Genomic DNA, 40,792 nt, shown 5'->3' with positions numbered 1-40,792 from the left:
CGCGCGTGCGTTTTCGGCCTGGCGCCCCGCGCGCGTGGTCCGCGACCAGCGGGGTCGGCGCCGGAGTGTCAGTGCGCGGCCGGCGCGCTCTCGCGCACGACGATGCGGTGCGGGGCGATCTCGTGGCGCCCGACCCCGTCGTAGCCGCCGATCCGCTCGACCAGGAGCGTCAGGGCACGCGACACGATCGCGTCGAGGTCGGGGCTGACGGTCGTCAGGCTCGGGAACGTGACGGCGCTCACGCGGGTGTCGTCCCACCCGGTGACGGCGACATCCTCCGGAACCCGCAGCCCCCGCTCCTGCAGCGCGCGGAGCGTGCCGAGGGCTGCGAGGTCGTCGCGGCAGACGATCCCGTCGGCGTGCCAGCCGGCATCCAGTGCGGCTCCGACGACGCGCGCGGTGTCGGCGGCGTCGATCGACGGCGTGGCGATCAGCATGGCCGGGTCGGCGGAGATCCCGGCGTCGCCGAGCGCCTCCTGGTAGCCGAGGATGCGGAGCCGCGACGTGTCGCTGAGCGCGCCCGACTCATGGCCGACGAATCCGATGCGCGTGCGGCCGAGGTCGAGGACGTGGCGGGTGATCTCACGCGCGGCCTGCACGTTGTCGATCATGACCCGGTCGATCGTGAGCGGCGCCGGTGTCTCGCCGAGCAGCACGATGGGGATCTCGAAGCGGTGACGTGCGATCTCGGCGGCCGACATCGCGGAGGGCTGGAACAGCATCCCGTCCACGAGCCCCGCCTCCGAGCTCGCGACGAGTGCCCGCTCGGCCTCGAGGGTCGCGTCGGTCTCCTCCAGCAGCACCCGGAGGTCGAAGGACTCGGCCCGGCGCGAGGCGGCCCGGGCGAGCTCGGCGAAGTAGGGGATGCCGACATCGGCGAATGCGAGAGCGATGAACCCGGTGCGACCGGTGGCGAGGCGACGCGCCATCACGTTCGGGCGGTAGCCGAGCTCGTCGATCGCGCGCTGGACGCGCTCTCGCATCTTCGGGGAGACGTGCGGGTAGTCGCGCACGACGTTGGACACCGTCTTCATCGAGACGCCCGCTCGCTCGGCGACGTCCTGAAGTCTCGGACCGCGCATCGCAGCTCCCTTCTCCGCGCTCAGACTACCGCGAGGCGCCCGATACAGCGTGGTACCGCGCAGAGAGGGCGGTTGACAGCAGATTTCTAGCGCTGTACATTCGTGCTCACCTACAGCAGCACGTCCGGAACGGTCCGGGCGGGGTGTCATCTCAAAGGAGAGCAATCACAATGACAAGGGCAATCACGCGCGCACTGGGCGTGGGCATCGCCGCCTCCGTGGCGCTCGTACTCACGGCGTGCGCGGGCGGCGGAGCCCCGCAGGGCTCGTCCGTCTCGGGCGAGGACTACGACGGACCGAACGTCGAGATCACCTTCTGGCACGGCTGGACCGGCGGTGCGGCTCCCGTCATCGTCCCCAAGCTCATCGACCAGTTCAACGCCGAGCACGACAACATCACCGTCAAGAACGTGCCGCAGGAGTGGGCCGACATCTCCGCCAAGATGCCGCTCGCGATCAAGGCCGGCAAGGGCCCCGACGTGGCGGTCCTGCACGGCGACGACCTCGCGACCTACGCAGCGCAGCGCCTCCTCATCCCCGCCGACGACATCATCGACAACCTCGGCTACACGGCCGACGACTTCCCGCCCGGGGTGTACGACAAGGGCAACTACCAGGACGCCCAGTACGCCGTGCCGTGGAGCGTCACCCCGCTGGGCCTGTTCGTCAACAAGGAGGTCCTGGCCAAGGGCGGCATCACCGAGATCCCGACCGATCAGGAGAGCTACCTCGCGGCGCTCGACGCGCTGAAGGCCGTGGACGTCAAGGGCGAGTGGGTGGACGGCTACGTCTTCACCGGCACGTTCGAGTTCCAGAGCCTGCTCTGGCAGTTCGGCGGCGACCTCTACAACGAGGACGTCACCGAGGCGACCTTCAACTCCGAGGCGGGCGTGAAGGCCCTCACCTGGATGACCGGCCTCGTCGACAAGGGCTACAGCCCCGCCAACGTCGCGCAGGACGGCAACATCAAGGCTCTCCTCGCCGGTGACACCGCCTTCAACTGGAACGGTGTGTGGCAGACCACGAACACGGCGTTCGGCGACCTGGACTGGGCCGCGGCGCCCGTGCCGCAGATCGGCGACGAGAAGGCCGTCTGGTCCAGCTCCACCCACTGGGTGTTCCCCTCGAACAAGGGCCAGGACGAGAACAAGACCGCCGCGGCGGCCACGTTCGTCAAGTGGATGAACGACAACTCGCTGGGTTGGGCGGAGACCGGCGAGCTGCCGGCTGCGAACACCGTCCGCGAAGACCCCGAGCTGCTGTCGACCTACCCGAACCTCGAGCCCTTCATGGAAGAACTCGAGTACGCGCACTACGAGACCGCCTCGCCGGGCATCAACGAGGCGAACGCGCTCATCACGACGGCGATCAACGAGGCCCTCACCGGCAAGAAGTCGCCGCAGAAGGCGCTCGACGACGCCAAGGCGAAGGCCGACGCCATCATCGAGCAGAACAAGTCGAAGTATGGCGACTGACATCGCCCGAGTGGCCGTCCCGGCCGAGCGCTCCGGCGCTCGGCCGGGCGGTCGCGCCGCCGGGCGCCGGCCCGCCGCGCGGCGCAAGACGCTCATCGCCTATCTCTTCCTGGCGCCGTTCCTCCTGCTGTTCGGCACGTTCGTCATCGCACCGGCCGTCTTCGGTCTCTGGATCAGCGTGACCGACTGGAGCCCGTTCCGCGACGTGCAGAACTTCGTCGGACTGAAGAACTACCTCGATCTCTTCACGGCGGGGTCCACGACCTCCGCCGACTTCTGGGAGTCGATGCGCGCCACCGGGATCTTCGTGATCGCGAGCGTTCCGCTGCTGGTCGTCATCCCGCTGTTCATCGCCGTGCTGCTGAACGCGAAGCTGCGCGGCTCCACGGTCTTCCGCACCATCTTCTTCGCCCCGTACGTCCTCGGCGTCGCGATCGTCGGGGTCATCTGGCTGTACATCTTCGACACCCAGTCCGGCATCCTGAACCACCTGCTGGGGCTGATCGGTCTCCCGGCCGACACCCCCTGGGTGGTCGACACCCCGTGGGTGTGGGTCTCCCTCGTGGGCGTCACGGTGTGGTGGACGGCGGGCCTGAACACCGTCATCTTCCTGGCCGGGCTCAAAGGGATCAACGGCGACCTCTACGAGGCCGCGGCCCTCGACGGCGCCGGCGCGGTCCGCTCCTTCTTCAGCGTCACGCTTCCGGGTCTCCGTCCCGTCATGCTCTTCATCACGACCACCACCGTGCTGGCATCGGCCAACATGTTCGGCCAGTCGTACCTGCTCACCAACGGCGGCCCCGGCAACGAGACCCGCACGGCGATCATGTACATCGCCGACCAGGGCCTGTCGCAGAACAACATGGCACCGGCCGCCGCGATGAGCTACATCCTCTTCGCCATCCTCGCTGTCATCAGCGCCGTCAACTTCCGCCTGCAGCGGGAGCGCACCGTGAAGGCCATCTCATGACCGCCACCGCCACCGCCACCGCCACCGCCAGACGGCCGCGCGCGGCCCGCACCGCCCGCCGCGGGGTCCTCTACGCCGTGCTGAGCGCGTTCGCGCTCGTCGTCGTGTTCCCGCTGCTGTGGATGCTGCTCACGTCGTTCAAGACCGATGCCGACGCCGTCCGGAACCCCTACGGACTCCCGAACCCGTTCTCGCTCGAGGCGTACCAGACGCTCCTCACCAGCGGCCAGCAGCCCATCTTCCTGTGGCTGTGGAACAGCTTCGCGGCCGCGACGCTGCAGACCGTCCTCATCCTGGTCACCGCATCGCTCGCCGCCTACGCCCTCGCGCGGATGGACTTCGCGGGCAAGAACGTGATCTTCGGCCTCATCATCGCGACGCTGCTCGTGCCGCCGGTCGTCTTCCTCATCCCGAACTATCTGATCGTGGAGAACTTCGGCTGGCTCGACACGATCCTCGCCATCACGGTGCCGGGGGCGGCGAGCGCCTTCGGGGTCTTCTTCCTCCGGCAGTTCTTCCTCGGTGTGCCCGTGGAGATCGAGGAGGCGGCCCGCATCGACGGCGCGGGGGAGCTGCGGATCTTCCTGCAGGTCGCGATGCCGCTCGCCAAGCCGGCGCTCGCGACCCTCGCGGTGCTGTCCTTCCTCGGCAACTGGAACGACTTCCTCTGGCCCGTCTATGTGCTCCTCTCGCCGGAGAACATGACGTTGCAGCCGGGACTCGCCATGCTGCAGGGCGCGTACCGCACGCACTTCGGGATCGTCATGGCGGGGGCCGTGATCGCCTCGATCCCCGTGCTGATCCTGTTCGGCTTCGCACAGCGTCAGATCGTCGACTCCGTCGCCGGCGCGGCCGTCAAGGGATGACGCGGTGACGTCGGGTCTTCGACGCGCACTCGTGCTGGCTCTCGGCGGCGCCCTCGCGCTCGGCGCCGCCGCATGCGCGGCGCCGAGCGCCGAGCCGGCTCCGACGCCCGAGCCCGACGGGCCGGCGGCGTTCGTGCTGGACGAGGACTTCCCCGACCCGGACGTCATCGCGGACGGCGACGGGTTCGCCGCGTTCGGGACGGGGAGCGGCGGCCTGAACATCCGGATCGCGCGCTCCGACGATCTGCGTTCCTGGACGGTGGAGCGCCGCGACGCCCTGCCCGCGCTCCCCGCCTGGGCATCGACCGGCCGGACGTGGGCGCCGGAGGTGACCGCGACCGGGGACGGGTACCTCATGTACTTCACGGCTGAGCACACCGATTCGGGCCGTCAGTGCATCGGCGTCGCGGCGGCCGCTTCGCTCGACGACGACTTCGTGGCGGCATCCGATGAGCCTCTCGTGTGCCCGGTCGACGAGGGCGGCGCCATCGACGCGAGCACGTTCGACGACGTGGACGGCACGCGCTATCTGCTGTGGAAGACCGACGGCAACTGCTGCAGCCTCGACACGTGGCTCATGATCGCGCCGCTGTCGGCCGACGGCCGCGCCCTTGCGGGGGAGCCGCGGCAGCTGGTGAAGCAGACTCTGGCGTGGGAGGGGTCGCTCGTCGAAGCGCCGGTCCTCGTCTTCCGCGACGGTCGGTACCGGCTGCTGTACTCCGCGAACGACTACGGCGGCGACGCCTACGCCATCGGCGTCGCGAGCTCCACCGCCCTCGAAGGACCCTACGAGAAGCGCCCCGACCCGCTGCTGTCGACGGCGGCGTCCGACGGTGCCTTCCTCGGCCCGGGCGGACAGGACGTCGTCTCGACCGAGGACGGCGACGTGCTCGTCTTCCACGGCTGGGACGAGCAGTACATCTACCGCGGACTGCACGCACGCCCGATCACGTGGGGCGATGAGCCCACCGTCGACATCGGCGGCTGAGCACCGGCTGAGCACCCCGTACACGACGGAGCGCCGAGACGCCCGAAGGCATCTCGGCGCTCCGCCGGTGGGACGACTACTCCGTCTCGACGAGGAACCGGCTGTAGGCCCCGAGCGTCAGGAACGTCGGGAACTCCACGCCCAGCGCTACCTCGCGGAACACGTCCGCGGCGTCGTCGAACCGGTCGGCGCCGGGCCCGTCGGGGCGCCGCTCGACCTCCCCGAGCACCTGCGTGATGAGGTCCTCGATATAGGCGCGCGTGATCGGCGTGCCGTCCTGGGTGGCGCGGTCCTGATGGATCCACTGCCACACCTGGGAGCGGCTGATCTCGGCGGTCGCGGCATCCTCCATGAGGTTGTCGATCGCCACGGCCCCGAGCCCGCGCAGCCACGCCTCGATGTAGCGGATCGCGACCGACACGTTGCCGTGCACGCCCGCCGCCGTGATCGGCAGCCCGATGTGGCAGTCCAGCAGCTCCTCCGCCCGCACCGAAACCTCGGGGCGCGTCCGGTCGACCTGGTTCGGACGGTCGCCGAGGATCGCGTCGAACTCCGCCTGCGCGACCGGGATGAGGTCCGGGTGTGCCACCCACGTGCCGTCGAAGCCGTCGCCGGCCTCGCGCTTCTTGTCGGCGGCGACCTTCTCGAACGCCTGCTGCGTGACGTCCGGGTCGCGCCGGTTCGGGATGAACGCGCTCATGCCGCCGATCGCGAAGGCCCCGCGCTTGTGGCATGTCTGCACGAGCAGCTCGGTGTAGGCGCGCATGAACGGCACCGTCATCGTGACCTGGCTGCGGTCGGGGAGGACGAAGCGCGCCCCGCGGCCGCGGTAGTTCTTGATCATCGAGAAGATGTAGTCCCACCGCCCGGCGTTCAGTCCCGCGCAGTGGTCGCGCAGCTCGAAGAGGATCTCCTCCATCTCGAACGCGGCCGGGAGGGTCTCGATCAGCACCGTCGCGCGGATCGTCCCGTGCGGGATGGAGAGGTAGTCCTCGCTGAAGGTGAACACGTCGTCCCACAGCTTCGCCTCTTCGGCGGACTCGATCTTCGGGATGTAGAAGTACGGCCCGCGTCCGTTCGCGATGAGCTGCGTCGCGTTGTGGAAGAAGTACAGCCCGAAGTCCACGAGCGAGCCGGATGCGGACGCCGCACGGCCGGTGCGGTCGGTGAACCGGATGTGGCTCTCCAGCAGATGCCAGCCGCGCGGACGCATGACGATCGTCGGGGTCTCCGACGCCGTGACGGCGTAGACCTTGCCCTCGGGGCTCGTGAAGCTCAGCTGCCCGCGGATCGCGTCGCGGAGCGACAGCTGCCCCTCGATGACGTTCCGCCAGGTGGGGCTCGTGGCGTCCTCCTGGTCGGCGAGCCACACCTTCGCGCCGGAGTTCAGCGCGTTGATGGTCATCTTCGGGTCGGTCGGACCGGTGATCTCGACGCGGCGGTCCTCGAGGCCGGGACCGGCGCCGGCGACGCGCCAGTCGGCATCCTCGCGGATGTGCGCGGTGTCGTCGCGGAAGCGCGGGTCGTGCCCGTTGCCGATCTCGAAGCGGCGACGCATGCGGTCGGCGAGCCGGTCGTGCCGGCGGCCGGCGAACCGGTCGTGCAGCGCCGCGAGGAACGCGAGCGCGTCAGGGGTCAGGATCTCGTCGTAGCGGTCCCGCAGGGGACCGGCGATCGTGATCTCGGGGATGCGGATGGGTGTCGTGGTGGGCGCGATGCCCGTGGCGGTGGGTGTCATGGCCCGCTCTTCCTGTGCGTGGGTGAAATGGTGGGGCAGCTCAGTGGAACTGCTGCGCCTCGGTCGATCCGACCAGGGCGAGGGTGGCGCTGTCGGGGTTGAGCGCCGTCGAGACGAAGTCGAAGTAGCCGGTTCCGGCCTCGCGCTGGTGCTTCGTGGCGGTGTAGCCGCGGGCCTCCGACGCGAACTCGGCCTCCTGGAGCTCGACGTAGGCGCTCATGGCGCGTTCGGCGTAGCCCTTGGCGAGGTCGAACATCGAGTAGTTCAGGGCGTGGAAGCCGGCCAGCGTGATGAACTGGAACTTGTAGCCCAGGTTCGCGAGCTCCTGCTGGAAACTCGCGATCTGCTCGTCGTCGAGGTGGCGCTTCCAGTTGAAGCTCGGCGAGCAGTTGTAGGCCAGGAGCTTACCGGGGAAGCGCTCGTGGATCGCGGCGGCGAAGTCACGGGCCAGCTCGATGTCGGGCTCGCCGGTCTCGACCCAGATGAGGTCGGCGTACGGCGCGAACGCGAGTCCGCGGCTGATGACCGACTCCAGGCCCGGCCGCACGCGGTAGAAGCCCTCGCTCGTGCGCTCGCCCGTCGTGAACTCCTGGTCGCGCGGGTCGACGTCGCTCGTGAGCAGGTCGGCGGCCAGCGCGTCGGTGCGGGCGATGACGACGGTCGGCACGTCGGCGACGTCGGCGGCGAGGCGCGCGGCGTTGAGCGTGCGGATGTGCTGCTGGGTCGGGACGAGCACTTTCCCGCCGAGGTGACCGCACTTCTTCTCGCTCGCGAGCTGGTCCTCCCAGTGGATGCCGGCCGCGCCCGACGCGATGAGCGACTGCGCGAGCTCGTACGCGTTCAGCGGCCCACCGAACCCGGCCTCCGCATCGGCGACGATCGGCGCGAGCCAGTCCTGCGTGAGTGTCCCCTCGGCGTGCTCGATCTGGTCCTGGCGGATCAGCGCGTTGTTGATGCGGCGGACGACGGCCGGCACCGAGTTGGCGGGGTACAGGCTCTGGTCGGGGTAGGTCTGCCCGGCGAGGTTGCCGTCGGCGGCGACCTGCCAGCCGGAGAGGTAGATGGCCTTCAGGCCCGCCCGCACCTGCTGCACGGCCTGGCCGCCGGTGTACGCGCCCAGCGCGCGGATGTAGTCCTCGGTGTGCAGGAGGTTCCACAGGTTCTCCGCACCGCGGCGCGCCAGCGTGTTCTCCTCGCGGACCGAGCCGCGCAGGCGGATGACGTCTTCTGCGGTGTACGTGCGCTCGACGCCGTCCCAGCGGGGGTCGGTGTCCCAGATCTCCTGCAGCTCGGCGGCGGTCTGCGTCTGGTCGCCGGCGCGGAGCGGCGGCTGACCGGGGGTGGCCTGGATCGTCATGTCGGTTCTCCTTCGTCGGATGCCGGTTCCTCCGGCGGGGCTGTGTGGGTCCACTCTGCGTGAAGTTTCGACATGACCTTGACCGATACGGGTGTGAAGATTGCACGATCTTCTGCTCTCGTGACACACTTCCGGACATGACGATCGTGGAAGACGCCGCCGCCGCCGCCGAACCGGACGCGGCCGATGCGCTGACCATCGGCCGCCGCATCCGCCAACTGCGGACCGCCCGCGGCATGACGCTCGACGACCTCGCTGCGGCGGTCGAGCGCGCCCCGAGTCAGCTGTCGATGATCGAGACCGGGAAGCGGGAGCCGCGGCTGACCCTGCTGCGCACGATCGCCCGCGCGCTCGGCACGACGATCGATGCGCTCCTGGAGGCGGAGCCGCTGGATGCGCGCGCGACGCTGGAGATCGCGCTCGAGCGCGCCATGAAGGGGCAGACGTTCCGTGCTCTCGGCATCGAGCCGTTCCGCATCGGGAAGACCGTGCCGGACGAGGCGCTGCAGGCCCTCCTCGCGCTGCAGGGCGAGGTGGAGCGCCTGAACGACGAGCGATCCGCGACGCCCGAGGAGGCGCGGCGCGCGAACGTGGAGCTCCGGCACCTCATGCGGCGGCAGGACAACCATTTCGCCGAACTCGAGACGCAGGCCCGCGGAATCCTGGCGGCCGTCGACCACCCGGGCGGGCCGCTGACGCAGCGGACCGCATCCGACATCGCGGCGCACCTCGGGTTCTCGCTGCACTACGTGCCCGACCTGCCGTCGTCCACCCGCAGCGTCGCGGACCTGCGCAACGGGCGTCTGTACCTCTCCAGCACGGTGCCGGCCAAGGGCGACTCGCGCACCGCCGTGCTGCAGGCGCTCTCCAGCCGCATCCTCGGACACGCCGAGCCGCGCTCGTATGCCGAGTTCCTGCGGCAGCGGGTCGAGACGAACTACCTCACCGGCGCCCTGCTGATCCCGGAGGAGCACGCCGTCGCGTTCCTGCAGGACGCCAAGTCGCGCCGCGCGATCTCCATCGAGGACCTCCGCGACGCCTACTCGGTGTCGTACGAGACGGCCGCCCACCGCTTCACCAACCTCGCGACCGAGCACCTCGACATCCCGGTCCACTTCCTGAAGGTCCACGAGTCCGGCACGATCACGAAGGCGTACGAGAACGACGACGTGAACTTCCCCTCCGACCGGCTCGGGTCCATCGAGGGACAGCTGTGCTGCCGGAAGTGGACGAGTCGCGTCGTCTTCGACATCCCGGACAAGTTCAACCCGTACTACCAGTACACCGACACCGGCAACGGGACCTACTGGTGCACGGCCCGCGTGGAGCCCTCCAGCGAGGGTGCGCATTCGGTGTCCGTCGGCGTCCGCTTCGAGGACACCAAGTGGTTCATCGGACGGGACAGCCCGAACCGGGGGATCTCACGGCACTCCGTGGAGGTGTGCTGCCGGCGCGCCCCCGCCGAGCTGGAGGGCCAGTGGCGCGATCAGGCCTGGCCCAACGTCCGGACGCCCCGGACGCTGCTCGCGACGCTGCCGACCGGCACGTTCCCGGGCGTCGACACCACCGACCTGTACGAGTTCCTGGACGCTCACGCGCCGCGCGGCTGATCGGCGCGCGGCGGCGCGGCGTCGAGTGCGAACGCGGTCCACAGCTCGGCGCGCACGGCGAAGGACGACAGGTCGCGACCGAGCAGCGTCTCGGCCTGCGCGAGACGCGCGCGGACGGTGTGCCGATGGACGCCGAGCTCGCGCGCCGCGCGCTCGTGCGAGCACTCGGCATCCAGCCACCCTCGGACGGTGCCGGTGAGGTCGGAGCCGGTGCGCTCATCGTGCGCGCGCAGCGGCGCGATGAGCGCGGCCGCCGCCGCGCGGGGACCGGCACCGGTCAGGGCCGGCAGGATGCCCCGATCGATGAGCTCGCCGAAGTGGGTGACGGGCGCCGTCCCGCGCTCGCGCGCGACGCGCGCGGTCGCGACGGCCTCCGCGAGACCCGCGTAGCGTGTGTGCGCCGAGACGCCGACGCGGGCATCCACCTGCGCCGCGAACTCGTCGAGCAGTCCGCGCGCGGAGGCCGGGACGATCAGCAGGATGCCGTCCTCCATGCCGCCGGCGAACAGTGCCCCGCGCGCCTCTGCGGCGTGCGCGTCGACCCACTCCCATGCCGCGCGCGGAGGCGTCGGCAGCCCGGCGACGGCCACGAGCACCGGCTCCGCGGGCAGTGACATGCCCGTCTCGCGGAGTGTCCGCCCGGCGAGCGCGCTCTGCCCGGACAGCAGCAGCTGCGCGATGCCGCGGTGCAGGGCCCGCCGCGCCCGCTCGACACTCTCCTGCTGCTCGAGAGCCAGTCCGATCGTCGCGACCGCGGCGGTCACGACACCGCGCGCCTCGTGGTCGAGCCCGCCCACGGCGAGGGCGACCGCGCCCCGGAGGTGTCCGCCGCGGCCGAGCGTCTGGACCGTGAAGTCGGCGCCGCCGATGCGGACGGCGGCGCCGGCGCGCGCCCCGCGGCGCAGCATTCCGGCGACCTCCTCACGGAGCGCCGCCGCCGTCTCGGGCGCCAGCGGTCCGGCGTGCTCGCGCGTCACGGTGCCGGTGGCGTCGAAGAGCCCGGCCCACGTCTCGAGCTGGCGGCCGAGTTCCACGAGGGTCGACTCGACGCCGCCGGCGCGGAGCGCCGCGAGTGAGAGCGCGCGCTGGGCGGAGAGGGCCCAGCCGCGCCGTGCGTACGCCTGCGCGGCGATGGCCTCGGCGTTCGCGCGGGCCACGGCGATGAACGGCGTGCGGTAGGGCACTTCGAACAGCGGCATCCGCACGGCCCGGCAGGCTTCGACGAGGGCGGGCGGGATGCCGGCGCGGACGACCTCGGTGCCGAACCCCAGGCCGCGGACGCCCCGCGCGTCCAGGCGCGCCACGTACTCGTCGTAGGGCGCGGGGTCCTCCGCGGCGCCGGCATCGCCGGAGACGAACTGGGTGCCGGTCGTGAGGAGGATGAGGTCGTCGGCGAGGAACGGCGTCGGGTCGGCGAGGTCGGAGCCGTGGACCCACCGGATCGTGCGGTCCAGCGCCTCCGGCTCCAGCTCGTCCTCGGTCAGTGCGAGCCGCAGGCGCAGATCGCGGCGTCGCAGCAGTTCCCGCAGGGTCGGCTGAGGCTCCGTGGTCGCCATGTGCACCTCCGTGTACGTCGCGTACAGGTCAACGGTAGGAAATGTACATGACGGCCACTGCGGCGGGGGGAGCGGCGGGCATACGCTCCCCGCATGAGCCTCACCGACACCCCTCTCGCCGGCGGCCCTTCTCTTCTGCAGGAGCGCCGCATCCACACCGCCATCCCGGGACCCCGGTCCCAGGAGCTGCTCGACCGCAAGGCGGCCGCCGTCGCGGCGGGGGTCGGTCACACGGTGCCGATCGAGGCGGTGGCCGCCGGCGGCGGCGTCGTCGTCGACGCCGACGGCAACTCGCTCATCGACCTCGGCGCCGGTATCGCCGTCACGACCGTCGGCAACGCGCACCCCGCGGTCGTCGCCGCCGTGCAGGAGCAGGTGGCCCGCTTCACGCACACGTGCTTCATGATCTCGCCGTACGAGTCCTACGTCGCCGTCGCCGAGGCGCTGAACCGCCTGACCCCCGGCGACCACGCCAAGAAGAGCGCGCTGTTCAACTCCGGCGCCGAAGCGGTCGAGAACGCCGTCAAGATCGCCCGCAAGCACACCGGCCGGACCGCCGTCGTCGCCTTCGACCACGCGTACCACGGCCGCACGAACCTCACGATGGCTCTCACCGCGAAGGCCATGCCGTACAAGAGCGGGTTCGGCCCGTTCGCCGGCGAGGTGTACCGCGCCCCGCTGTCCTATCCCTTCCGCGACGGACTGTCCGGCGCCGAAGCCGCGGCGAAGGCGATCTCCCTCATGGAGAAGCAGATCGGCGCCGACAACGTCGCCGCCGTCATCATCGAACCCATCCAGGGCGAGGGCGGGTTCATCGTCCCGGCCGACGGGTTCCTCCCGGCGCTCGTGGACTGGTGCCGCGCGAACGGCGTCGTCTTCATCGCCGACGAGGTGCAGACCGGTTTCGCCCGCACGGGGGCCATGTTCGCCAGCGAGCTGTTCGGCATCGTCCCCGACCTGATCACGACGGCCAAGGGCATCGCGGGGGGCATGCCCTTGGCCGCCGTCACGGGACGCGCCGACATCATGGACGCCTCGCACACCGGCGGCCTCGGCGGCACGTACGGCGGGAACCCCGTCGCGTGCGCCGCCGCGCTGGCATCCATCGATGCGTTCGAGAACGACGGGCTGCTCGAGCGGGCGCGTGAGATCGGGGGGATCCTCCGCGCCCGCCTCGAGTCTCTGCAGGCGAACGACCCGCGCATCGGCGACGTCCGCGGGCATGGCGCCATGATCGCCGCCGAGTTCGTCGACCCGCAGACCAACGCGCCGGACGGCGTGCTCACGGCCGCGGTCGCGAAGGCGTGCATCGCGGAGGGCGTGATCGTCCTCACGTGCGGCACGTACGGCAACGTGATCCGCTTCCTCCCGCCCCTCGCGATCGGCGACGACCTCCTCAACGAGGGGCTGGATGTCGTCGCCGCCGCCCTCGCCGCGCAATGACGTCCCGTGACGTCGGAGAAGGAGCAGTCATGAACGAGATCACCCGGGACGTCGTCATCGTGGGGGCCGGCGCCGCGGGCCTCACCGCCGCGAACCAGCTCCGAACGGCGGGACTCTCCGTCGCGGTCCTCGAAGCCCGCGATCGCGTGGGCGGACGGCTGTGGACGGACGTGATCGACGGCGCCATGCTCGAGATCGGCGGCCAGTGGATCTCGCCCGACCAGGACGCGCTCATCGACACCGTCGCGGATCTGGGCCTGGAGACCTTCAGCCGGTACCGCGAGGGCGACAGCGTCTACATCGGCCCGGACGGCGCCGTCTCGCGCTTCACGGGCGACGTGTTCCCCGTGAGCGCGGAGACCGAGCGGGCGATCGGCGAGATCACCGAACGCCTCGACGCGATGGTCGCCGAGATCGACCCCGACCGCCCGTGGGCGCATCCGCGGGCCGCCGAATGGGACCAGGTCTCGTGGGACGCGTGGCTGCGCGCGCAGACGGATGACGACGAAGCGGTGCGCAACCTCGCGTTCGCCACCGGATCGGCGATGCTCACGAAGCCCACGCACGCCTTCTCGCTGCTGCAGTCGCTCCTGATGGCGGCGAGCGCCGGCAGCTACTCGCACCTCGTGGATGCCGACTTCATCCTCGACAAGCGCGTCGTCGGGGGCCTGCAGCAGGTGCCGCTGCTCCTGGCCGAGCGTCTCGGCGAGGACGTCTTCCTCGGGCAGCCGGTGCGAAGCCTCGAGTGGTCGGATGCCGGTGTCACCGCGGTCGCCGACGGCATCACCGTGCGCGCCCGCCACGCGATCCTGGCGCTCGCGCCCGTGCTCTACAACCGGATCTCGTTCGTCCCCGCCCTGCCCCGCCTCCAGCACCAGATGCACCAGCACATCTCGATGGGCTTCGTCATCAAGGTGCACGCGGTCTACGACCGCCCGTTCTGGCGCGAGCAGGGCCTGTCCGGCACGGCGTTCAGCCCCTACGAGCTGTCGCACGAGGCCTACGACAACACCAACCACGGCGACGAACGAGGGACCCTCGTCGGCTTCGTCTCAGACCGGAACGCCGACGACGTGTTCCGGGTCTCCGCCGAGGAGCGCCGCGAGCGCATCCTCGAATCGCTCTCCCACTATTACGGGCCGGAGGCGAAGAACCCCGTCGTGTACTACGAGAGCGACTGGGGCTCGGAGGAGTGGACCCGCGGCGCGTACGCCGCGAGCTTCGATCTGGGCGGGCTCTCCCGCTACGGCGCAGACCTGCGCACCCCCGTCGGACCCGTCCACTTCGCATGCAGCGATCTGGCCGGCGCGGGATACCAGCACGTCGACGGCGCGATCCGCATGGGACGACTCGTCGCCGACACCATCCTCGAGGAGGTCCGCGCGTGAGCGCACCTGTGATCGTCGGCTATACCGCCACCAAACCGGGGCGCGACGCCCTCGCCTTCGGCGCGCGTCTCGCCGCGGCGACTGCCGCTCCGCTGCACGTCGCCATCATCCTGCCGTCGGAGGGGCGCAGCGTCATCACGCCGCCGGACGCCTCGTACGATCGGCACCTCCGCGGTCAGGCCGAGGAATGGCTGGATGCCGCGGAGGCCCTCCTTCCGGAGGGCACCGCCGTCACGCGCCACATCCGCGCCGCCGAGTCGTTCGCGGAGGGCCTCATCGAGGCCGCCGGCGAGCTCGGCGCCTCGCGCATCGTCGTCGGCGCCGCCGACGGGGGCGCGCGGGGGCGGCACCGACTGGGATCGACCACGACCGAGCTCCTGCACTCGTCCGACGTGCCCGTCGTGCTCGTGCCCCGCGGCACCCGCAAGGTCGCGGCGGACACCCCGCTCGGCCGGCTGACCGTCGCGGTGGGAACGCGGCCCGGCGCCGATGTGCTCATCGAGGAGGCCGCGTCGCTCGCCGACGCGACGGGCGCCTCGGTGCGCCTCCTCTCGCTGCTCCCCGTCGACCTGCCGGCCACGGCCGACACCGCGGCGATCCGCACGGCCGGTTCGACCGCCGCGGCCGACGTCCTCGCCGCCGCGCGCGCCGAGCTCCCGGCCCGGCTGGGCGCCGAGGTCGTCGTCGCCGAGGGCGACAGCATCGAGGACGCCGTGCGCGACCTCGACTGGCAGCCCGGCGAGGTCCTCCTCGTCGGCTCGAGCCGCCTCGCCCGCCCGCGGCGCCTGTTCCTCGGCTCGACGGCGGCCAAGATGCTCCACGAAGTCCCGGTGCCGATGATCGTCGTGCCCCGCACCCGCACCCAGGAAGGACAGCAGCGATGAGCGCACCCGAAGCAGCACCGCTCGCTCCGACCGCCGGCGAGCAGCCCGGCGGATTGTCGAACAAGGGCCTGAGCGCCGGCACCGTCGGCCTCATCGGCGCCGTCGTCATCGGCATCTCGTGCATCGCCCCGGCCTACACCTTCACGGCGGCCGTCGGCCCGACGGCATCCGTCGTCGGCGCCCAGGTGCCCGCCATCATCCTGATCGGCTTCATCCCGATGCTGCTGGTCGCGTTCGGCTACCGCGAGCTCAACAACCGGATGCCGGACGCCGGCACCTCGTTCACCTGGGCGGCCCGCGCGTTCGGGCCGTGGATCGGGTGGATGGCAGGCTGGGGCCTCGTCGTCGCGACGATCCTCGTGCTCTCCAATCTCGCCGGCGTCGCCGTCGACTTCCTCTTCTTGCTGATCTCGCAGATCACCGGGAACCCGGACATCGCCGATCTCGCGACGAACACCGTCATCAACATCGCGGTCTGCCTCCTGTTCATGCTCGGGGCGACATACATCTCGTACCGCGACATGCAGACGACGCAGAAGCTGCAGTACGTCCTCGTCACGTTCCAGATCGCGGTGCTGCTGATCTTCGCCGTCGCCGCGATCGTCCAGGCCGTGAGCGGCAACGGGTTCGACTACACGCCGTTCGACTTCAACTGGTTCAACCCGTTCGCGGTGCCCTCGTTCAGCGCGTTCGCGGCGGGCCTGTCCCTGTCGATCTTCATCTTCTGGGGCTGGGACGTCACGCTGACGATGAACGAGGAGACGAAGGACCCCGAGCGCACGCCGGGACGCGCCGCGACCATCACGGTCCTCACGATCGTCTCGCTGTACCTCCTGCTCGCCGTCGCCATGATCATGTTCGCGGGCGTCGGCACGGGGGACCTGGGCCTCGGCAACGAGGACATCCAGTCCAACGTGTTCTTCTTCCTCTCCGACCCGGTGCTCGGGCCGCTCGCGTTCCTCGTCTCGCTCGCGGTGCTCACGAGCTCGGCGTCGTCGCTGCAGTCGACCTTCGTCGGACCCGCGCGCACCCTTCTCGCGATGGGCCACTACGGCGCGCTGCCGCCGGCCTACGCGAAGGTCAGCCCGCGGTTCTTCACGCCCGGCTACGCGACGATCGTCTCGGCGATCGTGGCCTCCGCGTTCTATGCCGTCATGCGCGTCGTCAGTGAGAACACCCTGTGGGACACGATCCTCACGCTCGGCATGATGATCTGCTTCTACTACGGGATCACGGCGTTCGCGTGCGTCTGGTACTTCCGCAAGCAGTGGTTCGACTCGACGCGGAACGTGTTCTTCACGTTCCTCTTCCCGCTCGTGGGCGGCGTCATCCTGCTCGTCCTGTTCGTCACGACGCTCATCGACTCGATGGATCCGGCGTACGGCTCGGGCGCCAACGTGGGCGGTGTCGGCATCGTCTTCATCCTCGGGATGGCGATCATCGTGATCGGCATCGTCGTCATGATCTGGCAGGCGATCCGTCGCCCGGCGTTCTTCCGCGGGGAGACGCTCGCGATGGATGCCCCGCCGAGCCGCCGTCGGAAGGGCTGAGCCCGGCATGAGCACCGCCCTCCCCGTCGGCGTCCCGACGCAGCTCTTCGTCGACGGCGCATGGACCGACGCCGCGGGGTCGAAGACCTTTCCGGTCTTCGACCCCGCGACCGGCGACGTCCTCGCCGAGATCGCCGACGGGGGTCCCGCGGATGCCGTCCGCGCCCTCGACGCCGCGGTGGCGGCCCAGGAATCGTGGGCGGCCACCGCCCCGCGTGCGCGGGGCGAGATCCTGCGGCGGGCGTTCGATCTGCTGCAGGAGCGTGCGGAGGAGTTCGCGCTCCTCATGACCCTCGAGATGGGCAAGCCCCTCGCGGAGGCGCGCGGCGAGGTGGTCTACGGCGGCGAGTTCCTGCGCTGGTTCAGCGAGGAGGCCGTGCGGATCTCCGGGCGCTACGGCCTGAATCCGGAGGGGACCGGGCGCATGATCGTGTCCCAGCATCCCGTCGGGCCGTGCTTCTTCATCACGCCGTGGAACTTCCCGCTCGCCATGGCGACGCGCAAGATCGCGCCGGCGCTCGCCGCCGGATGCACCGTCGTCGTCAAGCCCGCCGAGCTCACGCCCCTGACGACGCTCCTGTTCGCGCGGCTGCTCGAGGACGCGGGGCTCCCGCCCGGTGTCGTCAACGTCGTCACGACGACGCGGTCCGCCGAGGTGTCGGCCCCCGTCATCGCCGATCCGCGGCTGCGGAAGCTGTCGTTCACGGGTTCGACGCCGGTGGGGAAGAAGCTCATCGCGCAGGCCGCGGAAGGCGTCCTCCGCGTCTCGATGGAGCTCGGCGGCAACGCACCGTTCGTCGTGTTCGACGACGCCGACCTCGACAAGGCGGTGGACGGCGCGATCGCTGCGAAGTTCCGCAACATCGGGCAGGCCTGCACGGCGGCGAACCGTTTCCTCGTGCACGAGTCGGTCGCCGCCGAGTTCGCCCGTCGGGTCACCGAGCGCGTCGCGGCGATGCGGGTCGGCGCGGGCACCGAGGAGGGCGTGCAGATCGGTCCGCTCATCGACGCCAAGGCCGTCGAGAAGACGGGCGAGCTCGTCCAGGATGCCGTCGGCCGTGGAGCGCAGGTGCTCACCGGCGGCGCATCGGTCGAGCGCGCCGGCACGTTCTTCGCGCCGACCGTGCTCGCCGACGTGGCTGCCGGCAGCGCGCTGCTACGCGAGGAGATCTTCGGACCCGTCCTCGCCATCGCGACGTTCCGCGACGAAGATGAGGCCGTGCGCCTCGCGAACGACACCGAGTACGGCCTCGTCTCCTACGTCTACACGCGCGACCTCGCCCGCGGACACCGCATGATCGACCGGCTGGAGACCGGGATGATGGGGCTCAACGCCGGTGTCGTCTCCAACGCCGCCGCCCCGTTCGGCGGGGTCAAGCAGTCCGGTGTCGGCCGCGAGGGCGGACTGGAAGGCATCCAGGAGTACCTGTCCACGAAGTACACCCTGATCCCCGCCGACTGAGCGGGACGAACGGAGCATCATGAGCACCTACGCCGTGGTCAACCCCGCGACGGGGGAGACCCTCGCCACCTACCCGACCGCGACCGCGGAGGAGGTCGAGGCGGCCGTCGCCGCGGCCGCCGACGCGGCGCACACGTGGGGACGCACGTCGACGCCCGCCGAGCGCGCCGCGCTGCTGCGCCGGGTGGCCGAGCTGCACCGCGAGCGCCGCGACGAGCTGGCCGCCGTCATCGTCCGCGAGATGGGCAAGCCGCTCGCGGCCGCGGAGGGCGAGGTCGACTTCGCCGCCGACATCACCGAGTACTACGCCGACCACATCGAGGAGATCACCCGCGACACCCCGATCGACATCCTCGGCGAGGGGACCGCCGTCATCCGCCGGTCGCCGCTCGGGGCGCTCCTGGGCATCATGCCGTGGAACTTCCCGTACTACCAGGTGGCCCGCTTCGCCGCGCCCAACCTGGCGGTGGGCAACACGATCCTCCTCAAGCACGCCCCGCAGTGCCCCGAGTCGGCCGCCGCGATCGCGCAGATGTACGCCGACGCCGGCTTCCCGGCCGGCGCCTACGCCGACGTGCGCCTGACCAACGAGCAGGCCGCCGACGTCATCGCCGACCCGCGCGTGCAGGGCGTCTCGGTCACCGGCTCGGAGCGGGCGGGGGCCGCGGTCGCCGAGGTGGCCGGGCGGAACCTCAAGAAGGTCGCCCTCGAGCTCGGCGGATCCGACCCGTTCATCCTGCTGTCCACCGACGATCTCGACGGCGCTGTCCAGATGGCCGTCGATGCACGCCTGGACAACAACGGGCAGTCCTGCAACGCGGCCAAGCGGTTCATCGTCGTCGACGGCCTGTACGAGCAGTTCCTGGAGAAGTTCGCGGCCGGGATCGGCGGTGCCGCGGTCGGCGACCCGTTCGCCGAGGACACCGTCATCGGCCCGCTGTCCTCCCTCACCGCCGCCGAGCGCCTCGCGGAGCAGGTCGACCGCGCGGTCGCCCAGGGCGCGACGCTCGTGACCGGCGGGGTCCGGGACGGCGCCTACTACCCGGGCACCGTCCTGACCGACGTGACCGAGGGCATGGACGCCTACCGCGAGGAGTTCTTCGGCCCCGTCGGCGTCGTCTACCGCGTCGCCGACGAGGACGAGGCGATCGCCGTCGCCAACGGCACGCCGTTCGGGCTCGGGTCCTACGTCTTCACGACGGATGCCGCGCAGGCCCAGCGCGTCGCGGACCGGATCGAGGCCGGCATGGTCTACATCAACGTCGTGCTCGCCGACTCGCCCGAACTGCCGTTCGGCGGCGTCAAGCGCAGCGGCACCGGCCGCGAGCTGGGGCTTCTCGCCGCGGACGAGTTCGTCAACAAGAAGCTCATCCGCACGGCCTGACCGCGAGCCCGAATTCGCACGGCGCATGGCCTGTCGGGGCGCGTCCGGAAGGGGCAGGATGGAGCCATGGAGGACAATGCCGACGTCGTCACCCATCTGACCGACGAGGACTGCTGGAATCGCCTCGGACTGCAGCAGCTGGGCCGTCTCGTGACGCACGTGGGGGAGGTGTTCGACATCTTCCCCGTCAACTACGTCGTGGACGGGCGGTCGATCGTCTTCCGCACAGCGGAGGGCAGCAAGCTCACCGAGCTGTCCATCAACGACGCGGTGCTGTTCGAAGCCGACCGCTACACGGAGCAGGACGCCTGGAGCGTCGTCGTGCGCGGGCATGCGCGGCGTCTGGACACGGCGTCCGAGGTGGCCGCCGCCGACACGCTGCCCCTCAAGCCGTGGATCCCCACGCTGAAGTACAACTACGTGCGCATCGAGCCGACGTCGCTGTCCGGCCGGGAGTTCCGGCGCGGCGAGGAGCCGGACCGCTACGGCGTCCAGCAGTACTGAGCCGGTTCGCGCCCTCGCGGGTCGATGACGTACACTTGGGGACGCAGTTGTCTGCATTCTTTCGCCGTGCCCGCGGATCGGGAACCCCCTGGAACTGGTTACGGTAGAAGTGCGGACACCCGGGTCGAAAGACCTTAGGGCGGTAGCTCAATTGGCAGAGCAGCGGTCTCCAAAACCGCAGGTTGCAGGTTCGATTCCTGTCCGCCCTGCGCGTCAGCAGCTTGCTGGCACGGATGAAGTCACACAGGTGGGTTGAATGGTCCAGGATGAGCCGAACGGCGAGATCGTCGCCGCGAGTGGCGCCACCCGCGAGAAGAAGCTGAACTTCTTCCAGCGGATCGCCCTGTTCATCCGTCAGGTCTTCGCCGAGCTCCGGAAGGTCGTCACGCCGACGCGCCAGGAGCTCCTGAAGTTCACGGCCGTCGTACTCGGCTTCGTCGTCGTCATGATGGCGGTCGTGTACGGCCTCGACGTCCTGTTCGTCTGGATCACGACCGTCGTCTTCGGCGTACCGAGCTGATCTCCCCCGGAGACCGCTCGGATGTCTGATGGCATCCAGACCCCCAATGGAAGAGAACGCAAGTGTCTGAAAAGTATGTCGACGACGCCGACTGGGCGACGGCCGCAGAGCAGTCCAGCGAGGACGACGAAGCCCAGGAGGGCAACGTCCTCGCCGACCAGGAGCGCTCGGTCGAGGCCGCAGAGCACGCCGCCCTCCACGTCGTGGACGAGGACGGCGACGATGAGGACGACGTCGACACCGACCTGGATGACATCGACATCGACGACCCGGAGGCAGACGCGATCGTGAACGACGCACTCGAGATCGACGAGGCGGCTGAGGCCGAGGCTGTGGCCGAAGTCCTGAACGACTCCATCGCCGAGGAGGAAGCCGACCGCGCCGCGGAGGCCGCCGACGAGGTCACGCCGTACGACGGGCCCGAGCTCGGCGACGAGGACGAGGCCGGCGCGGACGCGGCCGCCGAGGTCGATGAGGACGCCGAGCCGGAGGACCCCTACGAGGCCTTCCGCACCGAGCTCCGCTCGCTTCCCGGCAAGTGGTTCGTCATCCACTCGTACGCGGGCTTCGAGCGCAAGGTCAAGGCCAACATCGAGCAGCGCAAGAACACGCTCGAGGTCGAAGAGGACATCTATCAGGTCGAGGTCCCCATGGAGGACGTCGTCGAGATCAAGAACGGCCAGCGCAAGATGGTCACGCGCGTCCGGATCCCCGGCTACGTGCTCGTTCGCATGGAGCTCAACGAGGACACCTGGTCGGTCGTCCGCCACACCCCCGGCGTCACCGGCTTCGTGGGCAACGCCCACAACCCGACCCCGCTGCGCTTCGAGGAGGCCTTCAACATGCTGAAGTCCCTCGTCGAGGTCAAGGAGGTCGCGACGGCCAAGGGCTCCGCGAAGGGCTCCGCCACGCAGGCGCGCAGCGTCATCACCGAGGTGGACTTCGAGGTCGGCGAGACGATCACGATCAAGGAAGGCTCCTTCGCGGGTCTCCCGGGCTCGATCAGCGAGATCAAGCCGGAGAGCGGCAAGCTCACGGTCCTCGTCTCCCTCTTCGAGCGCGAGACGCCGGTCGAGCTCAGCTTCGACCAGGTCACCAAGCAGTAGCAGCGGAGCGGGCCGCAGGCGCCCCCGCACGCGGACGACGCCCCGCCCGGCCCACGCCGGCGGGGCGTCTTCGCGTCTCCCGCCCGGCATCCCGTCGCAGGCCGAGCCCGCGATGCGCCGCGCGAGGCCGACCCCCGTCCCACGGGCGCCGGGTCGTGGCGTAGGATGGGGAGGTTGCTCGTGTGCGATCCGTCGCGCGCGAGCCGGCACCGCCGGTCGGAACGTCCGATCGCGCGGGAGAGCGGGGCATCCGTCCCGTTCGAGGAAAGGAAGAGGAATGGCACCGAAGAAGAAGGTGACCGGCCTGATCAAGCTTCAGATCAACGCCGGTGCAGCCAACCCGGCGCCGCCGATCGGCCCCGCGCTCGGTCAGCATGGCGTCAACATCATGGAGTTCTGCAAGGCGTACAACGCCGCGACCGAGTCGCAGCGCGGCAACGTCATCCCCGTCGAGATCACCGTCTACGAGGACCGCAGCTTCACGTTCATCCTGAAGACCCCGCCCGCGGCGGAGCTCATCAAGAAGGCTGCCGGCGTCCCCAAGGGGTCCGGCACGCCGCACACGGTCAAGGTCGCCAAGCTCACGAAGGAGCAGGTGCGCCAGATCGCCGAGACGAAGCAGCCCGACCTGAACGCGAACGACATCGAGGCCGCCTCGAAGATCATCGCCGGCACCGCCCGCTCCATGGGCATCACGGTCGAGGACTGAGGGGGAACTGACAATGGCTAAGTCCAAGGTTTATGAAGCAGCCGCGGCGAAGATCGACCGCGACAAGTTCTACACGTCGGCTGAGGCCGTCGCTCTGGCGAAGGAGACGGGCTCGAAGAAGTTCGACTCCACCGTCGAGGTGGCGCTGAAGCTCGCCGTCGACCCGCGCAAGGCGGACCAGATGGTCCGCGGCACGGTCATCCTGCCGCACGGCACGGGCAAGACCGCTCGCGTCATCGTGTTCGCGACCGGTCCGGCGGCGGAAGCCGCCATCGCCGCGGGTGCGGACGAGGTCGGCGGCGCCGAGCTCATCGAGAAGGTCGCCGGAGGCTACACCGCGTTCGACGCGGCGGTCTCGACGCCCGAGCTCATGGGCCAGGTCGGTCGACTGGGTAAGGTGCTCGGCCCCCGCGGCCTCATGCCGAACCCCAAGACCGGCACCGTGACCCCCAACCCGGCCAAGGCCGTCGAGGAGATCAAGGGCGGCAAGATCGAGTTCCGCGTCGACAAGCACGCCAACGTGCACTTCGTCGTCGGCAAGGCCTCCTTCACGGCCGAGCAGCTGAACGAGAACTTCCGCGCCGCGCTCGAGGAGATCGTCCGCCTCAAGCCGTCGAGCTCGAAGGGCCGTTACATCCAGAAGGGCGCCATCTCGACCACGTTCGGTCCCGGCATCCCGCTGGACGTCAACGTCTTCGCCTGACGCTCATCGCACGACGGGCCTCACCTCCGGGTGGGGCCCGTCGTCGTTTCCCGGAGTCCCGGAAACAGTGCGTAACGCGATGACGTCCCTCGCACGACCCCGTGCTGTAGTGGAGGGGTCCGTGCCGCCCACCCGGCGGCGCTCCACAGCAGCCCCACACCAAGGAGACGCATGCACCGTCGACTCGCCGCCACAGCCCTCGCCCTCACCGCCGCACTGACGCTCAGCGCGTGCGCCTCGGGGGCGGCCGACCCCGCGCCGGAAGGCGAGGACTTCGGTCTCGTCAAGGCCGGCACCCTCACCGTCGCGACGGAGGGCACCTACCGCCCCTTCACCTTCCACGACGAGTCCGGTGATCTCGTCGGCTTCGACGTGGAGATCGCCGAAGCCGTCGCCGACAAGCTCGGCCTCGAGATCGTCTTCCAGGAGACGCAGTGGGACGCCATCTTCGCGGGACTGGATGCCGGCCGCTTCGACGTCATCGCGAACCAGGTGTCGATCAACCCCGAGCGCGAGGCGAAGTACCTCTTCAGCGAGCCGTACACCGTCTCCCCGGGCGTCATCGTGGTCAAGGAGGACGACGACTCCATCTCGAGCTTCGCCGATCTCGCGGGCAAGACGACGGCGCAGTCCCTGACGAGCAACTGGTACACGCTCGCCGAGGAGAACGGCGCCGAGGTCCAGGCCGTCGAGGGCTGGGCCGAGGCCGTCACGCTCCTGCGTCAGGACCGCGTCGACGCGACCGTGAACGACAACCTCACGTTCCTCGACTACGAGACCACGAACGGACCCACCGGACTGAAGATCGCCGCCGAGACGGACGACCCGGCGTACAACGCCTTCGCGTTCACGAAGGACAAGGAGGCGCTCGTCGCCGCGATCGACGAGGCACTCTCCGAGCTTCGCGACGAGGGCGTCCTGGCTGAGATCAGCGAGAAGTACTTCGGCGCCGACGTCACGCAGTAACGTGTAGCCACATGGCCGGCCCGCCCGTCGTCACGGGCCGGCCGGCCTCATCGCCATCGGCGAGGGAGGAGCGCCATGGACGGCATACAGGTGCTGGCAGCGGCCGGCGACGGCGCGACGCGCGACACGTGGACCCTGCTGGTCGACTCGTTCTGGCCGCTCCTGGCCGCGGGGTTGACGGCCACGATCCCGCTCGCGCTGGCCTCCTTCGCGCTCGGCCTCGTCCTCGCGCTCCTCGTCGCCCTCATGCGGATCTCCGGCAATCCCGTGCTGTCGGGGATCGCGCGGTTCTACATCTCCGTCATCCGGGGCACCCCGCTGCTGGTCCAGCTGTTCGTCATCTTCTTCGGCCTCCCCTCGATCGGCGTCGTGATCGACCCGTGGCCGGCGGCGGTGATCGCGTTCTCGCTCAATGTGGGCGGCTATGCGGCCGAGGTCATCCGGGCGGCGATCCTCTCCGTGCCGAAGGGGCAGTGGGAGGCCGGATTCACGGTCGGCCTCTCGCACACGACGACGCTGCGGCGCATCATCCTGCCCCAGGCCGCCCGGGTCTCGGTGCCTCCGCTGTCGAACACGTTCATCTCGCTCGTCAAGGACACCTCGCTCGCGTCCCTCATCCTCGTGCCCGAGCTGTTCGCCGAGGCGCGCCAGATCGCGGCGTTCACCTACGAGTTCATGGTGATCTACCTCGAAGCTGCGCTCATCTACTGGCTGCTCTGCCTCGTCCTCTCCAGTGGGCAGAGCGCCATCGAGAAGAGATTGGACCGCTATGTCGCCCACTGAGCCCGCTTCGGACGCGCCTCTGCTGCGCGTGCGCGGATTGCGCAAGAGCTTCGGCAGCAACGTCGTCCTCGACGGCATCGACTTCGACGTGCGCCGCGGCGAGGTCGTGTGCCTCATCGGCCCGAGCGGGTCGGGCAAGACGACGGTGCTGCGCTCGCTCAACGGCCTCGAGACCCCGGAAGCGGGGGAGCTGGCCTTCGACGGCGGACAGCGGTTCGACTTCACCGCGGGCGTCGGCGCGCGCGCCCGATCCGCCCTGCGCGACCGCTCCGCGATGGTGTTCCAGCACCACAACCTGTTCCCGCATCGCACGGTGCTGCAGAACGTCATCGAGGGGCCGGTGCATGCCCGACGCGTGCCGGTCGCCGAGGCGACGCGACGCGCGACGGAGCTGCTCGAGCGGGTGGGCCTCACGGACAAGCGCGATGCGTACCCGCACGAGCTGTCCGGCGGTCAGCAGCAGCGCGTCGGGATCGTGCGCGCCCTCGCCCTCCAGCCCGACCTGCTGCTGTTCGACGAGCCCACCAGCGCCCTCGACCCGGAGCTGGTCGGCGAGGTGCTGCTCGTGCTGAAGGAGCTCGCCGACGAGGGCTGGACGATGATCATCGTCACGCACGAGCTGGACTTCGCCCGCCGCGTGGCGGATCAGGTGCTCTTCTTCGACGGCGGCGTGATCGTCGAGCGCGGCACCCCCGCGCATCTGCTCTCTACGCCTGCGCACGAGCGCACCCGGCGTTTCATCGCCCGGCTGCTGCATCCGCTCGACGAGTGACCGCACGCGCCGCGATCCTCTTCGGCAGCGGGCGGGATGCGGCGCGCGTCACGCGTCGCGGCGGACCTCGAAGCCGGGGATCCCGGTCGGATCGATGTCGGTGACCTCGGCGCCCTCGACGCGGGAGCCCGGAGGGCCCTCGGCCATCCAGGCCAGCGCCTCGTCGACCTCCGCGGGGGTCCCCTCGATCTCCGCCTCGACGGTTCCGTCGCGGCGGTTGCGCACCCAGCCGGCCACGCCGGCCGCTCGCGCCACCATGCGCATCGTGTAGCGATAGCCGACGCCCTGCACGTCGCCCCGGACGATCACCCGCACGCGCCTCATGTCTCCATCCTGTCGCGCCGCGACGCGAGATGACAGGATGCCGCCATGGGAACGATCGACGACTACCTCGCGCAGCTCGACCCGGCAGATGCCGCCGTCATCGGCCACGCGTACGACGTCGCGCGTGCGGCGGTCCCGGACGCCGTGCAGGGCCTCGGCTACGGCATGCCGGCGCTCACCTACCGCGGGAAGTCGCTCCTCTCGCTCATGCGGGCGAAGAACCACATCGGGGTCTACCCGTTCAGTCCCGCAGCGATCGTCGAGATCGCGCCGCTCCTCGTCGGGGTCGACACGGCCAAGGGCACGGTGCGCTTCGCGCCCGACGCCCCGCTCCCGGACGAGACCCTCCGCGCGCTCGTGCTCGCGCGCAGGGCGCAGATCGACGGATCCTGACCCGGCTCACCCGACGACGAGCGACACGGCGATCGCCAGCATCACGACGGCGATGATCCCGTCCAGCACGCGCCACGCGCGCGGGCTCGACAGCCAGCGGCCGAGGTGCCGGGCGCCGACCGCGAGGCTGACGAACCACACGACGGAGGCCGCCGCCGCGCCTGCGGCGAACCACCAGCGCAGCGCGCCGTGCGTGTTCGCGACGGAGCCGAGCAGGAACACCGTGTCCAGATACACGTGCGGGTTGAGCCACGTCAGTGCGAGGCAGGTCAGGATCACCGGGGCCGGACGCGTCCGCGTCGCGACGCCGGTGCGCCCCGCCGGCCGCTCGCCGTCCGCCTCCTGGCCGCCCTCGACGCGCAGCGCCTCTCCCGTGGGTCGGAGCGCCCGTCGCGCGGCGAGCAGGGCGTAGACCACGAGGAAGACCGCGCCGCCCCACCGCGCGGCGCCGATCAGCCACGGGGCCGCCTGCAGGATCGCGCCCAGTCCGGACACGCCCACCGCGATGAGCGCGGCATCCGAGACGGCGCACACGGCCGCGACGGCGAGGGCGTGCTCGCGCCTGATCCCCTGTCGCAGGACGAAGAGGTTCTGCGCACCGATCGCGACGATGAGGGAGAGGCCGAGGCCGAAGCCGGCGAGGACGGAGCTGAGCACACCCCGACGCTATGTCGACCGAGTTCTGCAGTCCAGTTCATGATTCTTACCCTGGTGAAGTAGAACTGATGTATGCGCATTCCCGCCGATCTGGCAGAGACACTCGCGATCGTGCTTGACGAGGGCAGCCTGGATGCCGCCGCGCGTCGTCTGCACTTGACGCCGTCGGCGGTCAGTCAGCGCATCAAGGCGCTCGAGGAGCAGGTCGGCCGCGTCCTGCTCGTGCGGACGAAGCCGGTCCGCCCGACGGAGGCCGCGCACGCGGTCGTCCGGTATGCGCGCCAGCTCGCGCTCCTCGAGCACGATGCGCGCGCCGAGCTCGGCGCGGACGACGGGGCGCGGGTCTCGGTCCCGCTCGCCGTCAACGCCGATTCCCTCGCGACCTGGTTCCTGCCTCCGCTCGCGCGCCTCGCGGAGCGGCATCCCGTCGTCTTCGACCTGCATCGGGACGACCAGGACTTCACCGCCGGCCTGCTCGAATCCGGCACCGTCATGGGCGCCGTGACCTCCCGCGCCGTCCCCGTCGCCGGATGCCGGGTGAGCCCCCTGGGCGTGCTGCGGTACGACGCCGTCGCGACACCCGCGTTCGTCGCAGCATGGCTTTCCGGCGGTGCGGATGCCGCGGCGCTGGCCGAGGCGCCGCTCATCGACTTCGACCGTCGCGACGACCTGCAGCGGCAGTGGCTGGCCGCCCGCGGCGTCGACCCGGCCCGTCCGCCGCGGCACTTCATCCCCGCGTCGCACGACTTCGCGACCGCCGCGGGACTCGGGCTCGGCTGGGCGCTCCTGCCGAGGTTCCAGTGGGAGGCGCCGGTGGCCGCGGGAGAGCTCGTGCTGCTCGGCGGACCGCCGATCGATGTGCCGCTGCACTGGCAGCAGTGGAACCTGCGGTCGCCGCTGCTCGATGCGATCGCCGAGGAGATCGTCGCGGAGGGACGGCGGGTGCTCGCGCCGTGAGGTCCTGGCGGCGCGGTTACGCGTCGCCGACCGTCAGCACGATCTTCCCGCGCGAGTGCCCGCGCTCGAGCTCGCGGTGCGCCGCGGCGGCTTCGGACAGGTCGAAGACCCGGTCGACGTACACCTGGATGGCACCGGACTCGAGCAGCCGGGCGAGCGTCGCGAGGACCCCGCCGTCCGGGATCACCTTGTACGAGGTCGCGCGCACGCCGGCCGCGGCCGCATCCGCGGCGTACGCGGGCCAGCCTCCGGAGGGCACCATGACGTACAGTCCGCCGGGACGCAGCACCGTGAGCGAACGGCTCCCGGTGTCGTCGTGCACGTTGCCGACGAGGTCGATCACGACGTCGACGTCACCCGTCACATCCTCGAAGCGGGTCGTGGCGTAGTCGATCACGACCGACGCCCCGAGTTCGCGGAGCCACGGGAGGTTCCGCTCCGAGCCGGTCGCCGTGACCTGCGCGCCGAAGTAGGCCGCCAGCTGCACCGCGAAGTGGCCGACGCCGCCGCTGCCGGCGTGGATGAGGATGCGCTGGCCTTCGTGCGCGTGCGCCGTCTCGACGACGAGCCCCCACGCGGTCAGCGCAGCCAGCGGCACGCCGGCCGCTTCGACGTGCGACAGGGAGGCGGGCTTCCGCGCCACCGAGAGCGAGGGGACGACGGCGTACTCCGCGTATGTGCCGCCGGAGCGCGGGAAGGAGGCCATGCCGAAGACCTCCGTGCCGACGGGCAGGGGATGGGCCTCGTAGGGCGCCTTGACCACGACGCCGCTGAAGTCGAAGCCGAGGGTGCTGGGGTACGCCGGGATGGCCGCCGCCACACCGCGGCCCGCACGGGTCTTCGCGTCGATCGGGTTCGCGCCCGCCGCCATGACCCGCACGAGCAGCTCGCTCATCACGGGGGAGGGGACCGGAACCTCCGTCTCGTGGAGGACGTCGGGATCGCCGGGTGCGTCGAAGACGACGGCACGCATGGTGGCGGGGGGCTCCGCGACGTCGATGCTCGGCGCATCGGGGGCGGGTGCTGCACGTAGCGGCCGGAATCTCATCGGTCGCTCCTTCCACGCGCCTCCGACGTCGGCGGCACTGGTCTCTGGGTCTGACCCCAGTCAACAGGGCGATTGTCTCGACCGTGTTACGCGGGTGCTACCGGGCGACTAAGGTCGCCGCATCAGAGGCCTGGACGCTCGCCGCTCGTCAGCGCGTGCAGCAGCCGCGTGAGGTTGCCGATGTCCTCGATCGGCCACTCCTGGAGCGCGTCCACGAGCACGCCCTCCTGCGGTGCGCGCGCGGCGGCCAGTCGCTCCAGCCCGAGCGCGGTCGGGGACAGGAGACTCGAGCGCCCATCGGCAGGGTCCGGCGTCCGTCGGACCAATCCGAGCTCCTCGAGCTCGCGCACCGTGCGGCTGATCTGACCCTTGTCCGCCGTGAGGATCTCCGCGAGCGCCGAGGTCGTGACCGGTTCGCGCCGCACGATGGTGGTGAACACCTTGTAGGCGCCCGGCAGGAGCCCCGGGCTCACGCGGTGGGCGTTCTCCGTGATGATCCGGCGGAAGCGGTTGACGAGCTCCCCGAACTCGGCCTCGAGGGCCCGCACCGCCTCGGTGCGGGCCTCTCGGGTGTCCTCAGTCATCGCTGCGCTCCCCGCGCGCGCCCGACCCGGCGGCATCCGCCGTCGCACCGGTCGCGGTCAGGGACGACATCCCGGCGGGGACGGAGACGGTCGCGAGGTCGGCTTCACCGGCCTGCAGGCGCTCGGTGGTCGTCATCTTCGTCAGCGGCGCGTTCGGCAGGAAGATCACCGCGATGAGGCTGATCACGGCGAACGGCACCGCGATGAGGAACGAGTGCGAGATGCCCTGCGCGTAGATGTCCTCGAAGAGGACCCGGAGGCCCTCGGGCATCGCGGAGACCTGGGGCAGCGTTCCCGACTGGAGCTGCTCGGCCCAGTACGGCGCCTTGTCGCCGAGGGCGGCGATCGCCGCGGCGATGTCGTCCTTCGTGCCGGTGACCAGGTCGGTGACACGGGTGGCCAGGGCGGCGCCCATGAGCGATACGCCGATCGTGCCGCCGAGGCTGCGGAAGAACGTGACGCCGGAGCTGGCGACGCCGATCTCGGTGGGCTTGGCGGTGTTCTGCACGACGAGGACGAGGTTCTGCATCGTCATGCCGACGCCCGCCCCGAGCACGAACATGTAGACCGAGACCAGCACGAAATCCGTGTCGTAGTGGATCGTCGACAGCAGCGCGGCGCCGGCGATGAGGGCGACCGACCCCACGAGCAGGTAGGGCTTCCACTTCCCGTACTTCGTGATGAGGGCGCCGACGCCGACAGAGGACAGCAGGAGTCCCGCGATCATCGGGATCGTCATGAGGCCCGCTTCGGTGGGCGTCGCTCCGCGCGCGAGCTGCATGTACTGGCCGAGGAAGACCGAGGCGCCGAACATCGCGATGCCGGTCGCGATCGAGGCGATGACCGACAGCGTGAAGGTGCGGTTGCGGAACAGCGACAGCGGGATGAGGGGCTCCGCCGAACGCAGTTCGACGACGATGAAGAGGACCGTCCCGAGGAGGGCGCCGCCGACCATCAGGACGGTCTCGGTGCTCCACCAGTCGAAGTTCGTGCCGGCGCTGGTGACCCAGATGAGCAGCAGCGACACGGCGGTGGACAGCAGCACGATCCCGAGGTAGTCGATGCGGGCCTTCACCTTCGCCCGGGCGGGCAGGTGCAGGGTCAGCTGGACGAGGATAAGCGCGGCGAGGGCGATCGGGAGGGAGACGAAGAAGTTCCAGCGCCAGCCGAACACGTCGGTGATGACACCGCCGAGCAGCGGGCCGCCGACGGTGGCGACCGCCATCACCGCGCCGAACAGTCCCATGTACCGGCCGCGCTCGCGCGGGCTGATGATGTCGGCCATGATGACCTGGCTCAGTGCCGCGAGGCCGCCGGCACCGAGACCCTGCACGGCGCGGAAGGCGATGAGCGTGCCCGTGTCCTGCGCGAAGCCGGCCGCAGCGGTCGCCACCACGAACAGCACGATGGCCCCCTGGTAGAGGACCTTGCGGTTCATGAGGTCGGCGAGCTTGCCCCAGATGGGCGTCGAGATGGCGGTGGTCAACAGCGTCGCGGTCACGACCCACGTGAAGGCGTTCTGGTCTCCGTCGAGATCGTGGACGATGACGGGGAGCGAGGTGGACACGACGGTCGACGCGATCATCGAGACGAACATGCCGAGGATGAGGCCGGAGAGCGCCTGCAGCACCTGGCGGTGCGACATGGCCGGGCCGGCCGTGGACGTGGGAGAGGTCATGCAGATCCTTCGAAGGAAGAGGAGAGATGCCGGAATCGGCGATGTGTGACAAAGGTCAAATGTTGATACGGGTCAACTATAGGTGAATGGTTGAGGCGTGTCAACCAATCGACCGGACGGGTGGGACGGGGCGCCGAGGCGCGTGCGTCAGTCGGCGAGGGCGAGGGCGCGGAACGGCTCGCGCGGGCGCGGCGGCGCGACGGGCCCCGTGCCGGATGCCGGCTGCCCGGCTGCGCGCTGCAGCGTCGTCCTGCGGTAGAGCTCGTCGATGAGGCTCGTCGCGAGGCCGACGAGAGCGGCGATCTCCGTCTCGTCGCGGTCCACCCACGCGCAACGGGGCTCATCGCGCACCGGAACGAAGTCGTCGTGCTCCTCCCAGACCACGAGGGTGCGCTCGGCGCCGAGCACGTGCTGCTGCCACCACACCTGGCGGAGGTAGGGGCGGGGGATGGAGCGCCAGGTCTTGTTGGTCGTCTTGATCTCGGCAAGGGTCACCCGGCCGGCGGCATCGACCGCGACGCCGTCGGGGGTGGCGAGGTGACGCTTCTCGATCTCGGCGTGGAAGAGCGCCGACGACGGCTGGATGCCGTGGGTGGCAGCCACCCAGGCGGCGATCTCCGGCTCGCGGCGGCGTCCGTGGTCGGTGTAGGCGTTCCCGGAGAAGCCCGAACCCATCAGCTTGGCCTGCGCGGCGCGCGGGATCGCGCGGGCGCTCGTGAGCTGTGCGACGTCGGTCGCGGTGATGCCGCGGGAGCGAGCCCGGATCCACGCCACCCGGTCGCGCGAGTCGGCGACGATGCGCGCGGCGAGCTGCGGGGTCATGGGATCGAGGCTAACCCCGCCCTCCGCCATCCCGTGTCGTGCCACGCCCGCGGCGGTCGGCCCCGTGCCCCGATTTGGGGGAGCGTGACCGGTCGCGTACACTCGTGGGTAAGCCAAAGACCGTCGGTCATCGGTGTGCGCGCAGGCGCACGACGATCGAAGCTCTGCATCGCAGGGGCCCACGCAGGTGTACAGGATGATTCTCTGGAATTCAGCTCCGTGCGCTTGCGCCGGAGCTTTCTTGCTGTTCAGGGGGTGTGCGGCCGGCGCCCGCCATCGCGGAGCGTCACGTAGACACAAGGAGTGACCATGGCGCAGAAGGACGCATCGGTTGCCGAGCTCACGAAGTCATTCGAGAACTCGAACGCCGTTCTGCTGACCGAGTACCGCGGTCTGACGGTTGCCCAGCTCAAGCAGCTGCGCAACAGCATTCGTCAGGACGCGCAGTACGCCGTGGTGAAGAACACGCTGACCAAGATCGCCGCGAACAACGCGGGGATCACGGCGCTGGACGACGACCTCACGGGTCCGTCGGCCGTCGCATTCGTGCACGGCGACTTCGTCGCCACCGCGAAGGCGCTGCGTGATTTCGCCAAGGCAAACCCGCTGCTGGTGATCAAGGGCGGCGTGTTCGAGGGCAACTCCCTCACCGCCGACGAGGTCAACAAGTACGCCTCGCTCGAGAGCCGTGAGGTTCTGCTGGCGAAGGCTGCGGGCATGATGAAGGCGACGATGGGCAAGGCTGCGGCCACCATCGACGCGCTTCGCGAAAAGCTGGAGTCCGCGCAGGCCGCGTAAGGCGACCGACGGACGATTTCCCACAAACCCCACCAATCTAGGAGATACATCATGGCGAAGCTCACCACTGACGAGCTGCTCGAGCAGTTTGCCGACCTGACCCTCGTTGAGCTCAGCGAGTTCGTGAAGGCATTCGAGGAGAAGTTCGACGTCACCGCTGCGGCCCCGGTCGCCGTGGCCGGCGCCGGCGGCGGCGCCGCTGTCGAAGAGGTCGAGGAGAAGGATTCCTTCGACGTCATCCTCGAGGCTGCCGGCGACAAGAAGATCCAGGTCATCAAGACGGTCCGCGAGCTCACCTCGCTGGGCCTCGGCGAGGCCAAGGCCGTCGTCGACGGTGCCCCCAAGGCCGTCCTGGAGGGCGCCAACAAGGAGGCCGCCGAGAAGGCCAAGGCCGCTCTCGAAGAGGCCGGTGCAACGGTCACCCTCAAGTAATCACGCTCCACACCACGAAGGCCCCCGGGTTCGCCCGGGGGCCTTCGTCGTTCCGCGGGACGCTCAGCGCCCGATGCCGACGATCGCCGACGTCGCGTCGTCGATGGCCGCGGTGCTGTTGCGCACGATGAGCGGCGACGGCTCGTAGGTGTGACTGCCGGGGGTCGTGGGGTCCTCCAGCTGGGCCATGAGGAGCTGCACGGCCGCACGTCCCTGCTGATCCGGCTTCTGCTGCAGCGTCGTGAGCGAGAACATCTCGGCGTACTCGTGATCGTCGATCCCGACGACGCTCAAGTGCTCCGGCACGCGGATGCCGAGCCGCCGCGCCGCGATGATCGCCCCAACCGCCACCTCGTCGCACACCGCGATGAGCGCCGTCGGTCGGGTGAGGCGGTCGCCCAGCAGCTCCACGGCCGCCGCGTAGCCGCCGGGAAGGGTCACCTCCGAGCGGGCGTGCTGCGTGTGCTCGGCGAGCCCCGCGGCATCCATCGCCGCCTGATACCCCTCGAGCCGCCGGTGGTCGCCGAAGCTCATGTGCCGCCCGTCCGGGTCGCCGCCCAGGAACGTGATCTCGCGGTGGCCGAGGCCGAGGAGGTGCTCCGTCGCGATGCGCGCTGCGGCCGTGTCGTCGATCGAGACGGCGCTCGTGCCGGCGTCGTAGCCCCCGACGCTCACGACCGGCTTCCCGAACTCGACGAGCCGCTCCAGCTCGTGCGCCGTGGGCTCGATGCCGACCGCGATGACGCCGTCGAACCGCTTGCGCGCCAGGAAGTGGCTGAACATCTCGCGCCGCGCATCGGACTCGGGCGCGGCGCTGTAGAGGGCCAGGTCGTAGCGGCGTTCCAGGAGCGCCTCCTGCACGCCGCCGAGGACCTGGGCGAAGAACCACCGATCCAAGGTCGGCACCACGACGCCGATCGTCTGGGTGCGCCCCGTCACGAGACTCACCGCACTCGTCGTCGGCACGTAGCCGAGATCCTTCGCCGCGCCCTGCACGCGGGCGCGGGTGGCCTCGGAGACGTAGCCCGTGCCGGTGAGTGCCCGGCTGGCCGTCGCCTTGGACACACCCGCGGCTCGCGCGACATCCGCGATACCCGCCATCGGTCCTCCTCGACTGTCTCGGCCGCCCCGGCGCACAACAATGCCGGACGGCTTTTGTGGAACCGGTTCCAGGGACATTGTGGCGCGCGGAAGCGGCATCCGCCACCCTCGTGGCGGCATTTACCGAGTTGTGATAATCGGAGAATTGTGTCGCGTCCCCTGATCCCCTAGCGTGAGCATGGAAACGGTTCCCTACGTTTCGACGCGGAGGACGGGCGCCCGCCCCTTCTGCATCCTGAGGAGGAAACAATGACTTCAATCCGATCGCCTCGGCGGCGGCACATGCTGGCGGCGCTGAGCGTCGCGGCCGTGACGACCATCGCTCTCGCGGGCTGCGCCGAAGGCGGTGAGGAACCCGGCGACGATGCCTCCCTCGAGGGCGAGACCGTCAGCATCTCCGGCGGCATCACCGGCATCGAGGCCGAGAACATGCAGAAGTCCTTCGACGCGTTCACCGAGGACACCGGCATCATCGTCGAGTACACCGGCGACAAGGCGTTCGAGGGCAACATCGTCACGAAGGTGCAGGGTGGCGACGCTCCCGACATCGCGATCGTCCCGCAGCCGGGTCTGCTGCGGACCCTCGTCGAGACCGGTGAGGTCAAGCCGGCCCCGGAAGGCGTCGAGGCCAACGTCGACGAGAACTGGTCGCCCGACTGGAAGGCGTACGGCACGTTCGACGACGTGTTCTACACGGCGCCGATGCTCGCGAACATCAAGGGCTACGTCTGGTACTCGCCCGCATCGTTCGAGGAGTGGGGTGTCGAGGTCCCCACCACGTGGGACGAGATGCTCGCGCTCACGACGACCATCCAGGAGGCCACCGGCAAGGCGCCGTGGTGCGCCGGCTTCGAGTCCGAGGCGGCCTCCGGCTGGCCCGGCACCGACTGGATCGAGGACCTCGTCCTGCGCCAGGCCGGCCCCGAGGTCTACGACCAGTGGGTGGCCGGTGACGTGAAGTTCACCGACCCCGAGATCGCCGACGCGTTCGACGCCGTGGGCGAGATCCTCCTCAACCCGGAGTGGGTCAACGCCGGATTCGGTGACGTCGCGAGCATCAACTCGACCGCCTTCGGCGGCGTCGCGGCGAAGGTCGCGGACGGCAGCTGCCCGCTGACGCACCAGGCCTCGTTCCTCTCCGCGAACTTCCTCGACGTGCAGACGGCTGCCGGCGAGACGCCGGTCGTCGCTCCCGACGGCGACGTCTACGCCTTCGTGCTCCCGGGCTTCGAAGAGGACGCGGCGGCCATCGAGGTCGGCGGCGAGTTCGTCACGGCCTTCTCGGACGACGCGGCCACCGTCGCGGTGCTCGAGTACATGTCCACGGCCGAGTGGGCCGACATCCGCGTCGGCCTCGGCGGCAACATCTCCGCCAACCTCAACGCCGACCCGAGCCTCGCGAGCAGCGAGTTCCTCCAGGAGGCCATGCGGCTCCTGCAGGACCCGAACACGACCGTCCGCTTCGACGCGTCCGACCTGATGCCGGCCACCGTCGGCTCCGGTTCGTTCTGGCGAGGCATGGTCGACTGGATCGACGGCAAGGACACCGCCACGGTGCTCAGCGACATCCAGGCCGGCTACGAGAACTGAGGTCGGAAGTCACGTGCACGGGGCCGCTCGCACCAGCGAGCGGCCCCGTCGCACCCCCCGGCAGTGCGTCGCGGCGCCTGCCCTCCCGGAGTCCAGTGAAGAACTCGGAAGGCACTCATGACTGGAACAATTCAGGCGCCCGGTCCTGCGGGGACCGACGTGTCCGCTGACGGCGACGCCGCCGGCGCTCAGGCCCGTCTGGCGCGCAGACACCGCACGACGGCCCTCGTCGTCACGATCGCCCTCATCCTGGTGGTCGCTCTCTTCCTCTTCATGGTGACGCGAGCGCCCGTCGAGGGCGCGCGGCCGACATCGCTGGGCTTCTCGCTGAACTCGTTCTTCCAGTGGCTCGGCGGGATGGGGCCGCTCGTCCAGATCCCCCTCGTGCTCCTCGTCTTCGGCGCCGTGGTCGGGCTGCTTCTGCTGCTGATCGAGTACGCACCGCGGCCCGGCCGCTTCTACTTCTGGCTGCGGCTGGCGGCGTGCTTCCTCATCCCGGTGCTCGCCTTCATGCTCCTGCGGCCCTACCAGAACGCCGTGATCTACGTCCTCGCGATCGCGATCGTCCTCGGCGGCGCGCTCTTCTACGCGGACTACCGGTCCCGTCAGGGCGCCGGTTACCTGTTCCAGCTCATCCTCTTCGGGGCACCGGCCGCCATCCTGCTGCTGATCGGGCTCATCTACCCGGCGATCGCGACGGTCGTCCAGTCGTTCTTCGACAAGACTGGCAAGGAGTTCGTCGGCCTGGAGAACTACGTCTGGGCTTTCACGAACCCCCAGGGCTTCTGGTCGGTCATCAACTCGATCATCTGGGTGATCGTGGCCCCGCTCGTCGCCACCGTGGTCGGCCTCGCCTACGCGGTCTTCATCGACCGGGCGCGCGGCGAGAAGGTCCTGAAGGTGCTCATCTTCATGCCGTTCGCGATCTCGTTCGTCGGCGCCGGCATCATCTGGAAGTTCATCTACGACTACCGGCAGGAAGATCAGGTCGGTCTGCTGAACGCGATCGTGACGGCGTTCGGGGGTGAGCCGGTGTCGTGGCTCGCCGCGCAGCCGCTCATCAACACGTTCCTCCTCCTCGTCGTGTTCATCTGGAGCCAGACGGGCCTCGCGATGGTGATCCTCTCCGCCGCGGTCAAGGCCGTGCCGACCGAGCAGAACGAAGCGGCATCGCTCGACGGCGCCAACGCCTGGGAGCGTTTCCGCAACGTCACCGTCCCCGGCATCCGCTCATCGATCGTGGTCGTCATCACGACGGTCGCCATCGGCGCCCTCAAGGTGTACGACATCGTCGCCGTCATGACGGGCGGCCGCTCGGACACCACGGTGCTGGCGTTCGAGATGGTCAACCAGCAGCAGCGCTTCCAGAGCTACGGGCACTCCGCGGCGCTCGCGGTCGTGCTGTTCATCTTCGTGATCCCGTTGATCGTCTTCAACGTGATCCAGATCCGCAAGCAGAGGGAGATCCGATGAGCGTCGAGGTCATCGAGCCGGTCGCCGACGCGCGCACGGCGCGGCAGGTGGCGCGGGAGACCCGCAAGCACGAGCGGAACGCGCAGAAGCGACTGACGTCCAAGGGGGCGACGATCGCGGCCGTCGCGATCGCGTTCCTCTGGACGATCCCGACGCTCGGCCTCCTCGTCACCTCGTTCCGGCCCGGCGCCGACACCCAGTCCACCGGCTGGTGGACGGTCTTCGTCGACCCGGACTTCACCTTCGAGAACTACCGGCTCGCGCTCACCTCCGGTGGCACGACCCTGACGCTCGGGGAGTCGTTCCTCAACTCCCTCGCGATCACGATCCCGGTCGTCTTCTTCGCCCTCGCGGTGGCGTCCCTGCTCGCCTACGCGTTCGCATGGATCGACTTCAAGGGCAAGAACCTCCTGTTCGTCGGGGTGTTCGCGCTGCAGATCGTGCCGCTGCAGATGGCGCTCGTGCCGCTGCTGAGCCTGTTCTCCCGCGGCCTCACGATCAACGGTGTGTCGATCTTCCCCGGTCTCGAGCTGCGTGACGTGGATCAGAGCTTCGCGACGATCTGGATCGCCCACACGATCTTCTCGATCCCGCTCGCGGTGTTCCTGCTGCACAACTTCATCGCGGAGATCCCCTCCGAGGTCATCGAGGCCGCGCGCGTGGACGGTGCAGGGCACGGTCAGATCTTCTTCCGGATGATCCTCCCGTTGGCAGCCCCCGCGCTCGCGTCGTTCGCGGTCCTGCAGTTCATCTGGGTGTGGAACGACCTGCTCGTGGCGACGATCTTCGCGCCATCCTCATCGCTGCCCATGACCCAATCCCTGGCGTCCCTGTCCGGCACGTGGGGCAACCAGTGGTTCCTGCAGTCGGCGGGCACATTCCTGTCGATCCTCGTTCCGCTCATCGTGTTCTTCGCGCTGCAGCGGTTCTTCGTGCGCGGTCTTCTCGCCGGCGCGACGAAGGGCTGATCCGGGACCAGCGGCGGAGCGGCGCGCGATGGGGAGTGCGCTGCTCCGCCGCTTCCGCGCGTCCGGGGGCCGGCCGGCAGTCCGGCCGCTCGTCGTCGGGGCGCTCAGCCCGTGCAGGACAGGCGCTGCTGCATCGACGTCATCGCGTCGATCTCGAACTCCTGCGCGTTCTTCATTGCCTCCGCGACCGCCAGGGTGCGCGGCTCGGAGCCGAGGTCCAGTACGGCCTCGGCCATGGGGATCGCGCCCTCGTGGTGCCGGATCATGAGGCTCAGGAAGAGGCAGTCCGCGGCCGTGCCGTCGGCCTGCGCGAGCGCGGTCAGCTCGGCATCCGTCGCCATGCCCATCGCCTCGCGGACCTCGTCGTCGGTGAGCTGCTCGCCCGTGTCGTGGCCGTGAGCGGCGTCGGCGCCCGCCATCCAGGCCATCGTCGGTCCACCCGCCTGGGGCAGACCCCACTGCACGAGCCAGTCGAACATCTCGCCGCGCTGCGCGGACTGGCCCGTCACGATGTCGTAGGCGAGGGCCCGGAGGTCGTCATCGTCGGTCGTGCGGTAGATCGTCATGGCCATGTCGATCGCCTGTGCGTGATGCACCTGCATGTCGCGGGCGAAGCCCGCCTCCGCCGAATCCGTCCCCGGCGTCACCGGGGCTCCGCCGAACGTCGAGAAGCGACCGATCGCGAAAGCCACGCCGGCGATCGCGAGGGCGACCAGGACCACCGCCCACCAGGGCGGCAGCGATCGAGCGGTCGGCTGCTCGTCGGTCACGACTGCTTTCCGGGCGCGTCCAGCGCACCCGTGCAGGCCGCGTTCGGCTCCGGACCGTTGAGGTTGCGCCAGTAGGCGGAGAGGAACTCGCCGATCCGCTCGTCGTCGGCGTCGTCGACCGCGAGCTGCGCGTTCCAGGCGCTCAGCACGATCGGGGAGTCCATGTCCTCGTAGGGCGAGAGGATCGTGTACGTCGACGGCAGCTGCGCCTTCAGGGCGTCCAGCTCGGCGTCGCCGACGACGGCCGGGTCGTAGGTGACCCACACGGCGCCGTGCTCGAGCGAGTGCACCGCGTTGATGTTCGGCACGGGCTCGGAGTACACGCCGCAGTTCAGCCACATCGCGTTGTGGTCGCCGCCGGCGGGCGGCGACTGCTCGTACTCGACCTCGCCGTCGACGTGATTCGCGGTGTGCGTGTACGTCTCCACACCGGTGATCGACGAGCCGTCGCCGTCACCACGGTCGATGCTGACCGGACGCGGAGTGAAGATGATGGATGCCGCCACGAGCGCGATCACCACGACGGCGGCGGCGCTGCCGACGATCCACCAGGTGAGCTTGCTGCGGCGGCGCTTGGCGAGCTGTCGCTGATACTCCGCGAGCTTCTGCTGCTTCTGCTGCTCGCGCTGCTGCTTGACGGTCGTGCTGATCTGCGCCTGCGTCGCGGGATTCCCGCTGGCGCGCTTCGAAGTCGGGGTCATGTGCTGCGATCTCGGCTAGGGGCGCCCGACCGGCAGGTGCGGGCAGGACGATTCTATGCACCGGCATGTGTGTGCGGGCTGAGAGCGCCGATTCCCCTCGTTCAGGGCGTGATCGAGGTGACGGAGAGGTTGTCCCACGCGGTCGTGATGTTCGCCGTCGAGCTGCCGGAGAGGTAGCTCCACAGCATGACCTTCCCCGAGGTCTGCAGACCCGCCGTGCCGTCCGTCGACCGCACCTGCCAGGCGGCGGGTTCGGTGCCCCCGGCGGGGTAGAACTTCGCGGCGATCTCGGTCGCGCCCGTCGGTGTCGTCAGGGTCTGGCACAGCAGGCGATAGGGCGTCCCGGGGGTGAGGCTCACGGCCGGGAGCGAGATGAAGGCCAGGACCGTCTCGGCGCCGCCCAGGCGACGGACGAGGTCGATCTTGGGCTTGCCGGAGGTGCCGAGGTAGATCGCGCACCGGTACTCCGTCCCCGACGCGACGTACCGCGGGGACGCGGCCGCGTAGAACGCGCCCTCCGCCGGGGTGCGGCTCCACGCGACGTCCACGCGCAGCAGCGCGTCGCGCGCCGTCACACCGGCGAGTGTGGATGCCGCCGTCGAGCCGCGCGTCGAGAGCGTCTGACGGCCCTCCCCGGACTGCACGGAGTAGATCGACGCGGTGCCGCCGGACGTCCACGC

The 40,792-nt window shown here is 70.0% G+C and carries 39 protein-coding genes, 1 tRNA gene and 1 pseudogene; 27 read left to right on the top strand and 14 right to left on the bottom strand.

What is annotated here, in order from left to right; translation table 11 throughout:
* Positions 1 to 68: 68 nt before the first annotated feature.
* Positions 69 to 1,082, bottom strand: coding sequence for a LacI family DNA-binding transcriptional regulator (locus QZL85_RS04815; RefSeq protein WP_295574330.1), 1,014 nt, complete (start codon positions 1,080 to 1,082; stop codon positions 69 to 71).
* A gap of 170 nt (positions 1,083 to 1,252) precedes the next feature.
* Between QZL85_RS04815 and QZL85_RS04810 the strand changes: the two genes are divergently transcribed.
* From QZL85_RS04810 to QZL85_RS04795, 4 genes are read left to right on the top strand one after another with little or no spacing between them, the layout of a single operon-like run.
* Positions 1,253 to 2,557 carry an ABC transporter substrate-binding protein gene (locus QZL85_RS04810; protein WP_295574329.1) on the top strand — a complete coding sequence of 435 codons (1,305 nt, stop codon included), beginning with the start codon at positions 1,253 to 1,255 and terminating at the stop codon, positions 2,555 to 2,557.
* The gene (locus QZL85_RS04805) at positions 2,547 to 3,527 is read left to right on the top strand and encodes a carbohydrate ABC transporter permease (RefSeq protein ID WP_295574327.1); all 981 of its coding nucleotides are present in this window, start codon (positions 2,547 to 2,549) and stop codon (positions 3,525 to 3,527) included. The genes QZL85_RS04810 and QZL85_RS04805 overlap by 11 nt, the downstream gene beginning before the upstream one ends.
* Entirely contained in the window at positions 3,524 to 4,393 is an 870-nt protein-coding gene (locus QZL85_RS04800) for a carbohydrate ABC transporter permease (RefSeq protein ID WP_295574326.1), read from the top strand. The genes QZL85_RS04805 and QZL85_RS04800 overlap by 4 nt, the downstream gene beginning before the upstream one ends.
* 4 nt (positions 4,394 to 4,397) lie before the next feature.
* Positions 4,398 to 5,381, top strand: a complete 984-nt coding sequence (locus QZL85_RS04795; protein WP_295574324.1) for a glycoside hydrolase family 43 protein — start codon at positions 4,398 to 4,400, stop codon at positions 5,379 to 5,381.
* Positions 5,382 to 5,457: 76 nt separating this feature from the next.
* Here the strand turns inward: QZL85_RS04795 and aceB are convergent, their stop codons facing one another.
* On the bottom strand, positions 5,458 to 7,119 hold the full coding sequence (aceB, locus tag QZL85_RS04790) for a malate synthase A (protein ID WP_295574322.1): 1,662 nt from the start codon (positions 7,117 to 7,119) through the stop codon (positions 5,458 to 5,460).
* A gap of 40 nt (positions 7,120 to 7,159) precedes the next feature.
* Complete coding sequence (aceA, locus tag QZL85_RS04785) at positions 7,160 to 8,476, bottom strand: isocitrate lyase (protein WP_295574320.1); 1,317 nt, start codon at positions 8,474 to 8,476, stop codon at positions 7,160 to 7,162.
* 137 nt (positions 8,477 to 8,613) lie between these two features.
* Between aceA and QZL85_RS04780 the strand changes: the two genes are divergently transcribed.
* Positions 8,614 to 10,086: a helix-turn-helix transcriptional regulator gene (locus tag QZL85_RS04780; protein ID WP_295574319.1), complete on the top strand. Its 1,473-nt coding sequence runs from the start codon at positions 8,614 to 8,616 to the stop codon at positions 10,084 to 10,086.
* Here the strand turns inward: QZL85_RS04780 and QZL85_RS04775 are convergent.
* Entirely contained in the window at positions 10,068 to 11,642 is a 1,575-nt protein-coding gene (locus tag QZL85_RS04775) for a PucR family transcriptional regulator (protein ID WP_295574317.1), read from the bottom strand. The genes QZL85_RS04780 and QZL85_RS04775 overlap by 19 nt on opposite strands.
* A gap of 93 nt (positions 11,643 to 11,735) precedes the next feature.
* Here QZL85_RS04775 and gabT point away from each other — a divergent pair, with 93 nt between their 5' ends.
* The 15 genes from gabT (at position 11,736) to QZL85_RS04700 (ending at position 25,816) form a co-directional block, all read left to right on the top strand.
* The gene (gene gabT / locus QZL85_RS04770; RefSeq protein ID WP_295574314.1) at positions 11,736 to 13,085 is read left to right on the top strand and encodes a 4-aminobutyrate--2-oxoglutarate transaminase; all 1,350 of its coding nucleotides are present in this window, start codon (positions 11,736 to 11,738) and stop codon (positions 13,083 to 13,085) included.
* Between the two features lie 29 nt (positions 13,086 to 13,114).
* A complete protein-coding gene (locus QZL85_RS04765) occupies positions 13,115 to 14,473 on the top strand; it encodes an NAD(P)/FAD-dependent oxidoreductase (RefSeq protein WP_295574312.1) in 1,359 nt (452 codons plus the stop codon).
* On the top strand, positions 14,470 to 15,357 hold the full coding sequence (locus tag QZL85_RS04760; protein ID WP_295574310.1) for a universal stress protein: 888 nt from the start codon (positions 14,470 to 14,472) through the stop codon (positions 15,355 to 15,357). Before QZL85_RS04765 ends, QZL85_RS04760 begins: the two co-directional genes overlap by 4 nt.
* Entirely contained in the window at positions 15,354 to 16,907 is a 1,554-nt protein-coding gene (locus QZL85_RS04755; protein WP_295574308.1) for an APC family permease, read from the top strand. The genes QZL85_RS04760 and QZL85_RS04755 overlap by 4 nt, the downstream gene beginning before the upstream one ends.
* 7 nt (positions 16,908 to 16,914) lie before the next feature.
* Complete coding sequence (locus tag QZL85_RS04750; protein WP_295574306.1) at positions 16,915 to 18,369, top strand: NAD-dependent succinate-semialdehyde dehydrogenase; 1,455 nt, start codon at positions 16,915 to 16,917, stop codon at positions 18,367 to 18,369.
* 19 nt (positions 18,370 to 18,388) lie between these two features.
* Entirely contained in the window at positions 18,389 to 19,753 is a 1,365-nt protein-coding gene (locus QZL85_RS04745; protein WP_295574304.1) for an NAD-dependent succinate-semialdehyde dehydrogenase, read from the top strand.
* 66 nt (positions 19,754 to 19,819) lie between these two features.
* A complete protein-coding gene (locus QZL85_RS04740) occupies positions 19,820 to 20,257 on the top strand; it encodes a pyridoxamine 5'-phosphate oxidase family protein (protein WP_295574302.1) in 438 nt (145 codons plus the stop codon).
* A gap of 136 nt (positions 20,258 to 20,393) precedes the next feature.
* Positions 20,394 to 20,466: transfer RNA gene (locus tag QZL85_RS04735), tRNA-Trp, on the top strand.
* Positions 20,467 to 20,513: 47 nt separating this feature from the next.
* Positions 20,514 to 20,777, top strand: coding sequence for a preprotein translocase subunit SecE (gene secE, locus QZL85_RS04730; RefSeq protein ID WP_295574299.1), 264 nt, complete (start codon positions 20,514 to 20,516; stop codon positions 20,775 to 20,777).
* Positions 20,778 to 20,839: 62 nt separating this feature from the next.
* Positions 20,840 to 21,883: a transcription termination/antitermination protein NusG gene (gene nusG, locus QZL85_RS04725; RefSeq protein WP_295574297.1), complete on the top strand. Its 1,044-nt coding sequence runs from the start codon at positions 20,840 to 20,842 to the stop codon at positions 21,881 to 21,883.
* Between the two features lie 277 nt (positions 21,884 to 22,160).
* Entirely contained in the window at positions 22,161 to 22,592 is a 432-nt protein-coding gene (rplK, locus tag QZL85_RS04720; RefSeq protein ID WP_295574294.1) for a 50S ribosomal protein L11, read from the top strand.
* A 13-nt stretch (positions 22,593 to 22,605) separates the two neighbouring features.
* On the top strand, positions 22,606 to 23,295 hold the full coding sequence (gene rplA / locus QZL85_RS04715; RefSeq protein ID WP_295574291.1) for a 50S ribosomal protein L1: 690 nt from the start codon (positions 22,606 to 22,608) through the stop codon (positions 23,293 to 23,295).
* Positions 23,296 to 23,466: 171 nt separating this feature from the next.
* Positions 23,467 to 24,261: an amino acid ABC transporter substrate-binding protein gene (locus QZL85_RS04710; RefSeq protein ID WP_295574288.1), complete on the top strand. Its 795-nt coding sequence runs from the start codon at positions 23,467 to 23,469 to the stop codon at positions 24,259 to 24,261.
* A gap of 75 nt (positions 24,262 to 24,336) precedes the next feature.
* Complete coding sequence (locus tag QZL85_RS04705) at positions 24,337 to 25,044, top strand: amino acid ABC transporter permease (RefSeq protein WP_295574285.1); 708 nt, start codon at positions 24,337 to 24,339, stop codon at positions 25,042 to 25,044.
* The gene (locus QZL85_RS04700) at positions 25,031 to 25,816 is read left to right on the top strand and encodes an amino acid ABC transporter ATP-binding protein (RefSeq protein WP_295574281.1); all 786 of its coding nucleotides are present in this window, start codon (positions 25,031 to 25,033) and stop codon (positions 25,814 to 25,816) included. The genes QZL85_RS04705 and QZL85_RS04700 overlap by 14 nt, the downstream gene beginning before the upstream one ends.
* Before the next feature lie 48 nt (positions 25,817 to 25,864).
* Here the strand turns inward: QZL85_RS04700 and QZL85_RS04695 are convergent, their stop codons facing one another.
* Positions 25,865 to 26,140: an acylphosphatase gene (locus QZL85_RS04695; RefSeq protein ID WP_295574278.1), complete on the bottom strand. Its 276-nt coding sequence runs from the start codon at positions 26,138 to 26,140 to the stop codon at positions 25,865 to 25,867.
* 45 nt (positions 26,141 to 26,185) lie between these two features.
* Between QZL85_RS04695 and QZL85_RS04690 the strand changes: the two genes are divergently transcribed.
* Positions 26,186 to 26,533, top strand: coding sequence for an iron chaperone (locus QZL85_RS04690; RefSeq protein ID WP_295574276.1), 348 nt, complete (start codon positions 26,186 to 26,188; stop codon positions 26,531 to 26,533).
* 6 nt (positions 26,534 to 26,539) lie between these two features.
* Here the strand turns inward: QZL85_RS04690 and QZL85_RS04685 are convergent, their stop codons facing one another.
* Positions 26,540 to 27,190, bottom strand: coding sequence for a LysE/ArgO family amino acid transporter (locus QZL85_RS04685; RefSeq protein ID WP_295574273.1), 651 nt, complete (start codon positions 27,188 to 27,190; stop codon positions 26,540 to 26,542).
* A 72-nt stretch (positions 27,191 to 27,262) separates the two neighbouring features.
* Here QZL85_RS04685 and QZL85_RS04680 point away from each other — a divergent pair, with 72 nt between their 5' ends.
* Positions 27,263 to 28,147 carry a LysR family transcriptional regulator ArgP gene (locus QZL85_RS04680; protein ID WP_295574271.1) on the top strand — a complete coding sequence of 295 codons (885 nt, stop codon included), beginning with the start codon at positions 27,263 to 27,265 and terminating at the stop codon, positions 28,145 to 28,147.
* A gap of 16 nt (positions 28,148 to 28,163) precedes the next feature.
* On the opposite strand, the gene QZL85_RS04675 is transcribed toward QZL85_RS04680, so the two are convergent.
* The 4 genes from QZL85_RS04675 to QZL85_RS04660 form a co-directional block, all read right to left on the bottom strand.
* On the bottom strand, positions 28,164 to 29,195 hold the full coding sequence (locus QZL85_RS04675; protein WP_295574269.1) for an NADP-dependent oxidoreductase: 1,032 nt from the start codon (positions 29,193 to 29,195) through the stop codon (positions 28,164 to 28,166).
* Positions 29,196 to 29,317: 122 nt separating this feature from the next.
* Positions 29,318 to 29,779, bottom strand: a complete 462-nt coding sequence (locus QZL85_RS04670) for a MarR family winged helix-turn-helix transcriptional regulator (RefSeq protein ID WP_295574266.1) — start codon at positions 29,777 to 29,779, stop codon at positions 29,318 to 29,320.
* On the bottom strand, positions 29,772 to 31,457 hold the full coding sequence (locus tag QZL85_RS04665; RefSeq protein ID WP_295574262.1) for an MDR family MFS transporter: 1,686 nt from the start codon (positions 31,455 to 31,457) through the stop codon (positions 29,772 to 29,774). Before QZL85_RS04665 ends, QZL85_RS04670 begins: the two co-directional genes overlap by 8 nt.
* A gap of 147 nt (positions 31,458 to 31,604) precedes the next feature.
* Positions 31,605 to 32,279, bottom strand: coding sequence for a YqaJ viral recombinase family protein (locus QZL85_RS04660; protein WP_295574260.1), 675 nt, complete (start codon positions 32,277 to 32,279; stop codon positions 31,605 to 31,607).
* Between the two features lie 309 nt (positions 32,280 to 32,588).
* On the opposite strand from QZL85_RS04660, the gene rplJ reads away from it, so the two are divergent.
* Together rplJ and rplL are read left to right on the top strand one after the other, a co-directional pair.
* Positions 32,589 to 33,077 carry a 50S ribosomal protein L10 gene (gene rplJ / locus QZL85_RS04655; protein WP_295574258.1) on the top strand — a complete coding sequence of 163 codons (489 nt, stop codon included), beginning with the start codon at positions 32,589 to 32,591 and terminating at the stop codon, positions 33,075 to 33,077.
* A gap of 51 nt (positions 33,078 to 33,128) precedes the next feature.
* The gene (gene rplL / locus QZL85_RS04650; RefSeq protein ID WP_295574256.1) at positions 33,129 to 33,509 is read left to right on the top strand and encodes a 50S ribosomal protein L7/L12; all 381 of its coding nucleotides are present in this window, start codon (positions 33,129 to 33,131) and stop codon (positions 33,507 to 33,509) included.
* A gap of 63 nt (positions 33,510 to 33,572) precedes the next feature.
* Here the strand turns inward: rplL and QZL85_RS04645 are convergent, their stop codons facing one another.
* Positions 33,573 to 34,610 (bottom strand): LacI family DNA-binding transcriptional regulator, encoded by a 1,038-nt coding sequence (locus tag QZL85_RS04645; protein ID WP_295574253.1) that lies wholly within the window; start codon positions 34,608 to 34,610, stop codon positions 33,573 to 33,575.
* 249 nt (positions 34,611 to 34,859) lie between these two features.
* Here QZL85_RS04645 and QZL85_RS04640 point away from each other — a divergent pair, with 249 nt between their 5' ends.
* The 3 genes from QZL85_RS04640 (at position 34,860) to QZL85_RS04630 (ending at position 38,641) form a co-directional block, all read left to right on the top strand.
* Positions 34,860 to 36,200 carry an ABC transporter substrate-binding protein gene (locus QZL85_RS04640; RefSeq protein ID WP_295574250.1) on the top strand — a complete coding sequence of 447 codons (1,341 nt, stop codon included), beginning with the start codon at positions 34,860 to 34,862 and terminating at the stop codon, positions 36,198 to 36,200.
* A 273-nt stretch (positions 36,201 to 36,473) separates the two neighbouring features.
* On the top strand, positions 36,474 to 37,673 hold the full coding sequence (locus QZL85_RS04635) for a carbohydrate ABC transporter permease (RefSeq protein ID WP_295574332.1): 1,200 nt from the start codon (positions 36,474 to 36,476) through the stop codon (positions 37,671 to 37,673).
* Positions 37,670 to 38,641 carry a carbohydrate ABC transporter permease gene (locus QZL85_RS04630; protein ID WP_295574248.1) on the top strand — a complete coding sequence of 324 codons (972 nt, stop codon included), beginning with the start codon at positions 37,670 to 37,672 and terminating at the stop codon, positions 38,639 to 38,641. Before QZL85_RS04635 ends, QZL85_RS04630 begins: the two co-directional genes overlap by 4 nt.
* A 104-nt stretch (positions 38,642 to 38,745) precedes the next feature.
* Here the strand turns inward: QZL85_RS04630 and QZL85_RS04625 are convergent, their stop codons facing one another.
* The 3 genes and pseudogenes from QZL85_RS04625 to QZL85_RS04615 form a co-directional block, all read right to left on the bottom strand.
* Positions 38,746 to 39,411: a DUF305 domain-containing protein gene (locus tag QZL85_RS04625; protein ID WP_295574246.1), complete on the bottom strand. Its 666-nt coding sequence runs from the start codon at positions 39,409 to 39,411 to the stop codon at positions 38,746 to 38,748.
* The gene (locus tag QZL85_RS04620) at positions 39,408 to 40,112 is read right to left on the bottom strand and encodes a DUF3105 domain-containing protein (RefSeq protein WP_295574244.1); all 705 of its coding nucleotides are present in this window, start codon (positions 40,110 to 40,112) and stop codon (positions 39,408 to 39,410) included. The genes QZL85_RS04625 and QZL85_RS04620 overlap by 4 nt, the downstream gene beginning before the upstream one ends.
* A 101-nt stretch (positions 40,113 to 40,213) precedes the next feature.
* Positions 40,214 to 40,792 (bottom strand): annotated as a pseudogene (locus QZL85_RS04615) (hypothetical protein); the annotation flags it as partial.

Origin of the sequence: uncultured Microbacterium sp. (assembly GCF_900078385.1) — a bacterium.
Taxonomy (GTDB): Bacteria; Actinomycetota; Actinomycetes; order Actinomycetales; family Microbacteriaceae; genus Microbacterium.
This window is presented reverse-complemented; position numbering and strand designations above follow the sequence as displayed.

Coding starts and splice junctions, on each gene's coding strand:
- QZL85_RS04700 (WP_295574281.1), top strand. CDS start 25,031: ATGTCGCCCACTGAGCCCGCTTCGGACGCGCCTCTGCTGCGCGTGCGC.
- QZL85_RS04665 (WP_295574262.1), bottom strand. CDS start 31,457: ATGACCTCTCCCACGTCCACGGCCGGCCCGGCCATGTCGCACCGCCAG.
- QZL85_RS04690 (WP_295574276.1), top strand. CDS start 26,186: ATGGGAACGATCGACGACTACCTCGCGCAGCTCGACCCGGCAGATGCC.
- rplJ (WP_295574258.1), top strand. CDS start 32,589: ATGGCGCAGAAGGACGCATCGGTTGCCGAGCTCACGAAGTCATTCGAG.
- QZL85_RS04755 (WP_295574308.1), top strand. CDS start 15,354: ATGAGCGCACCCGAAGCAGCACCGCTCGCTCCGACCGCCGGCGAGCAG.
- rplL (WP_295574256.1), top strand. CDS start 33,129: ATGGCGAAGCTCACCACTGACGAGCTGCTCGAGCAGTTTGCCGACCTG.
- aceA (WP_295574320.1), bottom strand. CDS start 8,476: ATGACGATCCAGGCCACCCCCGGTCAGCCGCCGCTCCGCGCCGGCGAC.
- QZL85_RS04815 (WP_295574330.1), bottom strand. CDS start 1,082: ATGCGCGGTCCGAGACTTCAGGACGTCGCCGAGCGAGCGGGCGTCTCG.
- QZL85_RS04800 (WP_295574326.1), top strand. CDS start 3,524: ATGACCGCCACCGCCACCGCCACCGCCACCGCCAGACGGCCGCGCGCG.
- QZL85_RS04775 (WP_295574317.1), bottom strand. CDS start 11,642: ATGGCGACCACGGAGCCTCAGCCGACCCTGCGGGAACTGCTGCGACGC.
- QZL85_RS04640 (WP_295574250.1), top strand. CDS start 34,860: ATGACTTCAATCCGATCGCCTCGGCGGCGGCACATGCTGGCGGCGCTG.
- QZL85_RS04750 (WP_295574306.1), top strand. CDS start 16,915: ATGAGCACCGCCCTCCCCGTCGGCGTCCCGACGCAGCTCTTCGTCGAC.
- QZL85_RS04780 (WP_295574319.1), top strand. CDS start 8,614: ATGACGATCGTGGAAGACGCCGCCGCCGCCGCCGAACCGGACGCGGCC.
- QZL85_RS04810 (WP_295574329.1), top strand. CDS start 1,253: ATGACAAGGGCAATCACGCGCGCACTGGGCGTGGGCATCGCCGCCTCC.
- QZL85_RS04695 (WP_295574278.1), bottom strand. CDS start 26,140: ATGAGGCGCGTGCGGGTGATCGTCCGGGGCGACGTGCAGGGCGTCGGC.
- QZL85_RS04745 (WP_295574304.1), top strand. CDS start 18,389: ATGAGCACCTACGCCGTGGTCAACCCCGCGACGGGGGAGACCCTCGCC.
- QZL85_RS04660 (WP_295574260.1), bottom strand. CDS start 32,279: ATGACCCCGCAGCTCGCCGCGCGCATCGTCGCCGACTCGCGCGACCGG.
- QZL85_RS04680 (WP_295574271.1), top strand. CDS start 27,263: ATGCGCATTCCCGCCGATCTGGCAGAGACACTCGCGATCGTGCTTGAC.
- QZL85_RS04670 (WP_295574266.1), bottom strand. CDS start 29,779: ATGACTGAGGACACCCGAGAGGCCCGCACCGAGGCGGTGCGGGCCCTC.
- QZL85_RS04630 (WP_295574248.1), top strand. CDS start 37,670: ATGAGCGTCGAGGTCATCGAGCCGGTCGCCGACGCGCGCACGGCGCGG.
- QZL85_RS04620 (WP_295574244.1), bottom strand. CDS start 40,112: ATGACCCCGACTTCGAAGCGCGCCAGCGGGAATCCCGCGACGCAGGCG.
- rplK (WP_295574294.1), top strand. CDS start 22,161: ATGGCACCGAAGAAGAAGGTGACCGGCCTGATCAAGCTTCAGATCAAC.
- QZL85_RS04635 (WP_295574332.1), top strand. CDS start 36,474: ATGGTGACGCGAGCGCCCGTCGAGGGCGCGCGGCCGACATCGCTGGGC.
- QZL85_RS04675 (WP_295574269.1), bottom strand. CDS start 29,195: ATGAGATTCCGGCCGCTACGTGCAGCACCCGCCCCCGATGCGCCGAGC.
- QZL85_RS04740 (WP_295574302.1), top strand. CDS start 19,820: ATGGAGGACAATGCCGACGTCGTCACCCATCTGACCGACGAGGACTGC.
- aceB (WP_295574322.1), bottom strand. CDS start 7,119: ATGACACCCACCGCCACGGGCATCGCGCCCACCACGACACCCATCCGC.
- rplA (WP_295574291.1), top strand. CDS start 22,606: ATGGCTAAGTCCAAGGTTTATGAAGCAGCCGCGGCGAAGATCGACCGC.
- gabT (WP_295574314.1), top strand. CDS start 11,736: ATGAGCCTCACCGACACCCCTCTCGCCGGCGGCCCTTCTCTTCTGCAG.
- secE (WP_295574299.1), top strand. CDS start 20,514: ATGGTCCAGGATGAGCCGAACGGCGAGATCGTCGCCGCGAGTGGCGCC.
- QZL85_RS04805 (WP_295574327.1), top strand. CDS start 2,547: ATGGCGACTGACATCGCCCGAGTGGCCGTCCCGGCCGAGCGCTCCGGC.
- QZL85_RS04645 (WP_295574253.1), bottom strand. CDS start 34,610: ATGGCGGGTATCGCGGATGTCGCGCGAGCCGCGGGTGTGTCCAAGGCG.
- QZL85_RS04705 (WP_295574285.1), top strand. CDS start 24,337: ATGGACGGCATACAGGTGCTGGCAGCGGCCGGCGACGGCGCGACGCGC.
- QZL85_RS04765 (WP_295574312.1), top strand. CDS start 13,115: ATGAACGAGATCACCCGGGACGTCGTCATCGTGGGGGCCGGCGCCGCG.
- QZL85_RS04710 (WP_295574288.1), top strand. CDS start 23,467: ATGCACCGTCGACTCGCCGCCACAGCCCTCGCCCTCACCGCCGCACTG.